A 52,524-nucleotide genomic window follows, 5' to 3' on the forward strand; every position below is an offset into this window, starting at 1 on the left:
AAACCTCGGAAGTAGCCTCACCCCGATTGGAAACCCACAAAACTTATACTTATATTCTTATTACCATTTATCACCGAGTGAATTTTTAAAAATAACCTTTCCACTCGGGCTTATGTCCTTTGCCTTACTACTTGTTATTGTGTTAAGGGATAAAAAAGAACCTCTGCAAGCTGAATTATCTTGCACAAACATCGAACAACCTAAAAAGGTATTAGCCTATTCTTTTTTACTTGGCATCATTTTAATGTCCGTGTTTCATCTCATAAAAGTAGAATGGACGTTCATTTTGACTCTTTTATTCGTCCTAATTTCAGACCGTTCCCTATTCAAAAAGGTAGATTACGCACTACTCATAACCTTTATTGCTTTCTTTGTTTTTATCGGGAATATCTCTTCTATTCCTGCATTAACACACTGGATGCAAGCAATGCTTCAAACTGAGCCAAAAACTTATTTGGCAGGGATTCTTTCCTCACAAATCATTAGTAATGTACCGGCCGCTATCTTACTCTCAACTTTCACACCTTATGCAAAATCACTCCTCATCGGAGTCAATATCGGTGGACTTGGAACCCTAATTGCCTCACTAGCTAGCATCATTTCATATAAATTATTTGCTCAAACCTATCCGAATCAAACGGCAAAATATTTAAAAGTATTTACGTTATATAATGTGTCTCTACTCTTCATCCTGACCCTATTATTCTTAATATCCTTATAATTCTATATTAAATGAAAAGATTAATTTATTTTTTTAATTAATCTTTTTTATATTTTTTTAAAAATTGGTAAAATAATTTTGAATTGGACCCTATATGTCCTATTTTTTTGATATGATTTGTTTACAGAAAACATAAACTAACTTGGAGGAATCTTAAATGAATGAATTTATGAATCAAGCACAATTAATAAAAGATGAACTGATAGAATATAGACGATTTATTCATGAAAATCCTGAAGTAGGTGCCGAACTTCCAAAAACAAAAGCGTTTGTCATGAATAAACTGATGGAGTTTGGTTACGAACCGACAGAGATTTGTGAGAGCGGAATTGTTGCCACAATTTCAGGACCAAATCCAGGAAAAACCTTCTTATTACGAGCAGATATGGATGCACTTCCTATGAAAGAAGAAACAAGTTGCGATTTTAAATCGACAAATGGATGCATGCATTCTTGTGGACATGATATGCACACCGCAATGTTACTTGGAGCTGCTAAATTACTTAAACAAAATCAAAATCAAATCGAAGGAACAATTAAACTAGTGTTCCAACCAGATGAGGAAGGATTTACAGGAGCTAAAAAAATGCTTGAAGCGGGAGTCCTTGAAAATCCAAAGGTTGATGCCGCCATGGCGATGCATGTTCACTCAGGTTCTCCTTCAAACGTTGTCTTATGTGGGCTTGGAACAAGTATTGCAGGATGCAATCGCTTTAGAATTGTAGTTAAAGGAACAGGATGCCATGGAGCCATGCCTGAACTTGGAGTCGATCCGATTAATATTGCAGCTCATATTTACATTTCTTTGCAAGAAATTATTGCTCGTGAAGTATCACCAACACAACCTGCTGTTCTAACCATCGGAAAATTTGCCGGTGGAGACGCTCCTAATATCATTCCAGGAGAAGTGATCATGGAAGGAACGATTAGAAGTTTGAATAAAGAACTCGGTGAATTCATTTTTAACCGTATGAACGAAATTGTGACCTCAACTGCTAAAATGTTTAGAGGAGAAGCAGAACTTATTGAATTATCTTCAGTTCCACCATTAGCCAATGATACAGACTTAGCAAAAGAAGTCACGACTTATGTCAAAGACTTAGTTGGTGAACAAGCTGTAGTCTTATTTGAAGGTGGCGGTATGGGATCGGAGGATTTCGCCTCTTATTCATACGAAGTTCCAAGTGTTTATATGATGCTTGGTGCTGGAACAAAACAAGAAGATCCTTCATATGGAGAACCGATGCATAATGAAAAAGTCGTGTTTAATGAAGACATCTTAGCGACTGGAGCCGCGATGCATACCTATTGTGCTATCATGTGGCTAAAAAATCACGCTAAATAATCAAAATCAATCAGAAAGGTAACAAAATGAGATTATTAGAACTCGTCTTTTATTTATTAAAATGCCACTCAAAAGTAACCATTAAAGAATTAGCGGAGACTTTCGATGTTTCAACGAAGACGATTCAACGTGATATTGACAAATTATGTGTTCTTGGTATTCCGATTATATCCACCCGAGGAAAAAATGGTGGCATTGAAATCGATCAGAATTATATCATTGCGAAGCAAGTTTTAAAACAAAGTGACTACGAGTCATTAATTACGTCGTTATACATCGGACAGCAGTTCAGTCAAAACATTAGTCATTCCTTTTTAATTGATAAGTATCAATTGATGGAACCTAAGCGATGTTCACAAATCTTAAATCACTTAAATCATTATTTCGTCATTGATTTAGATGATAATCCCTTTGATCGAAAAGGTGAGCTTTATCAACAACTTGACCATGCCATCCAAACCAACTCTTATATAGATTTGGAAATAAGACAAAAACGCCTAACCGTCATCCCTATCTCTTATGTCTTAAAGCCGGTTGGAATTTGCTTATATTGTTATCATGAAGACTATATGCTAATTCCAATCACTCAAATTGTCAAGGTCGATGTTTTAAATAAGCCTTTCAATCAATCTATGATTCCCTATCAAGCTCAACAAGAAAAACCGGATATTTCATTTAACAACTAAATAAAGCAAAAGCACCTCATGGAGATTAACGAGGTGCTTTTGCTTTATTTAATGAAAAATTGACTGCTTTTTCTCTAACATTTCTTCCATGAAATGTCGAAAATTCACAACTCAAACCCTCACATTTTTTAACCCTTTCTTTGCATATCCCTTTACACCTTATCTAGCCTAAATTGACTAGATAGGATGTTGTTTTAAGTCACTCTAGAGATGGCTCATCTTTTATGCTTGTTCAAATTGACTGTTATATAATTCTGCGTAGAATCCTTGTTTAGCTAATAACGATTCATGATTTCCACTTTCTAAAATGTCGCCATCTTTTAAAACTAGAATCACATCTGCATTTTTAATCGTTGATAATCGATGTGCAATCACGAAAGAGGTTCTACCTTCCATTAATTGATCCATTGCTTGTTGAATAATAAGCTCTGTTCTCGTATCAACGGAACTTGTGGCTTCATCTAATATCAACATCGGTGAATTTTTCAGCATCGCTCGTGCAATCGTTAATTGTTGTTTTTGTCCAGCTGATAGATTCAATTTATCATCTAAAATCGTATCATAACCATGATGTAACGTTTGAATAAAATGGTGTAATCCCACCGCTTTACAAGCCTCTTCAATTTGTTCATCCGTAATATGCGCTTGATTATAAACTAAATTTTCTTTCACTGATCCTTCAAATAACCAAGTGTCTTGTAAAACCATACAGAATAAATCATGAATGTTCTCTCTGGTTAATTGATTAATTGGCGTACCATCAATATAAATCGCTCCACCATTTATTTCATTAAATCGCATGAGTAAGTTAACAAGTGTTGTTTTTCCAGCACCTGTTGGACCAACAATCGCAATTTTTTGACCTGGTTTTACTTTTGTCGAGAAATTTTTAATAACCGGATGAGTTGTCCCTTCATAAGTGAATGTCACATTTTTAAACTCTACATTTCCTTGAGCTGTTTCAAGTCGTTTTATTTTATGGCTCTCATCCTCCATTTCCTTCGCTTCTAAAAATTCAAAGACACGATGACTTGCCGCTGTTGCTGATTGTAAGCTTTGCGCTGCTTGTGCCATTTGTGCTAGGGGTTGTGTAAAGTAGCGAACATACATAATAAAGGCCACAATCACTCCAAATGAAATGACATCATTCATTGCAAGGACAGCTCCAACGATACAAACTGCAACATATCCAAGGTTTCCAATAAAGGTCATTAATGGCATCATAAGACCTGCCAATAACTGCGCCTTAAATCCATTTTGCTTTAATTCTTGATTCATCGATTCAAAGATATCTCCCATTTGCTTTTCAGCATTATAGGCTTTCACAATCGTATGCCCTGTGTAAACTTCTTCAATATGACCATTTATTTTTCCTAAGCCTTCTTGTTGTTTTAAGAAGTATTTTTGTGATTTTTTCATGATAAATCCTACTAAAACAAAACCAATTACAGTAGCTAAAATAGCGGTAATGGTTAATAACACATTTGTTTTAAGCATCATGATCAAAGATCCCAAGAACAAACAAATTGCCGTCACTAAAGTTCCAACACTTTGATTTAACGTTTGTCCAATTGTGTCCACATCATTCGTTACTCGAGAAAGAATATCACCTGTTGTTGTCTTATTATAATAAGACATGGGTAGTTTGTTTATCTTTTTAGATAAATCTGTTCTTAAATTTTTCGAAACCTTTTGCGTTATATTTGCCATAATCAAGCCTTGAGAAAGTGATAACACAAAACTAATTCCATAAATGATGATTAATGTCATCCCAATTGAACTAATGGCTTCGATATCAATCTCACCAAATAATCCCTCAGTCATCAAATCTGTCATTTCTGATAGCTTATCTGGCCCAAATAAGGTTAGGGCTGTTCCAATCCCTGCACCAATTAGTGCAATAATCATCATAGGAAGATAGCGACGACAATAATGAACTAATTTAATCAGGCTACTTTCATTTTTATCTTTTTTTCTCATTACGCAAGCTCCTCCTTTGAAAGTTGAGAATAAGCAATTTCTTGATAAGCTTCACAATTTTCCATCAACTCATTATGTGAGCCCATTCCGACGATTCGCCCCTCTTCTAAAACAATAATTTTATCAGCATCTTTAATGGTTCCGATACGCTGAGCAACAATTAATAACGTTGTTCCAATGGTCTCTTTTTTTAGAATACTTCTTAATTGTCGATCAGTCTTGTAATCAAGCGCTGAAAATGAATCGTCAAAAATTAAAACTTCAGGACGTCGAGCAATCGCCCTCGCGATAGATAAACGTTGTTTTTGTCCACCAGATAAATTGGTTCCACCCTGAGCCACATGAGCTTCATAACTGTTGTCCATTTTCTCAACAAATTCAGAAGCCTGTGCAATTTGAACTGCATCCATTACTGTCTCTAATCCTTGTGTTCCTTTTCCATTCTCTCCAAATGCAACATTCGATTGAACAGTCCCTTCAAATAAAGTCGCTTTTTGAGACACATAACCAAATTTATTACGAAGTGCTTTTTGGTCATATTCTTTTACATTAATCCCATTGATTAAAATTTCACCTTCACTGACATCGTAAAAGCGTGGAATTAAATTAACCAATGTACTTTTTCCACAACCTGTCGCTCCGATAAAGGCAATGGTTTCTCCACGTTTTGCTGTAAATGATATATCTTCTAATACATAATCATCACTATCAGCATATTTAAAGCTCACTCGTTTAAATTCTATTTCACCACTCATTCCTGCTGGCGATTGAGTCAACGAACCATTTTTAATCACTGATTTTGTTTCCAATACCTCGTTCATTCGTTTAGCCGAAACAGCAGCACGTGGAAGTAAAATAAATACCATAATTAACATCATAAATCCCATGACTACTTGTACCGCATAAGATGAGAAAACAATCATATCCGAAAAAATTTCCATTCTTGATGGTAATGTCGCGTCATTAATCAAGATAGCCCCAACCCAATAAATAGCAAGACTTAAACCGCTCATAATCATGCTAATACTTGGCATTAAACTTGCCATAACAGAGTTTGTATATAAATTGTTATACGTTAAGTCATTATTCGCTACCGTAAATTTATCTTCTTGATATTTCTCTGCATTATAGGCACGAATCACACGTAAACCACTAATATTTTCTCGAGCACTTCGATTTAAATTATCCGTTAATTGTTGAATTCTTCTAAATTTAGGTAATGCAATGATCATACAGATTCCAACAATGATGAATAAAACCATGACAGCAACTCCTGTTGACAACGTCCACTGCCAACTTTTATCATAGATTTTCATTAACGCCCAAAATGCCATAATAGGTGCTTTAATTAACATTTGTAACCCCATGACAATAAACATTTGCACTTGATTAATATCATTCGTTGAGCGTGTAATTAAACTCGCAGTTGAAAAATTATTAATTTCCTCCATTGAGAAGGATTGGACTTTATCAAATAATCCTGAACGCAATCGTGCTGAAAAGTTCGCCGCAATTTTAGCTGAAATAGCCGCTGCAATAAATGAGGTTCCTAAGCTAGCTAATGCACACAAGAGCATGTATCCCCCAGCCACCCAAATCTCATTCATCTCACTTCCTGGTGTTTGAACTAATCGCGTAATCTCACTCATATAGTCCGGTAATTTTAAATCTAACCAGACTTGAGCCACAATAAAGATGAAGCTAATAGCAAAAAGAATCCATTCTTTTACTTTTAAATGTTTAAAAATCTTTATCATATTAACTCACTCCTTTTCCTAATGATAAATGTAGGATACAGGAAAAAGATTAACTGAAAAAAAACTTTTTACTTTTTTAATGTATAAAAATAAAAGAATTCTATTCTATGACATGATCAATAAAATAGAATTCTTTCTTTTAGATTATATTGGGTAACTCAATTGTAAATGAACTTCCTCTTGATAAGGTACTTTCACAGGCTATACTTCCTTTATGTAAATGAATGATTTTATAGACAATAGATAAGCCTAAGCCATTTCCCATCGTGGCATGAGACGTATCTTCTTGATAAAACTTATCAAATATTTTAGGGATAGCCTCAGCCGCAATCCCAACTCCTGTATCACTAATAGTAATAACAATTGAATTGCTAACTTTCTTCATACTGATATCAATGATTCCATTTTGTGAGGTAAACTTTATCGCATTATCAAGTATATTTAACCACACTTGATTTAACATTTCCTTATTCCCAAAGTAATGATAATCTTGAATATCTGCATTCAGAATTAACTGTTTTTTTTCTAATTTTGTTTCTAATAATAACACGCATTGGCGAATTTGTTCCCCAATATTAAATAATTGTTGGTCGCTTAAAATAGACTGTGCTTCGACCTTAGAAAGCGTCAAAACATTTGTCGCTAAATTTGAAAGACGGGTTGACTCTTCAATGACAATATCAAGGTATTCTTCTCTTTCCTCTTTCGTTAATGAATCATCTTTTAAAATTTCAGCAAATCCTTTAATTGAAACAATCGGGGTTTTAAATTCGTGAGAAAAATTATTAATAAAATCCGTTCGTAAAACTTCAATTCCTGCTAATTCTTCTGCCATATGATTAAAATTTTCAGACAATAACTCATATTCAGGGGGATGTGTAATATTTAATCTAGCTGAAAAATCCCCACTAGCTAATTGATTCATAGCGTCCATAAACATTCTAACTGAACTTAACATTCTTTTACTCGCAACCGTTGAAATAATAGTCCCCACAATAATACACGATACTAACGTAATCAGCATAATAATAATTGGCTTCTCACAAGTACTTTCATTAATCCATCCAAACAAAAGACTAAAAGACATTAAAGCCCCCGTAATTGCAAATGTAATTAAATACATCACAAAAAGAGAAAGAGAAAAATAAAGGGTTAGGGTAATTCTTTTTTTGATTGCCTTCATACTTTTTTAACCGCCTTATACCCCAGTCCACGAACACATATCAATTCAAATTCAGGATAGTTCGAAAACTTATTTCTTAAACGATTGATATGAACATTAACCGTTGTATCGGTTGTCTCGCTTTCCATTCCCCAAATTTCATCCATTAATTGAATTCGTGTGAAAATGCGTCCAGGATAAGACAGTAATTTATATAATAAATAAAATTCTTTTTGCGGAAGGGTCTGAATTTCATTTTCTCTTGTCACTGTTAACGCATCATAATCTAACCTTACTTTACCAATCGTTAATTTTCGTTCATTTACAATTTGAGATCGACGAAGAAGTGCTCGAATTCTTAAAAGCATTTCTTCAGTATCAATAGGTTTGGTCATATAATCGTCAGTTCCAACAATAAAACCTTTTTCTTATCTTCTGGTAAGTGTTTTGCTGTAGTCATTAAAATCGGCATCGTAAAATTCGCTTCCCTTAATAATCTAGCCACTTCAAATCCATCCATTTTAGGCATCATAATATCTAAAATGATTAAATCGATATGTTGGATACTTAAGATTTCCAATACCTTTTCACCATCTTCAGCAGTAAACACAGTATATCCTTCCCGCTTCAATAATGTTTCTAATAATTTTCTAGCATGCTTATCATCTTCTGCGACTAATATATTAATCATCTTTTGCCTCCAACCTGATTGATTGAATCATTAAAATTCTTATCATTACTATTTTATCAAAGAACAATAAACTGTACATAAACTGATCTTATTGCGACACAAAAAATCATTTCTTTTTCTGTCATAGATATCCTAGATTTAAGGTATACAAAGAGATTAATTTCTACAAAATAGTGACATAATCTATCTCATTTCAAACTTTAATTTTGAGATTTAAGGAGTGCTTAAATTATGAAAAAAAAATTAAAACATATTCTCATCTTAGCAACCGGTGGTACAATTGCCGGAAGTGGTCCTGAAGGAAATACAACAGGCTATCAAGCAGGTGTCATCTCAATTGATGAAATCTTAGCTGATATTCCAAACTTAAAAGAAACTGCTCGCATTAGTGCCATTCAAATTAGCAATTTAAATAGTGATGATATCACATTCAATGAATGGAAAAAACTTGTGGATGCCATTCATGAACACAACGATGACCCAGATATGGATGGATTTGTGATTACTCATGGGACTGATACCTTAGAAGAAACTGCCATGTTTTTAAACTTAACGCTTAAAACGACAAAACCCGTGATTTTGACTGGTTCTATGAAACCTGCAACAGCTATCAGTGCAGATGGTCCCTTAAATCTTTACGACTCTGTAGTCGTTGCCACCCATGAAGATGCCATCAATAAAGGCGTGTTAGTTGTCTTTGATAATGCCATTTACTGTGCACGCGATGTTAAAAAAATTAGTACCTTTCAAACCGACGCCTTTGGTTCAGGGAAATTTGGAGCGATTGGATTTATCCGTGATCATAAAGTTGATTTCTATTTAATGACCACCAAACCGCATACCATTCACTCAGACTTTGATATTACCGGTTTGGATCGACTTCCATCGGTTGGAATGGCCTATTTCACGATTGATAGTGACCCTAGTATTTTACCTTATCTAGCCAGTCAGCATGATGGATTGGTAATCGTTACAGCAGGTGATGGACAATTAAGCAAACGTTGGCTTGATGCCATTAATGTCCTTTTAGCGCAAGAATATCCTCTTATTTTAAGTACACGTGTTTTCACTGGAAATATCTCGGCTCAAAACAATGCCAATACGTTTAATCCCCAAAAATCACGTATTTTGTTACAACTTGCCCTTACTAAAACAAAAGATCAGAAAATTATCAATCGCTATTTTTCAACCTATTAATCAAAAAACATTATCCTAACACCCCCAGGATAATGTTTTTTGACATACTATTTATTTCTTAAAGCATAAACCTCATCGATTAATAAGCCTGTTTTAGTGGCAATCACTTCGTCATCTAACAGATCTAATAAATTTCTGGCGATTTCTATTTTTTCTTGATGACGTACTTTTTCTATTTCGTCCTCATCTTCATTTTCAGTAGGAATTGACGCTTGTCCTACTAGGTTTAATTGATAATATAATTCTGTTCTTTTTTCTAGCAAATCTTAAATCTTCGATGATGTTTCATATTCATTTGTTGTACAAACTAATGAATCGCAACGATGTTCCTTCAGTGTTTCTATTTCTGCTTCAATTTTTTCAACTTCTTGATTAATTTGTTCTACATTCATTTTAATATCCCCCTCTTTTAAGTTAGTTAAATTAGATCATTATTATTTCAAACCCTAATCAAAAACGCTTGCAAACTTATTCACAATCCTATCTCCTAACAAAAAGATGACTGGATAGGCAGTCATCTTTTTATTTAATCTTCAATCCACTCTTTTGAATTAGGCATTAAATAATGTGGCATCAATTCAGTTATGCAATAGGTTTGAACTCCTGCCCTAAATAATGGTTCAGCATTTAAATAAGCGGCTATTGCTTCGTAAGAGTTTGACTTCATGATGAATAACCCACCACTCAAATCAGCCTTTAAAGATGACATCAAACTTAGTCCTTAATCCATCACTTTTTTTGTGCATGCCATATGCTCTTTTAAAAGATCGTCATTCATTGCCTCTTGATTTTTAATCGTCCCTTCAACCACGTAGTACTTCATTAAGATGAATCTCCTTTTTTATCTTCTTGCCTTGTTATGATGCTACGACAAACACCTATCACGAGTCCATCAATTTACCCCTTAACTCTAATACCGTAAATTTTTTGAGGTCTTGAATGAATTCTTTCACCGCTTTTTCAGATGTGGACCATGAAGTCACTAATCGTATGACGGTTTCAGTTCGATTAGTTGAATCCCATCTCGTAAAAAGATACTTAGTTTCAAGTAAGGCGACAATTTTATTTGGAATAATCGGAAAAATCTGATTCGTGTCTGAGTCGACCATAAACTGATAACCTAAAGAGCTAATACCGACCTTCAATAATCTGGCCATCTCATTCGCATGATTGGCTAATTCAAAATAAAGATTGTCTTTAAATAACTCGCTAAACTGAAGACCTAAAATACGTCCCTTTGCTAATAAGGCACCTTTTTGTTTCATATTAAAACGGAAATCTTTTCTAAGCATTGGCTGATTGATCACGAGTGCCTCACCACATAATGCTCCCATCTTCGTTCCACCGATATAAAATACATCTGTCAACTGAGCCAAATTTGATGGTAAAAGATCATTTTTCTCGCAGCATAAGGCTGACCCTAACCGAGCCCCATCTAAATAACAAATTAAATTCTGTTCTTGGCAGTACTCATAAATGGCTTCAAGTTCAGATTTTTGATAAATTGTTCCGAGTTCAGTAGGATTTGAAAGATACACAAGCTTAGGCTTCACCATATGTTCATCAATGTGTGTTTTTAATACGTCTTTTATTTGAGCAACACTCAATTTTCCATCATGTGAAGAAACTGGAATGACTTTATGCCCCGTTGCTTCGATTGCTCCAGTTTCATGGACTGCCACATGACCTGAATCCGCAGAAATCACGGCTTCATAAGGTTTTAAAAAAGCAGAAATCACCGTTAAATTCGTCTGTGTTCCGCCCACAAAAAAATGAATTTCATCGTGATTTAACATAAACGTTTCCTTTATCAAATGAGCGGCTTCGGTACAAAAAACATCGTCTCCATAACCCTGATGTTGTTCTAAATTCGTTTGCTGAAGTGCTTTTAAAAGATTAGGATGTGCCCCCTCACTATAATCATTTTTAAAACTATACATAGCGACCTCTCCCATCGTTTTATCTCATGCTAACCATGTATATGAGAAATATCGCTATCATATGCTAAATTTATCTTATATCAAAAAGATTCTGATGGACTATTCCATCAGAATCTTTCTTTTATTATATTGTTATTTCAACTTGGTTTCCCTCAGGATCTAAAATGCAACTTTCATAATAACCATCTCCTGTTGTACGAGGACTACTTAAAATATCGTATCCTGCCTCTTTTAGACAGTTTGTCAACTCGTCTACCTTTTCTTTACTCCCAACACTAAATGCAAGATGTATGTATCCCGTTTGATATAAAGACTTTTGGTCTCGCTCTAAATTAGATCGTGTCATTAATTCAAGTCGCATCTGATTTTCAAACGTTAAAAAATAAGTCTGTAGACCAGTCTTTTGATTATGGTATTTATCCCCGCAGGTTGCCTCAAAAAATTGCATATAAAATCGTTTCATCTCTTCTAACTGTCTGACATACATCGCCATATGATTAATTTTCATGTGTCTTCTACTCCATCTATTTCTTTAAATTCACTCAGAGCTTCTTATTTAAACAAAATTTTTCTAAGGCATACGCAATCCCATCCTCTTCATTAGAGAACGTGACAAAATATGCTATGTCTTTTAACGCTTGAACTGCATTCTCCATCGCAATGCCTAAGCCTACGTATTTGAGCATTGAAGCATCATTATGTCCATCACCAAAAGCTACCACTTCTTCTTTTTGGCAACCTAGGTAATTTAAGACTGTTTCTAACGCTTTTGCCTTATCAATGCCTTTAGCTGTATATTCAACATAAAAAGGGGCTGTAAATATACAATTGAACTGCTCATTGAATGGATACTTCATATCCTCAAAGATCTCCTCCAGATAGTCAGGCATACCACTCGTTAGTATTTTATGACATTCAAACTCAACAAATGCTTCTAAATCGTCTACCTCTTTTAAAATAAATGCATTACCTTTTGTTTCGTATTCGACTAAATACCCGTCTACATTTTCTACATATAAATGAACTCCATCGTCAATCATCGGCGTTAGATTAAACTGCTTAAGATGTCTTAAGATTGACTTCGCCTCTGATATGGAAAGGGGGTTATTGAATAAAATCGTTTTCGTGCTTAAATCAATCACTTGACTTCCATTGTAACTCACTAATAATCCCTGATGCTGATCCATTTCAAGTTCTTTCGCTAGATTTAACAATCCACTGGTTGGCCGTCCAGATGCCAAGACTAAAATCATCCCCTGTTCTTGTGCCATCTTTAACGCTGCTTTGGTCTTTTGGGTAATTTTCTTTTCTTTATTAGTTAATGTTCCATCCACATCCATCACAATCACTTTATAAGGGTTCATCCTTCTAACTCATCCTTTCAAACGACATACTGCCTCTTCTTCTAAATCTTTTACTGTTATTTCACGATTTTTATAATAATATTTTAAATCCTGTTCATTAATCTCTCGAAGAACACGGCATGGATTTCCAACAGCTACACAGTTGGCTGGAATACTCTTGGTCACCACACTCCCTGCTCTAATGACTGTATTTTCACCAATGATCCCCCCCGGACAAATCACAACACCCTCTCCAATCCAACAATTATCTTCAATTATCACGGCATCAGTATACATATACTCTCTATAATTTGGATTAATGGGATGACCAACTGTTGCAATTGTGATCCCAGGTCCAAACATTACTTTTTTACCAATCGTTATTTTCCCATCATCCACAAATTGACAATTAAAATTCACATAGGATTTTTCGCCAATCTCTATATTATATCCGTAACAAAAATAAAAAGGAGGTTCAATCCAAGCTTTCGTTTCCTTGCCAAACATCTCGTGCATGAGTTGAATTCTTGTTTGAATCTCATCAGGGCCTGTCTCATTAAAAGCTTTCATTCTTCTCTTAGCATTTTGACGGTCTTCTGCTAGTCCATCGCAATTGTCTGTAAATAATTGACCTGCTGCCATTCGTTCTCGCATCGTCATGTTACTCTCTCCTACTTCTCAAACTTTTAATTGTCTGCTCACATGTGCTATATTATAATAATAGTCTATAATTTTTCGAATTACTATCATAATAGACTATTAACTTATAACAATTATATTTTTCAAAGAGGGTTTATCTATGTTAGAACTTAAATTATTTCAAGACCATTCTGAGGATGTAGCCTATAACTTCACTGACTTTTGCATTCGCTCAAACTTTGCAAGACTTAGTGATTATCCAAATATGTCAGCTGCCAATCATTGGCATGATGATTTTGAATTTACGATTATCTTACACGGAAAAATGGCCTATTCAATCAATGGAAAACCTTATCTTTTGACGGAAGGACAAGCTATTTTTGTAAATTCTGGACACATGCATTACGTTTTTTCAAGTAATGGTGATGAGTGTGAATTTATTTGTATCCTACTTCCACCTTCTCTCATTTCTGCCATTCCTCGAATAGCCGATCACTACGTCAATCCCCTTAAACAAGACTCCTCTCATCCCTTTTTTATCTTTGATCCAAAGATTACTTGGCAACGACAATTTATTGAACATTTAAAACAATTACATCAACTTTGCCAAAAGCAATCAGAAGGATTCGAATTACAAATCATGAGCCTTTTTTATACGATTGCTTACCAACTTTATCACCATGTTAAACAAGATCAAACTGCACACGAGTCATTTCTGGATAAAGGAATTGGGCCCTTGCGACAAATGATTAGTTACATTCAACAAAATTATTCCGCCAAAGTCACCTTAAACGATATTGCGATAGCTGGGAATGTTTGTCGTAGCAACTGTTGTAAAATATTTCAAAAATTTCTCAATCAATCGCCCATTGGTTATCTAACCGAGTACCGTCTAGAAAAAAGTCTTTTCCTGCTTAAAACGACGAACTATACCATTACTGAAATCGCCCTTCAATGTGGCTTTAACAGTTCAAGTTATTTTACTGAAACGTTCCGTAAAGAACTGAATTGTACGCCCTCAGACTATCGAAAAAAACATAAACACTAAAAACTCCGAATCGTCCTTCAAAAAGTCCACGATTCGGAGTTTTTTTAAAATTCACTCTCAATAAAGAAACCTACTTTCATCTCATGTCACGCTTACTGCTTTCTCTTATACAGCACGACCATTCCAGTGCAAAGGAAAGCAAATAACCAAAAAGTTCGTCCAACCTTCACTTTATTTGTTGTGTCTTTCTCAAATGTCCTTTGGCTCACACTTTCAACTTCTTCGATCATCTCAAACGCTGTGACAAGTTGTGGTTCTTCATCTTCTAATTGTTCTACTTCTTCAACAATGATTGTTTTTGAAATCGGTTGTTGATTTCTTTGAATCTCTTCTTCTATTGGTTCAACGGGTAAAATTGAGTAATCATTGTGACTCTCTTCTTTAATAGCTGACTGTTCGGTGACACTGATTTTTTCACTTAGTTCCTTTGATTGAAGCTCTATCTGACTTTCTTCAACCGTTACCTCACAACTCGCAACATGAGTCCCGGTTCTAACTTCAATGACTGCCTTACCTACTTGTTTGGCAATCAGTTCTCCATCATTAACCATGACGACCGATTCATTAGAACTGCTCCAACTTAAATTTTCTGTAATAGTTGCATGAGTTGGGATAAATAATACATTCAAATTCATACGTTCTCCGACTTTTAAATCAAGCGTATCTACCTCTAAGACGATTCCAGTGAGAGCTCGTCCCGGTAATAACTTAGATAAAATCGGAACCCCGTATCCAAAGTAAGGATCCCATCCCACTTCTCCTAGATCATCAGCTATTTCAATCAAAATTTCTTCAATATCATGAGGCATTAACGTCGGATTATTTAATTTTAATAAAGCAGCCATCGCACTAATATGTGGTGCAGCCATTGATGTTCCATCTAAATAACCAAATCCTCCACCTGCAACCGTGCTATAAATATCAACACCTGGTGCGACCACATCAACATGTGCTCCATAATTTGAAAAGACTGCTTTTTGCAACGACGAATCCATAGCAGATACAATAATCGCATCCTCTAAATGAGAGGGACAACTATTCATCGTATCGATATTATCATTTCCCGAAGCAATGACGACTGTAATGCCGGAGGTGATTGCTTCTAAAATGGCCATTTCTAACGCTTTTGAATGATAATAGGGATACAACCCAAGACTTAGGTTGATGATGTCGACCTCAGCTTCTTTGGCATACTTCACACTTTCAACCAACGCTGAAACAGTTCCTTTCCCGCGCGAATCCAACACTTTTAATGGTAAAAGTTTAATATTGTCTAAGCCTGCGGTTGCCTTGGAAATAATTCCTGCTACATGCGTTCCATGACTATTATAACTATCATCAAATGGATCTTCATGTCGGTTCACAAAATTATATCCAAAATCTGATAGTTTATTTTCAAATAGAGGATGTGTGGGATCAATTCCCGTATCAATAACCGCAACGACAAGCTCATCATCTTTTTCCTCTTGAATTAAATAGTCTCGATAGGAATTAATTCCAAGATAGTCCATTCCCCAAAATTCATCACTCCATGAAGTGATAGTCTGTGTATCCATAACGTTTAAACTAAGCTCCAAATCAGGTTCTACCCACTCTACACCAGGCGTCGTTAATAGCCTTTCATACGTTTCTTCTGTCTGTGAAATAGAATCAAATGAAATGACAAATAAGTCCTCTTCTAATATTCGAAATTCATCATACTCAAGTGGCTCATTACTTTTCACAATCAAACGCTGGCTATCAAATGAAAGATGATGTGCTAAAACCTCACATTCGCTAATCAATATAAAACCTAATATTAATAATATATACTTTGTTAACTTCATTAGTTCTCTCCCCTACAAGTACTATAACTCGCTAAATTATAACAAAATATACACTATTTTTCACTAAAAAAAGGTTAACTAGACGTTAACCTTTGACATAAACCGGATGGTCTTTTAGCGCAATCCTTTCAGCTACAACACCTTCTGTTTCAAAAAGAACCAATTTGTTAATCCCTACTTTTAAAAGAGGCCCTGGAATATATAAATATTGAATCGGTCCTACTGACCAGTATCGACCGAGATTGAAGTCATTGATAAAGGCAACCCCTTTTCCAAGCGTGCTACAATCTAAAAATGTATCTTCACATTCGTGTGCTTCAAATTCATATTCATAAAATGCTGGTGTATTTGGAATCCATCCTTTTGCGAAATCCACGTCACCAATCGTTTCAAATGACAAAGCATATTGCACCCACTCTGTTTCAAAATGATGATCCACCATCACACCTCCACGAATTCCTTTTCGTTGAGTAGGAGCTAACAGCCTTGCCCCATAATTATTACGTCCCATATTTTCGACTAACAAGGACAATTCATGTTCCCCTTGAAGTGGAAGATTAAATTCGGTTCCGATTTCTTCTTGTGTTTGTGTTAAATAAAAGACTTCGTCTACATACACCGAAACACGATCACTTGTATCTACTAATTTGATACGCTCTGAATTGGTAGAACCGATCAACTTTGTTTGATACAAGACGTACCCATAACCACTCCCTAATTGTTCAAATGTTTTGGGCCAAATACTTTGCTCACTTTTCCCTAACGAAGATAATGTCTTAAATAATGACACTTTACGTTTTAGTGGAATGAGCCCGTAATCTTTTTTTGTTCTTAATTTAGGTGTTTGCTGAATCATATCTGGAAATAATTCTTTTAACAATTCTTGTGCTGCTTCATATTTTTTCGTTGGATCTCCCCATTCTGTTAAGAAGGCATCATAATCATACGAGGTGACTTGTGGTAAATTCCCAATTTTCCCAGCACAAGAACCATTCATAAATCCAAAGTTTGTTCCCCCATGAAACATATACAGGTTCAAACTCCCACGTTGTAATAATTCTTTCATACACGTCATCACCTCATCAGCGTCGCGCAAAATAATGTCTTCATTCCAACGATTAAACCACCCACACCAAAATTCCATACACATCAATGGCCACTTTTTATCATGCTTTTCCATAAAGGATTGCAAGACATCAAAATTTTCATTCCCTCGTGACCCAAAGTTTGCCGTTACCAACACCTCCTCTTCAATTAAGGTTCCTGACATCAATGCCTGCTCCCATGCCCCGTCAGATGTAAACAATGGCACGTCAATTCCTGCATCTTCAATCATCTTTTTCAAAGCACGCAAATACAATTTATCATTACTAAATGACCCGTATTCATTCTCAACTTGCACCATGATAACGGGTCCGCCTTTTGTCACTTGTAATGGCACAATTAACGGTAATAGCACCTTGAAATAATTTTCGACCTTTTCTAAAAACAACTCATCATCACAACGAATTTTCATGTCATGATAATTAAGTAACCAAGCAGGCAATCCCCCATTTTCCCACTCCGCACAAATATAAGGTCCGGGTCTTAAAATAACCATCAGTCCGATTTCTTCGGCCTTTTTCACAAACGACACTAAATCTTTACCTCCAGTAAAATCAAACTGCCCTTCACGCATTTCATGAAGATTCCACGGAACATAAGTCTCCACCGTATTAAATCCTAACGCCTTCAAATTATATAAGCTATGCTCCCAATGATCGGGCATTATTCTAAAATAATGAATCGCTCCCGACATTATTCTAGTTGGCTTTCCATCGACTAAGAATTCTTCTTTCACTTCAAATGTTTTCATCTTTTTGCTCCTCATCTTTTACTTCTCTGTCTTCTTTCTATCTAGAGATTGGATTCTTAAGAACCTCATTTCCTGGATATATTTTACTATAAAAACGCTCTTATCACATCTGTCATTTTCTAATATTCAGTGTAAAAAAACCTTATCTAAATGGATAAGGTTTCATTAGGTGTTAATCAATATCAATGATCATATCTCGATGATAGTAGGTCAAATCTTGTTCATTAATTTCTCGTAAAACACGGCAAGGATTTCCAACAGCTACCACATTGGCAGGAATATTTTTTGTGACGACACTTCCCGCTCCAATGACCGTGTTATCACCAATACTCACGCCTGGTAAGACAACGGCATTTGCTCCAATCCACACATTGTTTCCAATTTTAATCGGAAGATTATATTGAGCCTGCTTACGTCTTAACTCAGGATGAATGGGATGAGTTCCCGCACTCACGGTGACATTAGGCCCAAACATCACATGATTACCGACGATAATTTCACAATCATCAACAAGTGTTAAATTAAAGTTTGCATACACACCGTCTCCAAAATGAACATGTTTTCCTCCCCAGTTTGCACGAAGTGGCGGTTCGATATAACAGTTCTCGCCGATACTTGCAAACATTTTCTTTAATAAAGCCAGTCGCTTTTCATGCTCAGACGGACGTGTTTGATTAAAATCATATAACCGCTCAAGACAAATGGTTTGTTCTTTGATTAACTCATCGTGATTACAATAATATAACTTTTGATGAGACATTCTTTCCTTTAGTTCTTTCAGTTCCATTTTAATTCCCCTTATCTTTATGGATATAACTTCATTATATCTAAAAATTACGAAAAGTAATTAAAAAAAGAGGACTATTTTAAATTTAATTCCTCTAACTTTTCATTGACAAAAGAAATTTAATGTTTGAAGCTGATTTCATCAATTTTGCATCTGAAAGGCGGCGATAGAGCCTTCAACTTGGCCTTTTTATCTCGATTCCCTCTTTCTTGCTCGATACTAACCATTCATAAAAAAAAATCTAGTCAATTTATCTTGACTAGATTTTTTCTTTACCACATGAACGATTCAATTTTGCCTTCACTTTCAATCGTGGAAAGAGTCGTTCCCTGTGCTTTCCATTTTGTTGCATAATCTTCAAATAACTCACCAATGGCTTGTCCAATTTCAGTATAATCTTCATCCTTTAAATTGGCTAACGATACACGAATCGACCAAGTCGGTCCCTCAAATCCACTTCCATTTAATAACACAATTCCATAACGGGCTGCTAATTCAAATAAAAATTCGAGTGGATGATAGTGATCTAAAAGGTAACTCACAAATTCATTTCCATATTGAAGACGGGCCCAGACTAATAAGTCAATTTGATTATAGTAAGAAGTCGTATAACGATCCTGTTTTTCAGCAAGAGATGGAAGCTGTGCATAAATTAATTCCTTACGTCGACGACAAATCTCTTTTGTCTGATTTTTATACGTCTCTTCTCGATCAAGTAAAGCAAAAATCGAGAAGAACGCCATTTGAACCTGCTGTGGCGTTGATAAGCCAGCTGTATGATTTAAAGCGACCTGACGACTATCTGCTACAATACGATCAATAAATGGAATCTGATCTGGTGTCACCGTTAAGGCTTTATATCGTTTACGTAAGATTTCCTTTTCATCTTCTGGTAACTGTTTGACTAAATCATTAAAGACATTTTCTTGTGCTAGCGCAATCACACCTAAACGCCATCCTGTTACCCCAAAGTATTTTGAATACGAATAAACGCCTAAGGTGTGATAAGGCATCGTCATCATTAACGATTTAAAATCATCGCAGAATGTTCCATATACATCATCTGTTACAATCATCAAATAAGGATTTTTTTCTTCAACGACTGCTTTTAAGTAATCCATCGATTCATCATTAATTGCAACAGATGCAGGATTACTTGGATTCACGATACAGGCTAATTTAATACTTGGATCAGCTAATTTATCTAACTCTTCTTTTGGATACTGCCATGTATGACGACCATCTTCATTTACTTCTGAGGCATATACTTTAACAATTTCAAAATCATAATTCGGTAATCCTGCGATTTCAACATATGGAGTGAAAATCGGGACGAATAAAGCAATTTTATCTCCTTGTTTTAAAATACGATTGGCCATTAACGAGTCAAAAATATAGCACATGGCCGCAGTCCCACCTTCAACGGCATATAAATCATGTGTTGAAGTCAACAAATTGCCTCCCATTTCTTTGACAATATAATCTTTGACTACTTGTTCTGTTTGAACGAGCATACGATCAGGCACTGGATAATTATCACCAATAATAGCATCCGTCAATTCATAAACCCACTCATCCTCGTTAAATCCATGTTTTTGGATTCCATATTCAATGATTTCTTTTAACAAGGTCATTCCTGGTGCTTCCGCATACACTTCACTATATCTTTTGAAACGTTCATAAATACCGGTTTGTTCCGGCATCCCCGCTAAATCTTTCTCACACCAAACACGTTGTGTTTCTTCAACAGCAAATTGACCAAAGGTAAAAAAGGCTTGACGAGGTGTGGCTGCTGTCCAATTTGGATTTCCTCGGCCCGCATTTAACATCGGACGTCCCACTTTATTTTCTGCTTTTTGTGCTAGATGAATTAATTCATCTTTTAGCTCAAATGGACTTAAATGTCCTACTTTTTCAATCATTTGTTTAATCGATTGTACATTAGTTGTCATACGCTACGCCCTTTCATGACTGATTAAATCAATCAATCCTTTATCTCTCACTTCTTTAATTTTTTCAGTCTTAATACAACATCAATCTTCACTTGATCAATATATTTTCATGTCTAATAAGAATCAAATACGACGTTAAGAATTTCATCTAACCTCTCTTTAGCTTGATAGATTCTTGATATTCCTTCGACATTTTTTTTACTTTTTAATAATCGGCGAGATAAATTATAACATCTCCAAATTTTAAGTCAACCTATTACAGATTGAAAAAATTAACTTTTGAAATGGATTGTCCCTTTTTTTCAAAAATAAAAGAGCTAAGATGATTAATCCTAGCGCCTTTGCACTATCCTTCCATAGTCGGTTTTAATGTTGTTTTTCAATTTTTCCCGCAATCTGTTCTTGTTCTTTTTCTAATTGTTTTAATTCGTTGAGCGGACGAAGGGCGATCATGATCGTCACAATCGCTGTGATTATATCTGATAACAGTTGATCAAACATCACACCCTATAATCCATTCGGCATCTCTGTTTCAAATAAATTCTTAATCAATCCAAAGTTATCTCCAAAAGTATCAAAGAATTTAGGCAAGAAGACGGCCATGGGAATTAAAATGATCCCTTGGCGAACAATAGAGGTCATTGCTGATTCTTTCGCTCGCACCATCCCATCGCAGCGTTTAATAAAGACATACCAACAAATGAGTGATAATTGCACAAAACCAATGTTAACAAGCATACGTGCTATGTAATCATTGCTAATGCCTAGCCATTTAAATAAATATAACACGCCTAATTCAAATAGAAATAACGGAATGTTATTTGGATAACAATCGTAAAAATAACTATCAAACTGCGTAAAGCCTTCTTGCGCATTAAGTGCTGAAACATGCACTGTCCCAAAATGCCAAAGAGGCGTTACTTTAAAACATGTCATAAAAAATAGGTGTAAGGCGATTATTCACTAAAAAACTTCCAAATATCATAAATAGTAACTTTTGATTTGAAAATTTTTCAAGATAAGCATTTAATTTTATCAGGATAAACAGGACCTCCCTGCTCCTCTCGTCACGAGCAATGGATTCATACTTGCGGATGAATCATTGCATCTAACGTAATATAACCAAACGTGATGATAAAAATGATATTAAATAACACCATTAACGCTCTTTTATTTTTTTAATTCTGTCATGCGATATTTCCTTTTTAAAACCGCATAGTCTTCTTAAAAACACGTTAAGATTATACCACGAGTAAACACAAAAATTAGAAAAAAACAGTAATAATAAATATGTAATTATTAGGATAACAAATTTATGATTCTGTCAGTTACTTTTCAGATTATAAAACCTCAAAATACTTTGTATTTGAAATATTTCGATTAACAAGGTAATTAAATTTTGTTAAATTAAGAAGGAAGCAAATCTAAATGTCAAATCTTTAAGGGGGACTTATGTTTAAAACGAATAAACGACTTACTTTTCTAATTCTTATTATAGTTGTCACAATGTCTGCTTGGATCGGGTTTGAATCACTGAATCCAGCCACACCAAACTACGATGATTTATCAAAGGTCAATGTAATCAATCAGATGAATCATATTCAAGAAATCGCAAAAGAACCACATTCTATTTATGATATCGAAGCGAAAGAAAACGTGAGAAATTATCTGATCTCACAACTAGAAGCATTCGGACTCCAACCCACACTTTACGAATATGAGGATGTTTATGTTGAGCGCAGTGATAGTTACGAAGACTTGCAAAATATTTATGCAACACTTGAAGGACAATCTGATTCGTATATTATGCTCGTGACACACTACGATAGGTCTCGTGCTAAACCAGAACGATATGCTGAAATGGATGGTTCACGCGGTGCTACCGATGTAAGATATGGCCTTTCAACCATTCTTGAAACAGTACATGTGATCTAAGAAATGAACACTCCAATGATTAATGGAATTAAAATCCTCTTCACCGATGGCGAAGAATATGGATTACTTGGAGCTAAGCAAGCGGTCAATGAATCAGAAATTTTTGAAGGGGTTCGCTACCTGATCAATATTGAAGCACGTGGTACAAAAGGTCCTGCCGTCATGTTTGAAACAAGTCCTAACAACGCTGCTATTATGGATCTATTTAAAAAAAGTGAGCATCCTTTTTCGTATTCAATCACACCAGAAATTTATCGTTTACTTCCAAATGGGTCGGACTTCACTATTTTCTTACAACATGATTTGCCTGGCATTAACATCAGTGTGTGAGATGGTCTTGAAAATTATCATACACCCAATGATAATCCAGATCATTTAAGTGATGCTTCCCTTCAGCATTATGGAGATCACGTCTTGCCGATTGTAAAAGCTTTTGTTTAGGACGAAACTTATTCGGACGCAAACGCCCTAACTGCCTCACATGATTCTATTTTCTTCACGTTTGGAACGGCATTTATTAACTACTCCAAAACACTCAACTATCTTTTAATCATTGTAATCTTCGCTTTAATTATCTTCTTATTTAAAAAACTTCAGATACAAAAGCAGATGACAGTCTTTAAATATACGTTTTTAAATGCTGGCTTCACGATTTTAATGATGGGTTTATCCTATTTATTAACACGTTTTATTGCGGTGTTAAATGGGCGTCCATTTAAACTGACGTACTTACCACTTATGAAACATGAAGATTTTATCTTCGTTAGCGTGATTATCGTGACCTTTATCACACACTTCTTAGTCATTAAAAAAATGACACATCGATTCAAAGAATCCTCAGAATTTTTACTTGGATTACTTGTCTTGCTTCTTATCTTGTCTTTGATTATCACCTTTACATTCCCAGGAGCGAGTTACTTAACCGTTTGTCCAGCCTTTTTAATCGCTATCTGTGCTTTTATTAAGACGTTATTAAATGGGAACTGGTATAGCTCTTATTTACTATTTATTCCAATTCCATTTATTATTATCTTATTTATTCCAACCATTTATCTATTTAATGCCGCTTTAACTCTTGGAGGCTTAGTCGCTAATATGCTATTGATTATGATTGCCTTTATTTCAATTCTCTCAAGTTTAAGTGCTATTGATTAATTTGAACCAAAAAGGGGCGCACCTCTGTCGTGCCACCTTTTTTGATATGATATGAATGAATTCTCAAGCGTTTGACATCCCTCCCACATGATCAATGGATTTTATTGTTCTCTGTGCGTTTTCTGTTTCGCTCTCCTCATTGTTAACACATTTAGCTATTAAACGGATACAATCAATTGATTAATTGATCGTCCCATTAAGTATAATTTCAAATAGATTTCTCGGCACTTTGTAAACTGACCAAATAATCGTTTCGCTTTTTGTTCATCCCCATAGACCTTCCAATAACCACAACATTTACAATTCGAGCCACAGTTCGTAATAAAACCTAACACATCTTCAATTGGATATCCTAAAAACACCCCAATTTCATGAGGAAATTCATCAGATGATGATAAACGTTGCTTTAACCTATTCAAAAGATCCGGAATCGTCGCTTGATGATGATACCCCAATTCCGTTAATAATTGTCGGGTTCTCACCTCTTTTAACTCTTCTAATAATTGATTCTTTCGATACACATAAAGAAGAACGGTTTGACAACTTTCTCGAAGAACATCAAGATAAAGGCCCTTTTCATTTAATTCTCGATTGAGAAGGATTAGCTCTTCTGTTAATTGTTCCTTACTTTTAAATTTATAATTAAACATATTAGCCGTTTTTAACCCGGCTAATGTAGGCGCTGCATGCTCAATTAATGTCCTTTTCATTTTTTCACCTCATTTTTAATGCATTTATTAGTATATTCAAATCTACTCTCTTTAACAGAACGGATGAATGGTGGGTATACCACCTCAAGTTAGCATATGCTAACTTTTGATTTAAACATAGCATATCTGAAATCATCTTACAATATTTATAATCACCTCTAACTAAATAACCAAATATAGTGATGAACTCCACCATTAGTTTCACTTGAACTTGCCTCATTAATACGATATGATTAAATAAAATCTTTTAGAAAAGAGGACATTTATGATTTGGTTTGGTGATATTACAATGGGTCCTGTCTCACAAATTTATGAGGAAGGACAATATGATGAAACACCGTATTGTGCAAACTGTAATCTTGAAGTTGGACCAGGTGGTCGTGTCGATGCCAAATTCCCTGAACAAGATGATTACAATCGTTGTCATCATTGCGTAAATAAATAATAAAAAGAGTTCTAATTTAATAGAACTCTTTTTATTATTTATGCGATACTCCTTTTAAGAATTAGAAGCTAGTGAGGTTATCTTTTAAAGTAATCATCTCGTAACACTTTTTGTCCGATTTCAAACATTTCAATCACTTTAACATCCATTTCTTCCATATAACTTTCAGTTCCTATCTCATCAAAGGATTCATAATATTCTGAATACTTATTATATCTTGCATGATCGGTGATCCATCCATAATCTTCAAAAATAACGGTTGATTCTAATTCACTAAAAATATCAATCCCAAATGCATGCTCATAATCGTAATCTAAATTAAATAAATTCGCCATCGTCGGAACTAAATCAAATACATTCATAACTTTTGATACCGTCTGAGCCTCAATCCCCGGTGTCCAAATCATGAGTGGAACTTTACGAAGCTCTTGCCAATCCCACTCATTTGTTGAATCATATGCCCATAACTTATCGTGATGAATGGGATAAGGATAATGATCCCCATAAATGACAAGAACTGTTTCATCTAAGACTCCCGCTTCTAATAGACGCCCCATAAGCACTTCGATTGATTGGTCGAAGGCATTTTGAGCGGCATAATAATAAACAATTTCTTCGTCATCAGACTGAATAAATGAGCTAACATAATCGTAATTTTCTTGTAGTTCAGTCCGCTGTGTGGTATAGGGCGTATGACCATTCGTCGTAATCACGTAACTAAAGAAACGATCATCTTCAAGAAAAATATCAGACGCAGCATTCATTAAATCCGCATCACTTGGCCAGTTCACCATATACTCCCACTCTTCTAAAAATTCTAAACCAAGTGCTTCTTGGTCATAAAAAGCATCATATCCTAGTGATTCATGATAGGCATCTCGATTATAAAATTCTCCGGTGTTCGAATGATAAGATGTCGCGCTGTATCCTGCCTTTTTAAACACAGACGCAATTGAATTTGGAAACGCGTTGTCGGTGAATTCATAACAAGTTGTGCCATAATTCACTGATGGTACCAACGAGGTATTAGAGATAAATTCCGAGTCACTCGTGGTCCCTTTATAATGTGGGGAATAATAGTTCTCAAAATAAATTCCTTCATTCATTAGTTTATATAATGTTGGGGTTGCCTGTTCATGAATGGCACGGCTGAACAAACTTTCTGCCATAATGTAAACGACGTTTTTCCCTTCAAAAATCCCACTCATCTCATTGTCGATATGCGTATGATTTAATTTTTGAAAGTAGTCGTCAATTTCAGATGTTTGTTGGCCCACTACTTGCGTTTTTTCTTGCTGATGACTGATAGCAAGTTTAATATCTTGTAGTGTATATTGATACAATCCAAATTCACTCATCGCTTTTCCTTTATCAAATAATGTTTCGTATAAATAAACATCATCTTTATATCGACTCCCTTCATTGCTTGCTTGTGTAAAAGTTAGCTTTGTGACAGTACTTAAGATAACAGACAAAATAGTTAAAGTCACGATAATCAGTTGATCATGTCGTGTTCGTTTTTTCGGTGATTTAAACCAATAGCACGCTAATAAAACAAATCCCGTGGGAATTAAAAACAAACTATATTTTAATTCTAATACCCGAAATATCTCCCCACTTACCGTTGATAATTCCATTAAATTCGTCATTTGATTAACAGAAAAAAAAGCTTGATAAAATCGATAATAAATCAATTGTCCCACTGCAATAATGCTAATGAGACTAAACGTCATGCTATAGAAAATAGGTCTTGCGATTCCTTTAAATAATAGCCCAATGGCAGCTAATAAACTACTAAATGAAATCGAAAATAAAATGGCTTTTAATGAAAACCAATCATAACCTGCCATTAATCGAATTAAACTATCGACGCAAACAAAACCCATGATGTATGCCAATGGCATCCCAAAGGTGCTAATTTCTCTCCATTTCTTCATTTTCATCCCCCTTACTCCTTACAATTATATCGAATTTATAATAAATTGTAAAATTTAGGTTAATTTCAAAGCTAATTTAACATGAATAGTCAATAAAGCATTTGATAAATCAAAAAAAATGTCGACCGCCTGGTCGACATTTTTTTATTATTCTGCCATTTCGTCAACACTAATAGGTTGAACGATTTCAGCATCGATTCCGATAATATCCATGATTTTTTCTGAACGTTCTTTGGTTGAACCACTAATCACAGAATATTTCACATTTTCAGCATTTAAGAAGTTTAAGATCGCATCATCCACCATTTGAGCAACTTCTTCATCTTGCCATCTTACGCCATCTTTCTTATAACCAAATTCACGTGGTACAAAGAAGATATAGTCATATTGAGGTAAATCACGAATCGCTAAACTATATAGGTCATTTAAAATTTCAATTTCTTTTTTGGTGCGAGTTTTATCACCTAGCATTAAACGTCCATAAATATAAGGAACGAATGTCGCATAGTCCGTTACAGCATAATCGTGTCCATCTAATGCTTTCTCTAAATGTAATTGACCTAAATAAATTCCGTATTGCTCAGAAATTGATTCGATCATGCCTTTATCTCTTAAATAATCAGTACTGTATTCTGTTGCGACTCCAACATTAATATCTCTGATTTTTAAATCCACATATAATTGTTGAATTAACGTTGTTTTTCCACAACGTGGTCCACCTAGGATTGCAATTCTTACCGTCATAGATCACTTCTCCAATTTAAAAAATATTTTTTCTTTTCATACGAAATGCTGTGAGAATTAAATTATATCAATAATTAATACTTTTTTCAACGACAAGTTATTCCATGCTTCGACAACATAAAAAGTCTATCCAATGATAGACTTTTTATTGATTACAAACGTGGTTTTAATGTTAATCCTTTTAAGAAGTTACGAAGATAACGATCGCCACACTGTTTATAATTTTTTTGCCCTTCTTTACGTAACACCGCACTTAATTCACTTTTTGAAATCTGAACGCCTGCTAAAGCTAAAATTTCAAGCATGTCTTCTCCTGTTAAAGAAAGCGCAATTTTTAACTTTTTCATCACGACATTATTAACAGCGTTTTGTTTAATCGCAACAGGTTGCATCGGTTCTTGCCCTTCTTTTTGACCTCGTTTATACACAATTAACCCATTTAAAAACGCATCTAATGTACGATTATTACATTTTAAATTTTCCTCTGCCTCTTGATCTTGGAAAATTCCTTTATCCGGTGACTTAATTAACATTTTTCGAACTTCTTCTTCTGTTAACGTCACGCCACCTAATTTAAATATTTTAAGCATTTGACCGTCTTTTAAGTTTAATGCATATCTGATTCGAATTAAAATATCATTATTATCCATTAAAATGCCTCCATACTATGTCGAATAATCTTTATTATAACACAAATATCGAGGTGAAATTAAAATTCTTTTGATATTCCACTGAGGTGCGTAACTTAGACTGCTCCTAATTCTCCGCTCCATGTGTTTTCAATCCAGTTAATCATTCTCGTATTTGTGTCAGCAAGTTCTTTGTAACCTCCTTGAACAAAAAAGGCAATCATGATCAAGTCAATTGCAATCATCATGGGCTTAATCATTTGCTTTTCTTCAAACGTTAAAATGGTTACTTCGTCATATCCTTTAATCACTTGCTTGAAAAAGATTGACCATCTGTCACGTTTGGCCTCTTCTTGAAAAATACTAGCCAATGCCCCCGTTCCTAAATAACAAACGTCAAATAATCGCGCATTGAGTTGGGTTAAATCAAAATCAATATAGCCGACAATTTCATTATCATTAAAAATGATATTGGCGCCATGAAAGTCACGATGAATCGCCTGTCTTGGAAGATTGTTATAAAGCTCCTTAAAATGATTTATACACGTATTTTTTATGTTTTTTAGTTCAGTTAGTTCCGTTTTAGGTAAGGTTGACGCTGATACATACGTTTCAAGTTCTTCACTCACCCACCCCGATAACTCTTGTAACATATCATTATCCCACAAATCAGTGAGTTTGGGTGTAATTTCTTTTAACCCTTCGTGTAGCGTTGCTAAATGTTGCCCCAGTTCATAACCAAGCTTCGCCTCATCGGCTATAAAATAATCCGTTAATACGGATCCTTTTATTTTTCACATAAAATAAAATAATAACCATCCATAACGACATAATCTTCGTGATTCACAGTTTGAATCGGGGTTTGCGTTTTAACATTAACCGTCTTTAATAATTTAGATAAATGAATGTGTCGTTTTAATTCCTCTAAATTCTCACTCATTCTCAATAAGTAATCATCATTCACGGTCCAAACGTGTGGTTGACGATTCGTTTCATCACTTATCGCTTCTGTTTCAATCTTCGCCTCCACTAAGTCGTAACAGGCTAATACATTTTTTAATCTAGTACTCATCAAAAATCCCTCCACCTGTATTATGATATCCCACACTTCATCTTATGGCGACCTCATTTATGATTCTGAAAAAAAGATGAGGCAAACAGATTGCCTCATCTTTTTCGTTTTTGTTGCAAAATAATACGTTCAATACTTTTTTGTGATAAACAGTAGTTATGAGCTAAGGTTTCCTTTGATTCCCCAGCTAAAAATTCTGTATAAATATTAGTATTTCGTTGATTCATTTCTTCTCTTATTTTCGTCTTAGTGCCCCACCCGAGTCTACGCTCCTCTTTTTTGGGAATATACAAATATTCGCCATCGACATATTGTTGAATGAGTTCAATAACTTCAAGTGGTAAAACATCTTTCGCTTTAATATAGCACATGTTGCGCCTCCTCAAGATTTATTCAATCTAACATGAGAGTTCGCAAAGGCTATTTAACTAATTAATCGCATAACCTCTGCTACGCGTTCATTGTCGGTTCCATAATCATATATTCCTCCTCTTTTCAGTCCTATTTTACGATTCTTGAGCGTTAAAAACAAGCCTCTAATTTAAATGGTAACCCATTAAACCAAATGTAATCGTTCCATCAAACTATCGTCATTATACGAGTTGAGAATCATATACGAAAATCTTGAATAGTTTGCTTTTATTTACAAGATCACTTGAACTCCCGTCCCGATTAAAAGATATCATTTTGGGATAATCATTCTGATTTGTCTCTACTTTTAAGATAGGTTCAGAAATTTCTTGCTGTATGGAGATTAAAGTGACTGACGTGAGATTTAATCTTGAAATAAAAGGATTTTAGCTAAGTTCCTATCGACAAATTATTTAAAATCACGGTATACTTATGACAGATTGTTTTTTTAAACTCCATCAAAGGAAGTGACAACATGCGTTTAAATAAATTTATAAGTGATTCTGGAAAAGCTTCAAGACGTGGGGCTGATAAATTAATTGCGGAAGGACGAGTTAAAGTTAACGGTCGTATTGCTAAAATTGGTGATCAAGTGAAACCTGGTGATGAGGTAATGGTAAATGGAAACATTATCCGTCTTGCTCGTAATCACGTTTATCTTGCTTTAAATAAACCGGTCGGAATTACGTGTACAACAGAAAAAGGAGTCAAAGGAAATATCGTCGATTTAGTTAATCACCCGCTTCGTGTGTTTAATATTGGTCGTTTAGATAAAGATTCTGATGGATTAATTTTACTTACAAATGATGGAGATATTGTCAACGAAATTTTACGTGCTGAAAATAATCACGAAAAAGAATATATTGTATCTGTTGATAAACCAATTACACCTGAATTTATTGAAAAAATGTCTAAAGGGGTTCGAATCTTAGGACAAAAAACATTACCTTGTAAAGTGACACAAATATCAAAATATGAATTTAACATTATTTTAACACAAGGATTAAATCGCCAAATTCGTCGTATGTGTGAAGTATTAGGATATGAAGTTTATCGTTTACAACGTGTCCGTATTATGAACATTACGCTTGGAAATCTGCCAGTAGGACAATGGCGTGACTTAACCAAAAAAGAAAAAACACGTTTATTCCAAGAATTAAACTATCATCCTCAAGAATGGTAATTAAAAAAGCGAACGTTAGAAATAAACTAACGCTCGCTTTTTTTCATCTTTTTTATCCGTGCTTTCGTCTTCTTATCGACTTGATTTGATTCAATGATTTTTTGCAATGCTTTTTGATAAGTAAAAGGATCTAATGAATGATTTTCTAAGTAAGTCTGAGTCTTTTTTTCTTGTTTAATAAAACAAATTGAAATAGCCCATGCAACTGCCATCTGAGCATAATATCCTTGATGCTTAACCTGACCTAATGTCTCTAGCACAGACTCAATAAACAGATCTTCTATATAATAAATTAACGCCATCACCACAGCAAATCGAACTTCAAATTCATGAGATGATTGAAAATAAGGTTGTAAAAACGTCCAAACTTCCATTTGGTGGTCTTTCGTAAATTTTAACCCTGAACAAAAGCTATCACAGACTGACCAATTATTAATTTTGGGCACAAATTGACGAATCAACTCAAGTTTTGCATCCAAAGGAACCTTGATATAACCAATGATCATGCCTTTTAACATGATTTCTTCAAAGTAAAGTTCGTCATTGTTTTGTAAATATGCTTCATAATCCCTTTTGGAGATTTTTCTAGCCATTTGCCGAAGCTTTGGTAAACGAACTCCAAGTAAATGGTCGGTTCCAGGTAATAGTCGCATTGCGAACCTTTGATAGGTTGGCTCTGCTAACACAAGTAATTCATTTCTGATTATTTCAATCACAACCCTTACCTCCCTTAACTTCAAGTATACTAATTTTTTGTTTAAAATCAACACGACTCATCCACCCTAATGAGAAGGAGTGGTGTTCATGAACAAACGTGGCTTTGATATCCATGATGCAAAATGGTTTTCAAGGACAGAGCAACTTCGATTAAAACAGGCCAAAGAAGAAATCGAGTGGCTTCTTGATCGAAACTATCCCATCTTACCCGTCGTTAAATTTGTGTCGGATCGCTATCAATTTTCCAATCGCCAACGGGATGCCTTAAAGCGTTGTGTCTGCACACAGTTACAAAAAGAAAGTCGAATCTCTCGTCGATTATCACTTTCAGCCTTAAACCATCAAACAATCTATATTGATGGATTCAACCTGATCATCACCCTTGAAGTCGCCCTATCAGGAGGCACCTTAATTCGTGGCCGTGATGAAATCATTCGCGATTTAGCCGGACTTCGAGGAACATACAAACTCATTGAGCAAACAGAAGAAGCACTGCGACTGATTGGTCAATGCTTAAGCTCTCATCACGTGAACCAGGTTATTTTTTATTTAGATGAACCGGTTTCTAACTCGCGAAATCTCAAATACAAGATTTTAGAGTTTTCAAAATTTTGGAACTTTAAAACAAGCGTGGAATTGGTTCCTAATGCCGATTTAGCTCTTCAACATCACTCCCATATCATAAGTAGTGATGCCATCGTTTTAGACTCTTGCCTCAGTTATTTTAATTTAAGCGAAGATATTATTCAACGATTCATCCCTGACGCGTTCATTTTAACCTTTTAGCCTCATAAATGCGGTATTTCTGTGTGAATCTTTAAATCACATTGCGAAAGTTTGTTAAACTTGCTAAAATTCAACGTATCTAGATGAGAGTAGGTGACGACACATGAAAAAAAGATGGATCTTCCTCTTCCTCATTGGCTTTATGGTCGTGTTTATTAGAGGATTTAAAGATATCGAAACAAAATATGAACTTAAAAAAGAACAGGAACGGATGGCTCATTTGGATGTTTCAGCCCTTGATTTAACGTACCTGGTCAATAAAGTCGATGAATTAGGTGGTGATTTTAATCAATTAAATTGGAAAGAGATAATCGCTTTCATTGGTGTGGAACAAAATAATGAGATGCACCAAATTAGTGATGAGGTCTTAACCTACACGGCCCAAGAATTTATGACGGATACCCACGTGAAAAGTTTTGATGAAGTGGTAGCAGATTCTGACTTTTCAGATGATGAAAAGACGCGTGCTTATCAATATTTAGACGATTTAAAATACGTCGGTTATGTTTCCTCTAAGCTAGAACCAAGCGCTAAAGAGGCACAATTTATTGCCCAACTCGTCCAACCAGCAGAGGCAAATTATTATGAAACGGGCATTTTACCTTCTATCACGATTGCCCAAGCTATCTTAGAATCTAACTGGGGAACATCTGATTTGGCGGTAGCGACACATAATTTATTTGGGATTAAGGCAGACTCACGTTGGGATGGTCCGAGTATGAGCTTTGAAACACTTGAATATGCTGATCAAATGGTAATTGGAACCTTTCGCCAGTATGAAAACTGGCAACAATCAATTGATGATCATGCTGCCTTTTTAGTCAATAATGCTCGTTATCAACAAGCTGGCGTTTTTGAGGCAAAAACGTATCGACTTCAAGCCAAGGCTTTGCAAGATGCTGGCTATAGTACAGCAGAAGATGAACTTGGAAATCGCGTCTATGCGAAACGACTTGGCGAATTAATTCGGCAGTATAATTTACAACTTTATGATCATGAAGTGATGTATGACGCTTCATAAAAATCAGCTGATGTTGCATATTTTAACGGGGAATCGGGTAAATTAAGCTTATCCTTTGTGGATAAACTCTCTCCAATAGGTGTTTAGACGCCGCTAGTGATAAACACTTATTAAATTTTTTCTTTTATTTTCTTTCGTCATCAAAAACACCCCATCTCTTACCGATGGGGTGTTTTTATTGTTACTCAAGCGTGACATACCAACGTGGTACCACTTGAGTAAAAGAATCATAATCTTTCATTGTTTGTCTACAGCGACGAATCATGCCCTCAATTTCTTCTTGGCCAAACTTAGTAGCCCAAGTAATAGAATTAAGCGCTGCATACGCATTATATAACGCTAAGACTTTCCAAAATTCTTCACTTGGATTCCCTTGAAAATAGCCATGAATTTGACCGATTGAAAACGGGATACTGACCTCAACATTAAATGATTGCACTTTATAAAAATCCTCTACGTGATCACTCACTTGCATTCGATTGAAATCAATGACTCCTACTTCAAAATCTGAAGTTAAAATCAAATTCCCAACATGATAATCTCCATGATTCATGACCGCCTTCAAATCATTTAAGTCATCTAAGTGCGATTTAATATAGTTGATAATTTTATCATCTTGCTCAACACGATACCCACAACGTTCATAACGAGCCAATTTTTCAAGCATCTTTTCTTTTTTCGCTAACACATCCACCACTTCTATTGTCGGCAAATCATGAATAGCCTTTAAAATTTTTCCGGCCTTTATTCCTAATTCATATTGCTTCTGCTCACTCAACACTTTTAGTGATGACTCAAGTGACTCTCCGGCAACCCAAGTTAATAACATATAAACCATGCTTCCTGCATTACACGTCCCAAATTCAACAGCTCGTGACATCTCAAAGTCTAAAGTATTGAAGTTTTGAATTCGTTCAAACTCTATCCGCTTTGATTGATCCTGTGAAATATCTGATAACCTTAACATATATTCGCGGTTATGAGCGTCTAGTACATAATACTTTACATCACTTGACCATCCTGCTTCAACCTTCTTCACGATTTTAGCAGATTGACAAACCGCAATTGATTTCAAAACAGATTCCATTTTTATATCCTCCTCATCTGGAGTTCCTTGAAAACTAATCTAAACAAACTTCTATTTTACGTTTTCCCCCGAGGTTTGTAAAGCGATTTATTTTTTTATAAACGATTCACCCTTAACCTATTTTCTTTCGATGTAACCCTCTTTAACCATTTCTAAATCAATAAAACATCAACCTTTTGTAAAAAAAGATGAAAGGAATATCCTTTCATCTTTTTTGGTCTTATTCTTCAATTAAAACGACGCTATCCCCGACTTTGATGTTTCCACCTTTTAAAACTCGTGTGAAAATTCCATTTTTCGGCATGATACATTGACCTACGCGGTAGTAAATCGCACAACGTGTATGACACTCTTTTCCAATTTGTGTGACTTCAAGTAAGGTTTCCCCCACTTGAATCTTTTGTCCAACCGGTAGTTCATTTAGTTTGATCCCCGATACGACTAAATTTTCACCAAACGCTCCAAAATCAACATTAGCTCCTTTTAAATTGAAATCTTCAATTTTTTCAAGTGCTAATAAACTGACTTGACGATGCCATTTTCCAGCATGAGCATCTCCTTTAATTCCGAAATTTTCAATTAGTGTTGCCTCTTGTACCATTTGTTTGGCCGTTCCTTTTTTTTCACTCATACAAATTGCCATGACTTGATTCACGTTGTTACCCTCCAATTTGATTCATAAACTTAACTTCTTCGTCTATATTCTCTTGATTAAATAAATGTTTTTCAGGTTTGTGATAAATTTGTTCATAGATGACGTGTTGCAATGCCTCATCGGTGATACCTGCTCTTATTAAATCTTTTAAACTCACACCAAATTTAAAATGTAAGCATTGCTTCAAAAAACCATCTGCACTCACGCGAATCCGATTACATGATTCACAGAAACAATTACTCACAGCAGAAATAAACCCGACTTTTCCAGGTCCTTGATTCACACAGACATATGTTGCCGGTCCACCTTTATCTACTTTTTCAACTTCCATTACATCTGAGTAACTCGAACGAATTATTTGCAGTACCTCTTCATTTGTCACGCCTTTGTGAACTTTTCCAACTCCGATGGGCATGAGTTCAATGAATCGAACATCAATTGGTTTTTCTTGCGTTAATCTTACAAAATCTAGAATTTCATCTTGATTCATCCCATCGACAAGGACAATATTTAACTTCACCTTTAAACCGCAATTTAAACACTCATCGATAAACTTTAAAACATTGGCTAAAATCCCACGACGTGTGATTTGGTGAAATCGATCAGCTTTTAATGAATCTAAACTAATATTTACTCCTTTAAGACCGTGATGAGCCAACGTCTTCACTTGATCAGATAACACGGTTCCATTCGTTGTGAGATAAATTTCTTCGATCCCATCGATATCATGAATTCGCTTTATTAACTCAACAATGCCAGGACGTACTAAAGGTTCGCCACCCGTTAAGCGTATTTTTTTTATACCAAGACGAGCACAAGCTGTTACAATGCGAATCATTTCATCATCTGTTAACTTACTACATTTTGGTAAGAATTCTTGGATTGTATCTTCCATGCAATAAACACATCGTAAATTACATTGATCGGTAACGGATAGCCTTAAATAATCTATTTCTCTGTTAAATCTATCTTTCATGTCGTCTGCTAAAGTGGTATTTAAAAATTAAATTCGCCACTTTTTCCTCCTGTTTTCTTTAACAAATGTGTTTCTTCAATCACCATTCGTTTATCAACGGCTTTACACATATCATAAATCGTTAAAGCAGCCGTCATGGCAGCCGTTAAAGCTTCCATTTCAACTCCTGTTTTATCCACGATTTTAACCGTTGCTTTTATATGAATCTTACTGTTTTCACGATCGACTTCAAAATCAACATTACAGCTTGAAATCATCAACGGGTGACACATGGGAATTAAGTTAGACGTTTGCTTACATGCCATGATTCCAGCAATACGTGCCACACCTAATACATCACCTTTTCCGATTTTCCCTGCTTCAATTAAATGAAGCGTTTCTTCACTCATGCGAATACTTGAAACCGCAATGGCTACACGTGCCGTTTCAACTTTATTTGAAACATCCACCATCTGAGCTCGTCCATTTTGATCAAAATGCGTTAATTTATTTTCCATGTTAATGTCTCCTAATTTATTATTTTCCAAATGAACAATGCGGGAACGTACAAACACCACAATCTAAACATAATCCACCATGTCCATAGGCTGCAATATCCTCAGCTGTTAATTCTTCATCAATTAAAATACGAGGTAAAACCAAATCAAGAACCGTACGCTTAGAATACATCGCACAACTTGGGACCCCAAGTACCGGTGTTTTTCCATGATAAGCGAGTAAGAACATCGCCCCTGGTAAAACAGGTGATCCATAAGTCACAAGTCGACCTCCACTTTCTTTAATAGCAGACGGCGTCACATCATCAGGATCGACTGACATCCCCCCCGTACAAATAATTAAATCAACGTTCTCTTGAAGTCCTTGTTGGATGGCTTCAATAATTAACTCTTTTTGATCGGGCAAAATGACCTGACGACTCACTGTACTTCCATAGTATTCAAGTTTCTTTTTGATAACTGGTAAAAACGCATCTTTAATCGTTCCTTTATAAACTTCATTTCCTGTTGTAATCAACAAACATTTTTTTACTTTAAACGGTTCCATCCACATAATCTTATCTGTAATTAAGGTTTCTGCTTCTTTAATTTTTTCTTCATCGATGACCAATGGAATGACACGTGTTCCACCAATCTTCTCTCCTTTTTTTAATGGAGTATTCGTATGAATCGTCGCCATCATCATTTCACCAATGGAATTTAGGGTCATTAACTTTTCTTTATCAATTTTCAAAACACCGTCGCAGTCCGCAAAGAAGTCGATTTTCCCTTCTTTGATTTCATCCGATGCCCTAATGCCATCGCCTTTAGCTAAATTAGAAAGCCGAATCGCCGCGTCATTTTCATGTAGTTGGCCCTCTTTCACTTCCCAAACATAAATATGTTCTTTCCCAATAGCACGTAATTTTTCAATATCCTCTTCTTGAATCAAATGCCCTTTTTTAAATAAACGGCCTTTAAATTGACCTGGGATGATTTGTGTGACGTCATGTGTTAGAATTGATCCAATCGCATCTTCAACTTTAATCATTTTCATACGATATTCTCCTTATTATGATGTTTAATGTGATAAACGCATCATTAATGTTTTATATAAACTCATTAAGAAAATAGCAACAATCAAAATAATCAATAATATTTGCGTCGCCATTTCAGTATTGTTATTTTCAATGGCATAATACATCGCCATCGGTAACGTTTGTGTTTTTCGTGGAATATTCCCCGCCACTAAAATGGTGGCTCCAAACTCACCGAAAGCTCTCGCAAAGGAAAGTAAAATACCATTTAAAATCCCATTAATGGAAAGCGGTAAAATAATTTTTAACCAGATCACCCACTCACTGGCCCCAAAAACTCTTGCCGCATTGATAATATCTTCATCTACTGAGGTAATAGCCGATTTAATACTCTGATACATAATCGGAATCGACACCATTATTCCTGCAATCACTGCAGCGCTGAGTGTAAAGATAATGGATAGGTTGAAATTTTGATTTAAAAACCTTCCAATCCACCCATTCTTACCGAGGATGATTAAAATTAAATAGCCAATCGCCGAAGGTGGAATAAATAGCGGTAATAAAAAGATAAAATCAAGAGAACGAATCGACTTATGTTTGTTAAGTCCAATTCCCCATACCGCGATTAAGGTAAGAATGAACGTGGTGATAACCGCAATTAAGACAACTTTTATTGAAATGAGGGTAGCATCTACAACCATCATTTTACTCACTTACTTCAAAACCATAATTTTTCAAAATTGATTTTCCCGTGTCTGATTTAATAAAATCCATAAACTTCAAACATTCAGCTTCGTTTGAATAACCTTCAATCGATGCTAATGAATAGACAATTTCTTGATAAGAATCCGTTGGCAGCGTCATCATCACTTCACCATTTTCAAGATTCATTGCATCTGTTTTATAAACAATACCATAATCAACTTCTCCACGTTCAACATAGGTTTTAACAGCGGTAACATCTTTTCCATAAATTAAAGAAGATTCTAACTCATCCCATAATCCAAGATTAGTTAATGATTCTTTAGCGTATTCACCTGCTGGAACTGTACTTACTTCACCAATGGCTAGCATTGATCCATTTTCTTTAATGTCTAATAAGGAATTAAGTGTCTGTGCCTCTTTATTCTTAATCACGACTAATGTGTTATAAATTAAGTTTGATTTATTAGAAGGCTTTACTAATCCTTCATCTATTAACTCAACCACATATTTTTCATTCGCTGAGAAGAATAAACCGATATCTGCACCTTCTGAAATTTGTTTCTTAAGTGTTCCTGATCCCCCTGAATTTACATTAATTTTAACAGGGTGATCTTTAGTATAAAGTTCAATCATCTCATCAATCGGATTGACTAAACTCGCTGCTACACTGATATTAAGTTCAGTCACTTCCTCTTTTTGCGTCCCACACGCTGATAAAATCATTCCCATACATAAGACGGTTAATAAGATTATTTTCTTGCGCATTCTTTGGCCTCCCCAAGTAAAATATCAATTCCATGCTTTATATCGTCTAATACAAAATCCAACGCCTCCGTACAAGCTTTTGGACTTCCTGGTAGATTCACAATTAATGTATCCTTACGAATTCCTGATACAGCGCGTGATAACATCGCTCGTTTAGTAATTTGTAAGCTAAAGTAACGAATCGCTTCACAAATTCCTGGTGCCTCGCGTTCAATGATTGCTTTCGTTGCTTCTGGCGTAATATCACGCTTTGAAAATCCTGTCCCACCTGTACTCAACACTAAGTTAACTTTTAATTCATCACACATCTTTTTAAATTCATCTTCTAGCATTTGTTGATCATCTGGTAAAACAATATATTTCACCACTTCAAATCCATTTGCCTCAACGATTTCTTTCACGACGGCTCCACTTTTATCTTCACGCTCTCCGGCATATCCTTTGTCACTACTTGTGATAATTCCAACCGTATACATTTATATTTCCTCCAATTCTAACAAATCCGTTGGCGTATTAACATTAAAAAAATCTTTTCCGACAAATTGACGATTCTCTAATCCTTTAAGCACTTCATAATTCGCACTTAAAATAAATTTTTGTAATTTAAAATCCTGATTCTTTAAACATTTTTCCATCTTAGGAAGAAGTCGCTTATGATAAACGGCGCATAGTGGTTGAAGTCTATCGTCACATAACGGTACTAAAACATCAGCATCCGTTACATATTCTCCTAAGTAATAAAGCACCTCTCGACTTGTCAGGGGCATATCACATGCGATACATAGCACTTCTTCATTTTTTGCTGCCTTTAAGGCAACATGAATGCCGGATAATGGACCATTTCCCGGGAAAATGTCGGAAATTGTCTTAAGGTTATATTTTTGATAATCTTCTGGTTGATTTGTCACAATGATCATCTCTTCAAAATCACGCCCTGCCTCGATGATATGCTCGATAAACTGCTTTTCTTTATATGCAATGAACGCTTTATTCTGATAATTCATACGGCTACTTTTTCCACCTGCTAAAATAGCTAGTGTTTTTGAAATCAATGCTGCCACCTCTTTTATAATTTAATGATTGTCACAATCGATCCTGCTTTTAATGGTTCTTGATTAGCTTCAAATTCTATTAAACAATTAGAATGAAGGGCAGAACTTAGAATGCTATTCCCACTTTTCACTTGTGTCACAAACACACGTTGTCCTTCTTGTGTCGCTTCAAAAAATCCTCGAACGAAACGTCTTTGTGGTGAAGACTTCGTAAAATCAGATTGTAAAATAGCTTGTTCTCTTTTTAATTCTATTTTGACCTGTCCACTCAATTTTTCAAGCGTCGGTTTGACCATTAATTCAAAAGTCGTGAGCGCTGCTGTTGGATTTCCTGATAAACTAATGATTGGTTTTCCTTCATAAAGACTCGCTAGCATGGCCGATCCAGGTTTAATGAGAATTTTCCAAAATAACTTCTCTCCACCTAGCGCCTCAATCGCTTCTTTAATTAAATCTTTCTCACCAACAGACGCTCCACCTGTTGTGATCACTAAATCTGAAACTTCTGCAGCTTGCTTTAACTTCTTTGCAATTTCAATCTCTGAATCAAATTCATGGTCGATATAGGTGATGTCATATCCCATTTCTTTTAATCTTGCGATGAGTGCATACTTATTACTATTATAAATTTTAGCTTCTTTTAACGGTTGATTGACATCCATGACTTCATCTCCGGTACTAATAAAGGCCACTCGTGGTTTTTTATACACTTGAACCTCATGAATACCTGCACTCGCTAAAATCCCAATATCCGCATAATTTAATGTTTTTTTTGCTTCGACTAATAACGTCCCAATTTCAATATCTTCTCCTATTGGGCAGATAAATTGCTGAGGAGTGGCTTTTTTCAAAATCGTGACCTGATTTGACTCGCACGTTGTCTCTTCAACTTTCACCACGGCATTTGCACCTTTAGGAATCTTTGCACCCGTCATGATTTTGATGGCGGTCCCTGGTCGAACTTCTTCTTCACTATTTGTCCCTGCAAAGACGGTCGTTATAAGGTCTAGTTTTTTAGGAACTTCATTTAAGTCTTCAACTCGAACTGCATAACCATCCATGGCCGACTTATCAAACGGTGGATTATTAATACCTGAGAAAATCGATTGACTACAAATCCTACCGACACTCTCAAGCAACTCCACAGTTTCACTTTGAAGTGACAGAATATTTTGATCCATAATGGTTAAGGCCTCTTCTAAACTTATAAATGATTTCATCTCCATCACCTCTACTTTTGACAACAAAAAAAGCTTATTACATCCACCCATTTTTGGGCATGAGCAATAAGCTTATATAAATCTATATAAACTCTACTGATTTTCCTTCCCAAAACGTGGAGATCATACTTTTTCAAGTATCACCCTGTGAATCTTTTGTTAGATTCAGGTATAAATGCCTTAGATTTTACTTCCTTAGGACCTTTTATACTCAAGAAAATTATTCAATTATTCTTCAAATTCAAATTCTTTTTCTTGCAGTATTAAATCTGCTAACGACTTATAATCTTCTTTATCAATCACTAAATGAGATTCACTTAAAACCTCTGTTTTAGAAGCAATCGCAATCAATAAATGTTCCGGTGTTAGAATCCCTTCACTAAATCCTTCACGATAGACTTCAATTTTTCTTAAAGGACTTTTTTTATAGCCTTCAACCAAAATAATATCTTTATCTTTTAATAACTTCAAAATATCGTTTAACTTTATTTCTTCTTCTACTTCTTTAATCATTGCAAATCTCTTTTTTGAAGAGATAATAACCGTTTCTGCGCCCGCTTCACGATGACGGTAAGTATCTTTACCCTTATGATCGATATCAAAACCATGTACATCGTGTTTCACGGTTGCCACACTTAATCCTCGCGTTTTAAGCTCTTGAATGAGTCCTTCCATCAAGTCTGTTTTTCCAACATTCGAACCTTGACCCATCACATTAATTACTTTTGTCATCGACATCTCCTTTAGGTTTTAAATTATCCTTCTTTAACAGTTTAAACATTTACAACCATTTATATGACTAATTTTGATGAGAGCTATCTAGCTTTTAGCTCATTACTTTTTTCATTCTACCATCAAGTTTTTAAAAAAACTGTGATTTTTATCACATTCTTCTTTTTTTTGTGATATTTTTAATTTATTAATTGATACACTCATAAATTTCAATTACCTTTTGATTCTAAGCTCAAGTTTTTTTCCAAATCTTTTGTTGCAACGGTTTTTGCGCTTTATTTTTACCATTCATTTTGTTTGTTGAAAACAATGCCTTTTCATAATAAAAATATTACTTTTTTTTCTGAATTTACTTTCAAAAAAAGAGCTTGTTCCCTAAAGAACAAACTCCTTTTCATTATTCATATGCTTTTTGAACGCGTAATTTTTTCCCTTTAATGGTTTTATCTTTTAGACCGCGAATAACAGTCCATCCTTTGCCATTTAAAATATCAACATACGTGACATTATCCTGAATATCAATAATTCCAATATCCTCGCCACTTACTCCATCAACTGACGTAATTGCGCCCACAAAATCAATCGCACGTAATTTCTTTTTCTTACCACCATTGATATATAACTTCATAATTTCACGGTTTACATCTGCCGTTTTTTCATGACGTAAGGTCGGACGTGAATTTAATTTTTTCATAAACCCATCTTTCGCTTGTTGCGTCACATCCTCACTTGGACGTTCACAAATCGGTAACTCAAACCCAATATAAGCTTGAATCTCTTCTAACCATCTTTGGTCAAATCGAGTCGCAAATGTGATTGCCTTACCTTTTTGACCGGCACGACCGGCACGACCAATACGGTGAACAAATGAATCTTTTTCCGGTGGGAGATCATAGTTAATCACATGACTAACCCCTGATACATCAATCCCACGAGCTGCGACATCGGTTGAGACTAAGTAGGCAAAACGACCAATTTTGAAGTTTTTCATCGTTTCAAAACGTTCTTTCTGATCCAGTCCTCCGTGCAAACGTTCAATTGGATAGCCTTTTTGAGATAAATTACGATACAGGGCATCAACCGCTTCTTTCGTTGAACAGAAAATCATACAACGCTCTGGATTTTCAACCATTAATAAATCTTGTAATAATTTTACCTTCTCTTGTTCACGAACTTCATATAGTGCATGTTCAACAAGATCTGTTGTTAAAGTCGGTGATTCAATCTTTATTTCTTGTGGATGAGTTAAATAATGCTGGCTTAATTTTTTAATGCGATCTGGCATTGTGGCTGAAAATAACATCGTTTGACGTTTTCTAGGTGCTTCATTCATAATATTTTCAACGACCTCAATGAACCCCATCTTTAACATTTCATCAGCTTCATCTAATACGAATAAAGATAATTTATCAAGAGACAACGTCCCACGTTCTAAATGGTCTTGAACACGACCTGGTGTTCCCACGACGATATGAGTTTTTTGCTTTAATTCACGAGCCTGCTCTTTAAATGGAGACTTCCCATAAACCGCCGTTACCTTGATTCGCTTGAAACGGCCAATATTTGAAATCTCTTCTTTAATTTGTAGTGCTAATTCTCGTGTTGGCGTTAAAATAAGCGCCTGAGGCTTATTCTCATCCCAATCTAACATTTCACATATCGGAATCCCAAACGCTGCTGTTTTCCCGCTTCCGGTTTTAGATTGCACAATCAAATCTTGTTTATTTAAAACAGTTGGAATGACACTTGCCTGTACCTCTGTCGCGTGCTCATATCCAAGTCCTGTTAATGATTTCAAAATCGATTCACTCAGTTGTAACTCATTAAATGCTGTCATTTAAATCCCTCTATACTTTCTTAATCTGTTCTATAACCCAAACAATTCATAACCGAACTATAACGATTCAAACTTGGTTATTTCGGTCCCTTAAGCGAAATGAATGAGTTCCTGATAACGATTTCTTCTTATCGAAAATCAATGAGACTTCTCTATTGTAACACTACTTCACGAAAAGACCTAGTTTCTTTTATCCCCATTTATCCTCTTCTCGTTCATAAAAGAAAAAAAGGTTAACTAGTTAAACCTTCTTTTTTCTTATTCTGTTTGGCTATTAGAAGATGACCCAATAGCACCACTAATCCACTAATCGCCACAAATAAATAAAAACTGATGCCTCGGCTTAAAAGCATGGCTGAATCAATTAACATTTTCGGAAATAGGGTCGCAAATAACATGACAAACCCACCTTCACTCACTCCAACTGCACCTGGTAATGGAATGGCTGACACAGCTATATATAAAATGGCTTGAAGGGATAGCACTTTGAGATAAGAAAAATCTGATAAGCCAAACGCTCGATACACACAATACGTTACAGAATGCATGGCCATGACTTGAAAAAAGGTGGTTAATAAAACTGATCCCATGCGTGTTTGATGTGTCTTTATGTAGACAGCTCCTTCTTGATACTTTTTAATTTGATCATATGCTAATTGTCTCAAATACTCAATTTGTTTAACCTTTAGCTTTTGTAAAAGACTTAAAACAAAATCAACGATTTTAAGAGACCATGTTTTTGAAAAAATCCCCATCAATACGATAACCAATAAAAAAGAATTTACGCCAACGCCAATCATTAATAAAATTTTTAGGGTTCTTCCAATATCCCCTAAAAATCGATACTCACTTAAAAAGGAGATAATCGCCACCGTAATCGTCACGAGTTGAAAGCTCGCAAAGTTAAGCAATAAAGCTAAAGAAGAATGCGAGATTTCAATGTGATCTTTAAACATATAATAAATTTGCATCGGCTGACCACCAGATGCTGAAGGGGTTACTGAGCTAAAGAAAAAGCCTGAAAAAGTATACCTTAAGCAATTAAAATAGGAAATATCTTGATGTAGAATATGTAAGATTCGCTTGATATTTAACGCATCTAGACACATATATATAAACATACATCCTACCCCAATGAACACCCACATCAAATTGACAAGTTTGAGTGTTTGAAATAAGTCACCTAGATTTTGCTTACGAAATAAAAGGTAAAACGTAATCGCAATCAGTCCAACAAATAAGACGCCACTTAAGATTAATTTTTTTAAATTTTTTTGTTCCATTCTCTTCATTCACTTTCATGAAATTACTCTTCTTATCTTGTTTCATCCCTCTCAAACTTATACTAACTGTTAGTGAAACAACTTCAAAAATAACCAAGAATCTTCTAATATTTCTTTAAGGTGACGTTTATTTTTTTGATAATCTCTAATTTGTTTTTTACGGTGTGGCACCATCAAAAGCGGCAGACATTTGGGATTAAAAAATTTGAGTTTAGCTGTTTCAGGACCGTTTTCAATTCCTCAGCCTCCCGTTACAATGCCTGTGTAGATATGTTGCACATCATGAAATGATGGTCGATCATAAACACCCACTTTGTCAACAATCTCCACCTCGTATCCAGTTTCTTCACGCACCTCACGTTTGGCCGCCTCTTCTAATAATTCCCTTTCATCCACTCTACCTCCTGGTAAATCCCAAATCGGTAAATCTTTTCGTTTGACTAATAATACCTCCTGCTTCTTGTTTACTACGATTGTAAATACTCCTTCTGTTTGCAAATCCATCCCTCCATTTTTTCACATTATATCATGAACTGATTATTTAATCTTCACATAGGCTATGAGTAGACTAACTTTGAAAGGATGGATACAATTGCAAATTATCAATTTCCAAGTGCGTGCGATTCAAATCAAATATACAACCAGTAACTTAAATCTTCGAAGGGGTAAATCAACCTCAGCCCCAATCCTTTTGATGATTCCGAAGTATTCAAAAATCGAAGTGACGGATACGGATGATGAATGGTTAGAAGTGAATTATCAAGGGACGAGAGGGTATGTCAGTCGTGATTATGTGTCAAAAACAATGTCCCCTTATAGCAACTTAAATTTACGAGAAGCGCCATCAACCACTTCTAATGTACTAACCCTTATTCCCAAACAATCACGTATTGAAGTTTTAGCAACAGAGGGAAACTGGAGTTATGTCGTTTACAACGATGAATTTGGTTATGTGTTTAATACTTATCTATCTGATGATGGTCAAAAACCTGATTTAACGAAACAAGCTGAGTTTTCAACTGATATGTTAAAATTTGTGAATGATAATGATATTCAAAGCCCCACTGATTATTTGTTAACGACTGATTTGAAGCATCGCGAGACGTATGTGTTTAAAAAAGAAAACGACATTTGGACCCAACTTTTCAAATGGAAATCAACGATTGGCGCTCCTCGTACACCTACGATTAGCGGAACGTTTTCAATCATTGGACGAAAACCCTCTTTTGGAACAAACCGTTATACGGTTAAAGATGCCACACGTTTTGCCGAAGGTTATTACTATCATTCCGTTTTATACGATCCAACAGGCAGCTATATCATTGATGGAAGACTCGGACAAGCTTTAAGTCATGGTTGTATCCGTTTAAATCCATCGAATGCAAAATGGATTTATGAGACGATTCCCGATGGCACAACAGTAATGATCCATTAAAAAAGGAACGCCCTCAGCGCTCCATTTTAGATTGTTTCGAATTTCAATTGCACTCCAATGATTTCTTCATGCGAAAAACAAAGTTCATTAAACCCCATAAAAAAATCTCATGCGCCAACATGAGATCATTAAAATGGTCTGCCAATCAGCACTTGTCTGATTTGACATTCCATTTCTAACAATCCTATTATATAAAAAAAATTCACTGTTATCTAGCCTAAATATTTTCCAAATTTGAGAATGAGCTCCTTATCTTCATCTTTAGGCAGGCACACATTTCTAAGATTAGAATATACTGACAATGTATAAACAGACAAAAAGGAGAGGATTTTTAAAATGGAATGGTTTGCTAGCCTCTCTCCAGTAATTCAAGCATTACTTGCGACAATTTTTACTTGGGGAGTAACTGCTCTAGGAGCTGCCGTCGTTCTTTTCTTTAAGAACATTAATAAAAGATTACTTGATGGGATGCTCGGATTTGGAGCAGGCGTTATGATTGCCGCCAGTTTCTGGTCATTATTAAATCCAGCACTCGAGTTAGCGGAAGATTTAGGTTCACATTTCGTCTGGTTTACTCCAGCACTTGGATTTTTAGCTGGCGGTTTATTTGTTGTCTTATCTGAAAAACTAATGGATCACTTCTACTTTAATCAGTGGAGAGATGCCGAAGGTAAAAATTCTTTAAAACGCAGTTTACTGCTCGTGTCAGCAGTTACGATACATAATATTCCCGAAGGATTAGCTGTCGGGGTTGCATTTGGTGGTGTTGTCGCGGGAATTGAAGGAGCCACTTTAATTTCTGCTATTTTACTCGCTATTGGAATCGGACTTCAAAACTTTCCTGAAGGGGCTGCCGTTTCACTACCTTTACGTCGAGAAGGGTATAGTCGATGGAAATCATTCCTTTCTGGACAAGCTTCTGGATTAGTTGAACCTGTGGCAGGTGTGATTGGAGCCTTGGCAGCTATTAGTGTTCGTAGCTTACTTCCTTTTTTATTAGCTTTCGCAGCTGGTGCTATGATTTCAGTCGTGTCTTCTGAATTGATTCCAGAAAGTGCAAGAGACAATAAAAACTTAGCCGCTATCGGTGTCATCTTAGGATTTATGGTGATGATGGTCATGGATGTTGCCTTAGGATAAACAACTTCATCATAAAAAGTGAAGTCTCGAAATTCGTGACTTCACTTTTTAATTTTCAGGTCATAAAGTGACATTCTTCCTCTTCTATCAAATCAAGTTTAAATCCAAATAAAGATTCTAAATCCACCACATTATTCATTCACAAGGTGCCCTCTAAAAACGGATTGATTAACCCTTTTAGTGAGTCTAACCGCTACTAAAGAGGCAATCACACATTTGACTACATCACCTAAAACAAACGGGATAACAGACACTTTAAACGCATCATAAATACCAATTCCTTGATTTAAACTCATCCAATACGTTCCAAATAAATAAATAATCGGCATTCCAATTAAGATTGTAATGCATAACGCTGATTTTAAATGGACGCATTCTCCTTTTACATAACTCATGAGTGGAGCTGCGATTAAAAATCCCATAATAAAGCCTCCCGTTGGACTTAAAATTTTAGCAAGACCTGAAGCTCCTCCTGAAAAAACAGGCAAGCCAATCAACCCCATTATGATATATAACGACACAGTGACAAAGGCTTGCTTTGGCGTTAAAATTAGCGCAATTAAATTAATGATAATCGTCTGTGTTGTAATCATAACAGGCGACAATGGTAATGGAAATGAGACATAAGATGAAATACATAATAAGGTGATACAAATGGCCATTTTAGTTAAATCGTGTGTTTTCATTTTTAAGCTCCTTCTTTTTGGATTAATCCTTTAATTTTTAATTCTAAAAAGTCTCATGAGTCGATTTGAATTCCTACCTTTTCAAAAGATTCAATTCCGATTCCACTCTTACGAATGGTGATTTCCCCAGAATTCAGTCGAATGATAGTTGAGTCAGGCAATTTCACCATTAAGGCTCCTTCATGGTCTATTTCAATCGCTTTCCCAACTTGTTTAACTCCATTTTGGATAAAGTAAATGTCTTCTCCTAAAACGGTGGATCTTTCCTTATATTCTTCTAAAAAGTTAGCTGACTCTAAATTTTCACAAATCTTAAATACTTGATTTAAAATTTCAGCCACCAATTGATTGCGCGTTCCCAATTTAGGCTTAATCGATGTTGCAATCTCTTCTAGTTCTTTTGGAAAGATGTCGGTCGAGACATTTAATCCAATGCCAATCATGACACTTTCAACCCTTCCACTTTCAAAATCGGTGACTGCCTCCGTTAAAATTCCTCCTACTTTCTTTTCATTCAAATAAATATCATTTACCCATTTAATCTGTGTTTGTATCCCACAAACCACTTCAATCGCCCGACAAATCGCAACTGATACGGCTGTGCTGAGCAAGACTGAACTTTTAAGCTGTAAATTAGGATGTAAAATGAGCGTCATGTAAATTCCACTTCGCGCTGGTGAATAAAAAGCACGACCAAAGCGACCTTTTCCTGCACTTTGCCCCTCAGCTAAGACCACCGTCTGATGCTTAACTCCCAGTGTGAGCAATCGTTTCGCTTCTTCATTCGTTGACGGAATGATTTGGTGTAAGAATATATCGTTAGATTGGTAGCATGACTTTAAATGACTTTTAATACCGGCAACGGATAGTACATCACAAGATTTATGAAGTTGATACCCTTTATTTTGAATCGTATTAATCTCATAGCCATCCTCTTTTAATGCCGTAATGCATTTCCAAATTGCTGTGCGACTGACATTTAATTGATTAGCTAAGAGTTGCCCCGACATAACTTGATGACGATTTTGCTCCAGTATACTTAACAACTCTTCCTTTAAAATCATCTTTTTTCTCCTTTGTTTTGAATTTCAAACAGTTTGAATTAAAAAGAGTTTAGCATATCTCTATTATTACGTCAACTATTTTGAAATTCAAAGTTAACATGAAATAAAAAAACAAGAGTAACGCTCTTGTTTAATCAAGTAAGTTCTCTTGTTTTAATAATACATCAAGTTCATCAACTAATGACGTTAAACACGCTAAGACACTATTTGAATCCACTCCGACTGATTGTATTAACGCTTCGACGTTTTGTTGTAAATGCTCCGGACATTTATCACACTGGTGCATTAAAATATGAAGTAATCGTTTCTCCCCCGGATGAAACATCTCATTCACTGCAAATAAAATATCATAATAGCTCGCTAAAAAAGCAGTGACTCGATGATTAACACTATTTAAATCCCCTCGCGTTATGGCCTTTTTAATTTGCGCCTCATATGAGGAAAAACACTGTCTTAAAATCGGATAATTCATCCTAATGATATTTTGTTTTAAGGTTTTAGGATAGGATGTTTTATATTTTTCTTGTGTTTTAGAAAACTCCCCATGACGATCAAAAACAATCTGGGCATTTACCACGTTATGAACAAAACAGGTCGTATAACCGGTACTTGCCTGATAATCTTCCATGACGCGTTTTAATCCTGACACGATATCTTGCCAATCAAATAAACAAACATCGATTTCAATAGGATAATCCTTCAAAAAGAACTCGTCCCCCGTTCCGAAAAATCGATTATCAATTTCCATGTTAGATGAAAACTTCGTTGCAATGTTTCGGCGTTTTTCAACTGAAATGGGTGCAGTAATAAACAAATCGATATCGATATCAGACTGCTCATCTGATCGATTAGCGGAACGTGAACCTGCAATCGTAATGGCCTCAACTTCTTCAAGTTTACGATATTCCTCAATCAATTGCTTGATAATCCCCTCCATTATCTTTCTCCTCCTAGCGATCAAATTTTAGTTTCTTATAATAATATTGCTTATCCTCCTCTGTTATGTCACGAATCACACGGCATGGATTTCCAGCAGCAATACAATTGGATGGAATATCTTTCGTGATGACTGATCCTGATCCGATAACCACGTTGCTTCCAATCGTCACTCCTGGGTTAATGACCGTATTTCCTCCAATCCATACATCATTTCCAATCGTAATGGGAAACGCATATTCATACTCCTGTGCACGCAATGTCGCATCGATCGGATGTCCAGCTGTAAATAAACTCACATTAGGTGCAAATAATACGTTATTTCCTATTGTCACTTTGGCACAATCTAGTATCGTACAGTTATAGTTTGAGTAAAAATTTTCTCCAATTTCAATGTTATAACCATAATCACAACGAAATGGTGGCTCAACAAAGAAATTTTCACCTGTCTTTCCGAGCAATTCTTTTAACAGCGTACGTCGTTCATCGAGTTTAAACGGATGCAACGTATTAATTTCATAAACAAGTCCTTTCGCGCGTTGGCGTTCTTCGAGTAACGTGTCTTCAAACGCTAAATAAGGTTTTCCACTTAACATTCTTTCTTTTTCAGTCATCATTTTTCCTCCTAAAATGTCTTCTTCTCAAATTTAAATGGGTACGATAGTTGTTCTAGCGTCAACGTTTTTAATCCATTCATATAATCGGCATGAATATCATGACGATACTTAAGTGTTGGCATATGAACAGCTGGAATCATTGTCTTAACCTCTGATTCAATCCGTTTTAAATCTTCTTCTTTTACACAGCGTCCTGCTAAAACGATTACTGCTGGATTAATAATCACAATAAGTGACGCGATACTTTTCGCGGCTAATTTAACCATGGTGTCTGGTTGTTTGAACTGCCCTAGTTGTTCACTTCTTAGGATCCCCAACGGTAAGAACGATAACTCTCCTGAAAAGTTAGTTTCACCTTTCACCACTTGTCCATTCACAATCAGACCGGCTCCCATGTAGTTACCATCAGGAAAATAAACATAGGCTATGTTTTTGGGGGATTCATCCTCTTGTTTTTGATAGTAACCATACGTGATTAAATTCATATCATTTTGAGCGACAATGTCAATCTTTAATTTGTCTTCTAACTTCGAAACAATGTCCACCTTTTCAAGCCTCTTGATATCACAAACACCAATCACCCCTTCATGCACGACACCCTGGACCCCAATTCCTGCTACTTTAATCGCTGGATAAACATCTTTTAGGCGCTCTAATTGTTGTTCATATACGTCATACGTAATCTCGTCATAATAAATCGTGTTTTCTTCTAAACACTCACCTAATAAATTACAAACTTGATAACTGATAAAATGCTCATTCCCTTCCGTTCTCGCATATAAACAGACGATTTGAGCATAATTGGCGTGATACTCATAACGAATAGCTGGACGTCCTCCACTCGAAGGATCCACTTGTTGCTCTAACACTTCACCCGTTGCAAGTAACTCATTTAAAATGGTTCCACAGGTCATAACACTAAGCCCCGTTGCTTTAGCAACTTCAGGTTTTGTCGCCGATTTCAGTCTTTTAAGCGTTGCTCTTACAAGCTCTGTATTGATTCGTTTCACTGTCATCGTTGTATTGACTTGATTCAAGAAAGTTCCTTCCTTTCACTTTATAAAACTATTTTATAAAGTCTATAAAAAAACTTATTAAAATACCTTTAAAAAGTATCATAATTTTCTTTTGATTGCAAATAGGT

General features: G+C 35.4%; 59 protein-coding genes and 1 riboswitch. Of the genes, 14 read left to right on the top strand and 45 right to left on the bottom strand.

Features of this window, described 5'->3' with window-relative positions; all coding sequences use genetic code 11:
- The 3 genes from HMPREF9402_RS13535 to HMPREF9402_RS13545 all read left to right on the top strand — a co-directional run.
- The coding region (locus HMPREF9402_RS13535; protein WP_009607690.1) for an SLC13 family permease at positions 1-721 on the top strand (721 nt) is incomplete at its 5' end.
- A 157-nt stretch (positions 722-878) separates the two neighbouring features.
- Positions 879-2,066 (top strand): M20 metallopeptidase family protein, encoded by a 1,188-nt coding sequence (locus HMPREF9402_RS13540; protein ID WP_006785765.1) that lies wholly within the window; start codon positions 879-881, stop codon positions 2,064-2,066.
- A gap of 26 nt (positions 2,067-2,092) precedes the next feature.
- A complete protein-coding gene (locus tag HMPREF9402_RS13545; protein WP_006785764.1) occupies positions 2,093-2,752 on the top strand; it encodes a helix-turn-helix transcriptional regulator in 660 nt (219 codons plus the stop codon).
- 222 nt (positions 2,753-2,974) lie between these two features.
- On the opposite strand, the gene HMPREF9402_RS13550 is transcribed toward HMPREF9402_RS13545, so the two are convergent.
- The 5 genes from HMPREF9402_RS13550 to HMPREF9402_RS14825 form a co-directional block, all read right to left on the bottom strand.
- A complete protein-coding gene (locus HMPREF9402_RS13550) occupies positions 2,975-4,732 on the bottom strand; it encodes an ABC transporter ATP-binding protein (RefSeq protein WP_009607718.1) in 1,758 nt (585 codons plus the stop codon).
- A complete protein-coding gene (locus HMPREF9402_RS13555; protein WP_009607696.1) occupies positions 4,732-6,489 on the bottom strand; it encodes an ABC transporter ATP-binding protein in 1,758 nt (585 codons plus the stop codon). Before HMPREF9402_RS13555 ends, HMPREF9402_RS13550 begins: the two co-directional genes overlap by 1 nt.
- A 139-nt stretch (positions 6,490-6,628) precedes the next feature.
- On the bottom strand, positions 6,629-7,672 hold the full coding sequence (locus HMPREF9402_RS13560) for a sensor histidine kinase (protein WP_006785761.1): 1,044 nt from the start codon (positions 7,670-7,672) through the stop codon (positions 6,629-6,631).
- On the bottom strand, positions 7,669-8,046 hold the full coding sequence (locus HMPREF9402_RS14820; RefSeq protein WP_009607685.1) for a winged helix-turn-helix domain-containing protein: 378 nt from the start codon (positions 8,044-8,046) through the stop codon (positions 7,669-7,671). Before HMPREF9402_RS14820 ends, HMPREF9402_RS13560 begins: the two co-directional genes overlap by 4 nt.
- Positions 8,043-8,342 carry a response regulator gene (locus HMPREF9402_RS14825; protein ID WP_009607684.1) on the bottom strand — a complete coding sequence of 100 codons (300 nt, stop codon included), beginning with the start codon at positions 8,340-8,342 and terminating at the stop codon, positions 8,043-8,045. The genes HMPREF9402_RS14820 and HMPREF9402_RS14825 overlap by 4 nt, the downstream gene beginning before the upstream one ends.
- A gap of 231 nt (positions 8,343-8,573) precedes the next feature.
- Here HMPREF9402_RS14825 and HMPREF9402_RS13570 point away from each other — a divergent pair, with 231 nt between their 5' ends.
- On the top strand, positions 8,574-9,539 hold the full coding sequence (locus HMPREF9402_RS13570) for an asparaginase (protein WP_009607717.1): 966 nt from the start codon (positions 8,574-8,576) through the stop codon (positions 9,537-9,539).
- Between the two features lie 47 nt (positions 9,540-9,586).
- Here the strand turns inward: HMPREF9402_RS13570 and HMPREF9402_RS13575 are convergent, their stop codons facing one another.
- The 7 genes from HMPREF9402_RS13575 to HMPREF9402_RS13600 form a co-directional block, all read right to left on the bottom strand.
- Positions 9,587-9,802: a hypothetical protein gene (locus tag HMPREF9402_RS13575; protein WP_006785758.1), complete on the bottom strand. Its 216-nt coding sequence runs from the start codon at positions 9,800-9,802 to the stop codon at positions 9,587-9,589.
- 3 nt (positions 9,803-9,805) lie between these two features.
- Positions 9,806-9,931, bottom strand: coding sequence for a hypothetical protein (locus HMPREF9402_RS14960; protein WP_006785757.1), 126 nt, complete (start codon positions 9,929-9,931; stop codon positions 9,806-9,808).
- Between the two features lie 134 nt (positions 9,932-10,065).
- Positions 10,066-10,248 carry a hypothetical protein gene (locus HMPREF9402_RS13580; protein ID WP_006785756.1) on the bottom strand — a complete coding sequence of 61 codons (183 nt, stop codon included), beginning with the start codon at positions 10,246-10,248 and terminating at the stop codon, positions 10,066-10,068.
- 172 nt (positions 10,249-10,420) lie between these two features.
- Positions 10,421-11,494 carry a threonine aldolase family protein gene (locus HMPREF9402_RS13585; protein ID WP_009607703.1) on the bottom strand — a complete coding sequence of 358 codons (1,074 nt, stop codon included), beginning with the start codon at positions 11,492-11,494 and terminating at the stop codon, positions 10,421-10,423.
- 109 nt (positions 11,495-11,603) lie between these two features.
- Entirely contained in the window at positions 11,604-11,987 is a 384-nt protein-coding gene (locus HMPREF9402_RS13590; protein ID WP_009607695.1) for a VOC family protein, read from the bottom strand.
- 34 nt (positions 11,988-12,021) lie between these two features.
- Positions 12,022-12,843, bottom strand: a complete 822-nt coding sequence (locus tag HMPREF9402_RS13595; protein ID WP_009607712.1) for a Cof-type HAD-IIB family hydrolase — start codon at positions 12,841-12,843, stop codon at positions 12,022-12,024.
- A gap of 9 nt (positions 12,844-12,852) precedes the next feature.
- Positions 12,853-13,482: a sugar O-acetyltransferase gene (locus tag HMPREF9402_RS13600; protein ID WP_009607701.1), complete on the bottom strand. Its 630-nt coding sequence runs from the start codon at positions 13,480-13,482 to the stop codon at positions 12,853-12,855.
- A gap of 139 nt (positions 13,483-13,621) precedes the next feature.
- Between HMPREF9402_RS13600 and HMPREF9402_RS13605 the strand changes: the two genes are divergently transcribed.
- On the top strand, positions 13,622-14,509 hold the full coding sequence (locus tag HMPREF9402_RS13605; protein ID WP_009607691.1) for a helix-turn-helix transcriptional regulator: 888 nt from the start codon (positions 13,622-13,624) through the stop codon (positions 14,507-14,509).
- Positions 14,510-14,601: 92 nt separating this feature from the next.
- On the opposite strand, the gene HMPREF9402_RS13610 is transcribed toward HMPREF9402_RS13605, so the two are convergent.
- The 6 genes from HMPREF9402_RS13610 to HMPREF9402_RS13630 all read right to left on the bottom strand — a co-directional run bounded on the left by HMPREF9402_RS13610 (position 14,602) and on the right by HMPREF9402_RS13630 (position 21,865).
- Positions 14,602-16,335 carry a S8 family peptidase gene (locus tag HMPREF9402_RS13610; RefSeq protein WP_009607714.1) on the bottom strand — a complete coding sequence of 578 codons (1,734 nt, stop codon included), beginning with the start codon at positions 16,333-16,335 and terminating at the stop codon, positions 14,602-14,604.
- Between the two features lie 85 nt (positions 16,336-16,420).
- Positions 16,421-18,190, bottom strand: a complete 1,770-nt coding sequence (locus HMPREF9402_RS13615) for a glycoside hydrolase family 35 protein (RefSeq protein ID WP_009607683.1) — start codon at positions 18,188-18,190, stop codon at positions 16,421-16,423.
- Positions 18,191-18,362: 172 nt separating this feature from the next.
- A complete protein-coding gene (locus tag HMPREF9402_RS13620; RefSeq protein ID WP_006785747.1) occupies positions 18,363-18,977 on the bottom strand; it encodes a sugar O-acetyltransferase in 615 nt (204 codons plus the stop codon).
- Positions 18,978-19,249: 272 nt separating this feature from the next.
- Positions 19,250-20,929 (bottom strand): aspartate 4-decarboxylase, encoded by a 1,680-nt coding sequence (gene aspD, locus HMPREF9402_RS13625; protein WP_009607702.1) that lies wholly within the window; start codon positions 20,927-20,929, stop codon positions 19,250-19,252.
- Between the two features lie 366 nt (positions 20,930-21,295).
- On the bottom strand, positions 21,296-21,430 hold the full coding sequence (locus HMPREF9402_RS14965) for a hypothetical protein (protein ID WP_009607697.1): 135 nt from the start codon (positions 21,428-21,430) through the stop codon (positions 21,296-21,298).
- A 6-nt stretch (positions 21,431-21,436) separates the two neighbouring features.
- Positions 21,437-21,865, bottom strand: a complete 429-nt coding sequence (locus tag HMPREF9402_RS13630) for a hypothetical protein (protein WP_009607692.1) — start codon at positions 21,863-21,865, stop codon at positions 21,437-21,439.
- A gap of 516 nt (positions 21,866-22,381) precedes the next feature.
- Between HMPREF9402_RS13630 and HMPREF9402_RS14985 the strand changes: the two genes are divergently transcribed.
- From HMPREF9402_RS14985 to HMPREF9402_RS13645, 3 genes are all read left to right on the top strand, one after another.
- On the top strand, positions 22,382-22,864 hold the full coding sequence (locus HMPREF9402_RS14985; RefSeq protein ID WP_009607709.1) for a M28 family peptidase: 483 nt from the start codon (positions 22,382-22,384) through the stop codon (positions 22,862-22,864).
- Between the two features lie 3 nt (positions 22,865-22,867).
- Positions 22,868-23,194, top strand: coding sequence for a M28 family peptidase (locus HMPREF9402_RS14990; RefSeq protein ID WP_006785742.1), 327 nt, complete (start codon positions 22,868-22,870; stop codon positions 23,192-23,194).
- A gap of 279 nt (positions 23,195-23,473) precedes the next feature.
- Positions 23,474-24,019 (top strand): hypothetical protein, encoded by a 546-nt coding sequence (locus HMPREF9402_RS13645; RefSeq protein ID WP_006785741.1) that lies wholly within the window; start codon positions 23,474-23,476, stop codon positions 24,017-24,019.
- 158 nt (positions 24,020-24,177) lie between these two features.
- Here HMPREF9402_RS13645 and HMPREF9402_RS13650 read toward each other — a convergent pair whose 3' ends face one another.
- Positions 24,178-24,729, bottom strand: a complete 552-nt coding sequence (locus HMPREF9402_RS13650; protein ID WP_006785740.1) for a DUF3793 family protein — start codon at positions 24,727-24,729, stop codon at positions 24,178-24,180.
- A 265-nt stretch (positions 24,730-24,994) separates the two neighbouring features.
- Here HMPREF9402_RS13650 and HMPREF9402_RS13660 point away from each other — a divergent pair, with 265 nt between their 5' ends.
- Entirely contained in the window at positions 24,995-25,174 is a 180-nt protein-coding gene (locus HMPREF9402_RS13660) for a hypothetical protein (protein WP_009607699.1), read from the top strand.
- 77 nt (positions 25,175-25,251) lie between these two features.
- Here HMPREF9402_RS13660 and HMPREF9402_RS13665 read toward each other — a convergent pair whose 3' ends face one another.
- The 6 genes from HMPREF9402_RS13665 to HMPREF9402_RS13690 form a co-directional block, all read right to left on the bottom strand.
- Entirely contained in the window at positions 25,252-27,111 is a 1,860-nt protein-coding gene (locus HMPREF9402_RS13665; protein WP_006785739.1) for an LTA synthase family protein, read from the bottom strand.
- Between the two features lie 147 nt (positions 27,112-27,258).
- Entirely contained in the window at positions 27,259-27,855 is a 597-nt protein-coding gene (locus HMPREF9402_RS13670) for an ATP/GTP-binding protein (protein WP_006785738.1), read from the bottom strand.
- 152 nt (positions 27,856-28,007) lie between these two features.
- Positions 28,008-28,505: a DUF1456 family protein gene (locus HMPREF9402_RS13675; RefSeq protein WP_006785737.1), complete on the bottom strand. Its 498-nt coding sequence runs from the start codon at positions 28,503-28,505 to the stop codon at positions 28,008-28,010.
- Positions 28,506-28,600: 95 nt separating this feature from the next.
- Positions 28,601-29,275 carry a phosphotransferase gene (locus HMPREF9402_RS14050; protein WP_083809723.1) on the bottom strand — a complete coding sequence of 225 codons (675 nt, stop codon included), beginning with the start codon at positions 29,273-29,275 and terminating at the stop codon, positions 28,601-28,603.
- On the bottom strand, positions 29,272-29,556 hold the full coding sequence (locus HMPREF9402_RS13685; protein ID WP_009607705.1) for a hypothetical protein: 285 nt from the start codon (positions 29,554-29,556) through the stop codon (positions 29,272-29,274). Before HMPREF9402_RS13685 ends, HMPREF9402_RS14050 begins: the two co-directional genes overlap by 4 nt.
- Before the next feature lie 95 nt (positions 29,557-29,651).
- Complete coding sequence (locus HMPREF9402_RS13690; protein ID WP_009607708.1) at positions 29,652-29,927, bottom strand: CD3324 family protein; 276 nt, start codon at positions 29,925-29,927, stop codon at positions 29,652-29,654.
- Between the two features lie 515 nt (positions 29,928-30,442).
- On the opposite strand from HMPREF9402_RS13690, the gene rluF reads away from it, so the two are divergent.
- Positions 30,443-31,150: a 23S rRNA pseudouridine(2604) synthase RluF gene (rluF, locus tag HMPREF9402_RS13695; RefSeq protein ID WP_006785732.1), complete on the top strand. Its 708-nt coding sequence runs from the start codon at positions 30,443-30,445 to the stop codon at positions 31,148-31,150.
- 26 nt (positions 31,151-31,176) lie between these two features.
- Here the strand turns inward: rluF and HMPREF9402_RS13700 are convergent, their stop codons facing one another.
- A complete protein-coding gene (locus tag HMPREF9402_RS13700; protein WP_009607682.1) occupies positions 31,177-31,866 on the bottom strand; it encodes a DNA alkylation repair protein in 690 nt (229 codons plus the stop codon).
- An 88-nt stretch (positions 31,867-31,954) separates the two neighbouring features.
- Here HMPREF9402_RS13700 and HMPREF9402_RS13705 point away from each other — a divergent pair, with 88 nt between their 5' ends.
- Entirely contained in the window at positions 31,955-32,653 is a 699-nt protein-coding gene (locus tag HMPREF9402_RS13705; protein ID WP_009607700.1) for a DUF434 domain-containing protein, read from the top strand.
- A gap of 103 nt (positions 32,654-32,756) precedes the next feature.
- Complete coding sequence (locus tag HMPREF9402_RS13710; protein WP_009607704.1) at positions 32,757-33,674, top strand: glycoside hydrolase family 73 protein; 918 nt, start codon at positions 32,757-32,759, stop codon at positions 33,672-33,674.
- 181 nt (positions 33,675-33,855) lie between these two features.
- On the opposite strand, the gene HMPREF9402_RS13715 is transcribed toward HMPREF9402_RS13710, so the two are convergent.
- The 14 genes from HMPREF9402_RS13715 to HMPREF9402_RS13780 all read right to left on the bottom strand — a co-directional run bounded on the left by HMPREF9402_RS13715 (position 33,856) and on the right by HMPREF9402_RS13780 (position 46,000).
- Complete coding sequence (locus HMPREF9402_RS13715; RefSeq protein ID WP_009607681.1) at positions 33,856-34,761, bottom strand: aminoglycoside phosphotransferase family protein; 906 nt, start codon at positions 34,759-34,761, stop codon at positions 33,856-33,858.
- A 220-nt stretch (positions 34,762-34,981) separates the two neighbouring features.
- A complete protein-coding gene (locus tag HMPREF9402_RS13720; protein ID WP_006785727.1) occupies positions 34,982-35,416 on the bottom strand; it encodes an MOSC domain-containing protein in 435 nt (144 codons plus the stop codon).
- 4 nt (positions 35,417-35,420) lie between these two features.
- The gene (gene moaA / locus HMPREF9402_RS13725) at positions 35,421-36,392 is read right to left on the bottom strand and encodes a GTP 3',8-cyclase MoaA (RefSeq protein ID WP_009607716.1); all 972 of its coding nucleotides are present in this window, start codon (positions 36,390-36,392) and stop codon (positions 35,421-35,423) included.
- A gap of 20 nt (positions 36,393-36,412) precedes the next feature.
- On the bottom strand, positions 36,413-36,889 hold the full coding sequence (moaC, locus tag HMPREF9402_RS13730) for a cyclic pyranopterin monophosphate synthase MoaC (protein WP_006785725.1): 477 nt from the start codon (positions 36,887-36,889) through the stop codon (positions 36,413-36,415).
- Between the two features lie 19 nt (positions 36,890-36,908).
- Positions 36,909-37,925 carry a molybdopterin-binding protein gene (locus HMPREF9402_RS13735; RefSeq protein ID WP_009607713.1) on the bottom strand — a complete coding sequence of 339 codons (1,017 nt, stop codon included), beginning with the start codon at positions 37,923-37,925 and terminating at the stop codon, positions 36,909-36,911.
- A gap of 24 nt (positions 37,926-37,949) precedes the next feature.
- On the bottom strand, positions 37,950-38,612 hold the full coding sequence (gene modB / locus HMPREF9402_RS13740) for a molybdate ABC transporter permease subunit (protein WP_009607715.1): 663 nt from the start codon (positions 38,610-38,612) through the stop codon (positions 37,950-37,952).
- A gap of 1 nt (position 38,613) precedes the next feature.
- Complete coding sequence (modA, locus tag HMPREF9402_RS13745; RefSeq protein WP_006785722.1) at positions 38,614-39,378, bottom strand: molybdate ABC transporter substrate-binding protein; 765 nt, start codon at positions 39,376-39,378, stop codon at positions 38,614-38,616.
- Positions 39,363-39,854, bottom strand: coding sequence for a MogA/MoaB family molybdenum cofactor biosynthesis protein (locus tag HMPREF9402_RS13750; protein ID WP_006785721.1), 492 nt, complete (start codon positions 39,852-39,854; stop codon positions 39,363-39,365). The genes modA and HMPREF9402_RS13750 overlap by 16 nt, the downstream gene beginning before the upstream one ends.
- A complete protein-coding gene (gene mobA / locus HMPREF9402_RS13755; RefSeq protein ID WP_006785720.1) occupies positions 39,855-40,430 on the bottom strand; it encodes a molybdenum cofactor guanylyltransferase in 576 nt (191 codons plus the stop codon).
- Positions 40,431-40,444: 14 nt separating this feature from the next.
- Positions 40,445-41,650 carry a molybdopterin molybdotransferase MoeA gene (locus HMPREF9402_RS13760; protein ID WP_009607693.1) on the bottom strand — a complete coding sequence of 402 codons (1,206 nt, stop codon included), beginning with the start codon at positions 41,648-41,650 and terminating at the stop codon, positions 40,445-40,447.
- An 86-nt stretch (positions 41,651-41,736) separates the two neighbouring features.
- Positions 41,737-41,880: riboswitch (molybdenum cofactor riboswitch) on the bottom strand.
- Positions 41,879-42,382 carry a molybdopterin-guanine dinucleotide biosynthesis protein B gene (mobB, locus tag HMPREF9402_RS13765; protein WP_009607694.1) on the bottom strand — a complete coding sequence of 168 codons (504 nt, stop codon included), beginning with the start codon at positions 42,380-42,382 and terminating at the stop codon, positions 41,879-41,881. It overlaps the preceding riboswitch by 2 nt.
- Before the next feature lie 397 nt (positions 42,383-42,779).
- A complete protein-coding gene (locus HMPREF9402_RS13770) occupies positions 42,780-44,219 on the bottom strand; it encodes a DEAD/DEAH box helicase (RefSeq protein WP_006785717.1) in 1,440 nt (479 codons plus the stop codon).
- Between the two features lie 233 nt (positions 44,220-44,452).
- Complete coding sequence (locus tag HMPREF9402_RS13775) at positions 44,453-45,502, bottom strand: lysylphosphatidylglycerol synthase transmembrane domain-containing protein (protein WP_039931123.1); 1,050 nt, start codon at positions 45,500-45,502, stop codon at positions 44,453-44,455.
- Positions 45,503-45,742: 240 nt separating this feature from the next.
- Positions 45,743-46,000, bottom strand: a complete 258-nt coding sequence (locus HMPREF9402_RS13780) for an NUDIX hydrolase (RefSeq protein ID WP_006785714.1) — start codon at positions 45,998-46,000, stop codon at positions 45,743-45,745.
- Positions 46,001-46,094: 94 nt separating this feature from the next.
- Between HMPREF9402_RS13780 and HMPREF9402_RS14315 the strand changes: the two genes are divergently transcribed.
- Positions 46,095-46,937, top strand: a complete 843-nt coding sequence (locus HMPREF9402_RS14315) for a L,D-transpeptidase family protein (RefSeq protein WP_009607706.1) — start codon at positions 46,095-46,097, stop codon at positions 46,935-46,937.
- 336 nt (positions 46,938-47,273) lie between these two features.
- On the top strand, positions 47,274-48,077 hold the full coding sequence (locus HMPREF9402_RS13790) for a ZIP family metal transporter (RefSeq protein ID WP_006785712.1): 804 nt from the start codon (positions 47,274-47,276) through the stop codon (positions 48,075-48,077).
- Between the two features lie 131 nt (positions 48,078-48,208).
- Here the strand turns inward: HMPREF9402_RS13790 and HMPREF9402_RS13795 are convergent, their stop codons facing one another.
- The 5 genes from HMPREF9402_RS13795 to HMPREF9402_RS13815 form a co-directional block, all read right to left on the bottom strand.
- On the bottom strand, positions 48,209-48,763 hold the full coding sequence (locus HMPREF9402_RS13795; RefSeq protein ID WP_009607698.1) for a biotin transporter BioY: 555 nt from the start codon (positions 48,761-48,763) through the stop codon (positions 48,209-48,211).
- A gap of 53 nt (positions 48,764-48,816) precedes the next feature.
- On the bottom strand, positions 48,817-49,827 hold the full coding sequence (locus HMPREF9402_RS13800; RefSeq protein ID WP_006785710.1) for a biotin--[acetyl-CoA-carboxylase] ligase: 1,011 nt from the start codon (positions 49,825-49,827) through the stop codon (positions 48,817-48,819).
- Positions 49,828-49,957: 130 nt separating this feature from the next.
- The gene (locus HMPREF9402_RS13805; RefSeq protein ID WP_009607711.1) at positions 49,958-50,764 is read right to left on the bottom strand and encodes a DUF4037 domain-containing protein; all 807 of its coding nucleotides are present in this window, start codon (positions 50,762-50,764) and stop codon (positions 49,958-49,960) included.
- 13 nt (positions 50,765-50,777) lie between these two features.
- Positions 50,778-51,380, bottom strand: a complete 603-nt coding sequence (locus HMPREF9402_RS13810; RefSeq protein ID WP_006785708.1) for a sugar O-acetyltransferase — start codon at positions 51,378-51,380, stop codon at positions 50,778-50,780.
- Positions 51,381-51,388: 8 nt separating this feature from the next.
- Positions 51,389-52,417, bottom strand: a complete 1,029-nt coding sequence (locus HMPREF9402_RS13815) for an ROK family protein (RefSeq protein WP_009607710.1) — start codon at positions 52,415-52,417, stop codon at positions 51,389-51,391.
- Positions 52,418-52,524: the final 107 nt, after the last annotated feature.

The sequence above is a fragment of the Turicibacter sp. HGF1 genome (assembly GCF_000191865.1).
GTDB lineage: Bacteria > Bacillota_I > Bacilli_A > MOL361 > Turicibacteraceae > Turicibacter > Turicibacter sanguinis.

Coding starts and splice junctions, on each gene's coding strand:
- HMPREF9402_RS13540 (WP_006785765.1), top strand. CDS start 879: ATGAATGAATTTATGAATCAAGCACAATTAATAAAAGATGAACTGATA.
- HMPREF9402_RS13545 (WP_006785764.1), top strand. CDS start 2,093: ATGAGATTATTAGAACTCGTCTTTTATTTATTAAAATGCCACTCAAAA.
- HMPREF9402_RS13550 (WP_009607718.1), bottom strand. CDS start 4,732: ATGAGAAAAAAAGATAAAAATGAAAGTAGCCTGATTAAATTAGTTCAT.
- HMPREF9402_RS13555 (WP_009607696.1), bottom strand. CDS start 6,489: ATGATAAAGATTTTTAAACATTTAAAAGTAAAAGAATGGATTCTTTTT.
- HMPREF9402_RS13560 (WP_006785761.1), bottom strand. CDS start 7,672: ATGAAGGCAATCAAAAAAAGAATTACCCTAACCCTTTATTTTTCTCTT.
- HMPREF9402_RS14820 (WP_009607685.1), bottom strand. CDS start 8,046: ATGACCAAACCTATTGATACTGAAGAAATGCTTTTAAGAATTCGAGCA.
- HMPREF9402_RS14825 (WP_009607684.1), bottom strand. CDS start 8,342: ATGATTAATATATTAGTCGCAGAAGATGATAAGCATGCTAGAAAATTA.
- HMPREF9402_RS13570 (WP_009607717.1), top strand. CDS start 8,574: ATGAAAAAAAAATTAAAACATATTCTCATCTTAGCAACCGGTGGTACA.
- HMPREF9402_RS14960 (WP_006785757.1), bottom strand. CDS start 9,931: ATGAATGTAGAACAAATTAATCAAGAAGTTGAAAAAATTGAAGCAGAA.
- HMPREF9402_RS13580 (WP_006785756.1), bottom strand. CDS start 10,248: ATGTCATCTTTAAAGGCTGATTTGAGTGGTGGGTTATTCATCATGAAG.
- HMPREF9402_RS13585 (WP_009607703.1), bottom strand. CDS start 11,494: ATGGGAGAGGTCGCTATGTATAGTTTTAAAAATGATTATAGTGAGGGG.
- HMPREF9402_RS13590 (WP_009607695.1), bottom strand. CDS start 11,987: ATGAAAATTAATCATATGGCGATGTATGTCAGACAGTTAGAAGAGATG.
- HMPREF9402_RS13595 (WP_009607712.1), bottom strand. CDS start 12,843: ATGAACCCTTATAAAGTGATTGTGATGGATGTGGATGGAACATTAACT.
- HMPREF9402_RS13600 (WP_009607701.1), bottom strand. CDS start 13,482: ATGACGATGCGAGAACGAATGGCAGCAGGTCAATTATTTACAGACAAT.
- HMPREF9402_RS13605 (WP_009607691.1), top strand. CDS start 13,622: ATGTTAGAACTTAAATTATTTCAAGACCATTCTGAGGATGTAGCCTAT.
- HMPREF9402_RS13610 (WP_009607714.1), bottom strand. CDS start 16,335: ATGAAGTTAACAAAGTATATATTATTAATATTAGGTTTTATATTGATT.
- HMPREF9402_RS13615 (WP_009607683.1), bottom strand. CDS start 18,190: ATGAAAACATTTGAAGTGAAAGAAGAATTCTTAGTCGATGGAAAGCCA.
- HMPREF9402_RS13620 (WP_006785747.1), bottom strand. CDS start 18,977: ATGGAACTGAAAGAACTAAAGGAAAGAATGTCTCATCAAAAGTTATAT.
- aspD (WP_009607702.1), bottom strand. CDS start 20,929: ATGACAACTAATGTACAATCGATTAAACAAATGATTGAAAAAGTAGGA.
- HMPREF9402_RS14965 (WP_009607697.1), bottom strand. CDS start 21,430: ATGTTTGATCAACTGTTATCAGATATAATCACAGCGATTGTGACGATC.
- HMPREF9402_RS13630 (WP_009607692.1), bottom strand. CDS start 21,865: ATGACATGTTTTAAAGTAACGCCTCTTTGGCATTTTGGGACAGTGCAT.
- HMPREF9402_RS14985 (WP_009607709.1), top strand. CDS start 22,382: ATGTTTAAAACGAATAAACGACTTACTTTTCTAATTCTTATTATAGTT.
- HMPREF9402_RS14990 (WP_006785742.1), top strand. CDS start 22,868: ATGAACACTCCAATGATTAATGGAATTAAAATCCTCTTCACCGATGGC.
- HMPREF9402_RS13645 (WP_006785741.1), top strand. CDS start 23,474: ATGACAGTCTTTAAATATACGTTTTTAAATGCTGGCTTCACGATTTTA.
- HMPREF9402_RS13650 (WP_006785740.1), bottom strand. CDS start 24,729: ATGAAAAGGACATTAATTGAGCATGCAGCGCCTACATTAGCCGGGTTA.
- HMPREF9402_RS13660 (WP_009607699.1), top strand. CDS start 24,995: ATGATTTGGTTTGGTGATATTACAATGGGTCCTGTCTCACAAATTTAT.
- HMPREF9402_RS13665 (WP_006785739.1), bottom strand. CDS start 27,111: ATGAAGAAATGGAGAGAAATTAGCACCTTTGGGATGCCATTGGCATAC.
- HMPREF9402_RS13670 (WP_006785738.1), bottom strand. CDS start 27,855: ATGACGGTAAGAATTGCAATCCTAGGTGGACCACGTTGTGGAAAAACA.
- HMPREF9402_RS13675 (WP_006785737.1), bottom strand. CDS start 28,505: ATGGATAATAATGATATTTTAATTCGAATCAGATATGCATTAAACTTA.
- HMPREF9402_RS13685 (WP_009607705.1), bottom strand. CDS start 29,556: ATGAGTACTAGATTAAAAAATGTATTAGCCTGTTACGACTTAGTGGAG.
- HMPREF9402_RS13690 (WP_009607708.1), bottom strand. CDS start 29,927: ATGTGCTATATTAAAGCGAAAGATGTTTTACCACTTGAAGTTATTGAA.
- rluF (WP_006785732.1), top strand. CDS start 30,443: ATGCGTTTAAATAAATTTATAAGTGATTCTGGAAAAGCTTCAAGACGT.
- HMPREF9402_RS13705 (WP_009607700.1), top strand. CDS start 31,955: ATGAACAAACGTGGCTTTGATATCCATGATGCAAAATGGTTTTCAAGG.
- HMPREF9402_RS13710 (WP_009607704.1), top strand. CDS start 32,757: ATGAAAAAAAGATGGATCTTCCTCTTCCTCATTGGCTTTATGGTCGTG.
- HMPREF9402_RS13715 (WP_009607681.1), bottom strand. CDS start 34,761: ATGGAATCTGTTTTGAAATCAATTGCGGTTTGTCAATCTGCTAAAATC.
- moaA (WP_009607716.1), bottom strand. CDS start 36,392: ATGAAAGATAGATTTAACAGAGAAATAGATTATTTAAGGCTATCCGTT.
- moaC (WP_006785725.1), bottom strand. CDS start 36,889: ATGGAAAATAAATTAACGCATTTTGATCAAAATGGACGAGCTCAGATG.
- HMPREF9402_RS13735 (WP_009607713.1), bottom strand. CDS start 37,925: ATGAAAATGATTAAAGTTGAAGATGCGATTGGATCAATTCTAACACAT.
- modB (WP_009607715.1), bottom strand. CDS start 38,612: ATGATGGTTGTAGATGCTACCCTCATTTCAATAAAAGTTGTCTTAATT.
- modA (WP_006785722.1), bottom strand. CDS start 39,378: ATGCGCAAGAAAATAATCTTATTAACCGTCTTATGTATGGGAATGATT.
- HMPREF9402_RS13750 (WP_006785721.1), bottom strand. CDS start 39,854: ATGTATACGGTTGGAATTATCACAAGTAGTGACAAAGGATATGCCGGA.
- HMPREF9402_RS13760 (WP_009607693.1), bottom strand. CDS start 41,650: ATGAAATCATTTATAAGTTTAGAAGAGGCCTTAACCATTATGGATCAA.
- mobB (WP_009607694.1), bottom strand. CDS start 42,382: ATGACAAAAGTAATTAATGTGATGGGTCAAGGTTCGAATGTTGGAAAA.
- HMPREF9402_RS13770 (WP_006785717.1), bottom strand. CDS start 44,219: ATGACAGCATTTAATGAGTTACAACTGAGTGAATCGATTTTGAAATCA.
- HMPREF9402_RS13775 (WP_039931123.1), bottom strand. CDS start 45,502: ATGGAACAAAAAAATTTAAAAAAATTAATCTTAAGTGGCGTCTTATTT.
- HMPREF9402_RS13790 (WP_006785712.1), top strand. CDS start 47,274: ATGGAATGGTTTGCTAGCCTCTCTCCAGTAATTCAAGCATTACTTGCG.
- HMPREF9402_RS13795 (WP_009607698.1), bottom strand. CDS start 48,763: ATGAAAACACACGATTTAACTAAAATGGCCATTTGTATCACCTTATTA.
- HMPREF9402_RS13800 (WP_006785710.1), bottom strand. CDS start 49,827: ATGATTTTAAAGGAAGAGTTGTTAAGTATACTGGAGCAAAATCGTCAT.
- HMPREF9402_RS13805 (WP_009607711.1), bottom strand. CDS start 50,764: ATGGAGGGGATTATCAAGCAATTGATTGAGGAATATCGTAAACTTGAA.
- HMPREF9402_RS13810 (WP_006785708.1), bottom strand. CDS start 51,380: ATGATGACTGAAAAAGAAAGAATGTTAAGTGGAAAACCTTATTTAGCG.